Annotated in this window: 53 protein-coding genes and 1 riboswitch (1 of these 54 running past the window's edge); of the genes, 46 read left to right on the forward strand and 7 right to left on the reverse strand. The window is 71.1% G+C overall.

From position 1 onward, the window contains the following. Window positions 1-258: 258 nt before the first annotated feature. The 8 genes from recG (at window position 259) to mutM (ending at window position 7,971) form a co-directional block, all read left to right on the forward strand. Entirely contained in the window at window positions 259-2,511 is a 2,253-nt protein-coding gene (recG, locus tag ACFVHO_RS05355) for an ATP-dependent DNA helicase RecG (RefSeq protein WP_385710444.1), read from the forward strand. A gap of 72 nt (window positions 2,512-2,583) precedes the next feature. Then, entirely contained in the window at window positions 2,584-3,177 is a 594-nt protein-coding gene (rsmD, locus tag ACFVHO_RS05360) for a 16S rRNA (guanine(966)-N(2))-methyltransferase RsmD (RefSeq protein WP_385710446.1), read from the forward strand. 26 nt (window positions 3,178-3,203) lie between these two features. Further along, window positions 3,204-3,683, forward strand: coding sequence for a pantetheine-phosphate adenylyltransferase (gene coaD / locus ACFVHO_RS05365; RefSeq protein ID WP_193560590.1), 480 nt, complete (start codon window positions 3,204-3,206; stop codon window positions 3,681-3,683). A 60-nt stretch (window positions 3,684-3,743) separates the two neighbouring features. Continuing rightward, window positions 3,744-4,919, forward strand: a complete 1,176-nt coding sequence (locus tag ACFVHO_RS05370; RefSeq protein WP_385710448.1) for an ATP synthase F0 subunit B — start codon at window positions 3,744-3,746, stop codon at window positions 4,917-4,919. 150 nt (window positions 4,920-5,069) lie between these two features. Further along, window positions 5,070-5,759: a YceD family protein gene (locus ACFVHO_RS05375; protein WP_385710450.1), complete on the forward strand. Its 690-nt coding sequence runs from the start codon at window positions 5,070-5,072 to the stop codon at window positions 5,757-5,759. 2 nt (window positions 5,760-5,761) lie between these two features. Beyond that, complete coding sequence (gene rpmF / locus ACFVHO_RS05380) at window positions 5,762-5,935, forward strand: 50S ribosomal protein L32 (RefSeq protein WP_030361955.1); 174 nt, start codon at window positions 5,762-5,764, stop codon at window positions 5,933-5,935. Between the two features lie 7 nt (window positions 5,936-5,942). Next, the gene (gene rnc / locus ACFVHO_RS05385) at window positions 5,943-6,776 is read left to right on the forward strand and encodes a ribonuclease III (RefSeq protein ID WP_385710452.1); all 834 of its coding nucleotides are present in this window, start codon (window positions 5,943-5,945) and stop codon (window positions 6,774-6,776) included. Window positions 6,777-7,089: 313 nt separating this feature from the next. Then, window positions 7,090-7,971, forward strand: a complete 882-nt coding sequence (mutM, locus tag ACFVHO_RS05390) for a bifunctional DNA-formamidopyrimidine glycosylase/DNA-(apurinic or apyrimidinic site) lyase (RefSeq protein ID WP_385710454.1) — start codon at window positions 7,090-7,092, stop codon at window positions 7,969-7,971. A 31-nt stretch (window positions 7,972-8,002) separates the two neighbouring features. Here mutM and ACFVHO_RS05395 read toward each other — a convergent pair whose 3' ends face one another. Next, window positions 8,003-8,416: a winged helix-turn-helix transcriptional regulator gene (locus ACFVHO_RS05395; RefSeq protein ID WP_385710456.1), complete on the reverse strand. Its 414-nt coding sequence runs from the start codon at window positions 8,414-8,416 to the stop codon at window positions 8,003-8,005. 134 nt (window positions 8,417-8,550) lie between these two features. On the opposite strand from ACFVHO_RS05395, the gene ACFVHO_RS05400 reads away from it, so the two are divergent. Then, entirely contained in the window at window positions 8,551-9,141 is a 591-nt protein-coding gene (locus ACFVHO_RS05400) for a flavodoxin family protein (RefSeq protein WP_385710458.1), read from the forward strand. A gap of 74 nt (window positions 9,142-9,215) precedes the next feature. Here ACFVHO_RS05400 and ACFVHO_RS05405 read toward each other — a convergent pair whose 3' ends face one another. Then, on the reverse strand, window positions 9,216-10,088 hold the full coding sequence (locus ACFVHO_RS05405; RefSeq protein WP_385710460.1) for a CAP domain-containing protein: 873 nt from the start codon (window positions 10,086-10,088) through the stop codon (window positions 9,216-9,218). Window positions 10,089-10,657: 569 nt separating this feature from the next. Here ACFVHO_RS05405 and ACFVHO_RS05410 point away from each other — a divergent pair. From ACFVHO_RS05410 to ACFVHO_RS05425, 4 genes are all read left to right on the forward strand, one after another. Then, window positions 10,658-10,939, forward strand: a complete 282-nt coding sequence (locus tag ACFVHO_RS05410; protein WP_385710462.1) for an acylphosphatase — start codon at window positions 10,658-10,660, stop codon at window positions 10,937-10,939. Between the two features lie 385 nt (window positions 10,940-11,324). Then, window positions 11,325-11,528, forward strand: coding sequence for a hypothetical protein (locus ACFVHO_RS05415; RefSeq protein ID WP_030361962.1), 204 nt, complete (start codon window positions 11,325-11,327; stop codon window positions 11,526-11,528). Window positions 11,529-11,856: 328 nt separating this feature from the next. Then, window positions 11,857-15,516 carry an AAA family ATPase gene (locus ACFVHO_RS05420; RefSeq protein WP_385710464.1) on the forward strand — a complete coding sequence of 1,220 codons (3,660 nt, stop codon included), beginning with the start codon at window positions 11,857-11,859 and terminating at the stop codon, window positions 15,514-15,516. Window positions 15,517-15,745: 229 nt separating this feature from the next. Next, window positions 15,746-17,173 carry a sugar porter family MFS transporter gene (locus tag ACFVHO_RS05425; RefSeq protein ID WP_385710466.1) on the forward strand — a complete coding sequence of 476 codons (1,428 nt, stop codon included), beginning with the start codon at window positions 15,746-15,748 and terminating at the stop codon, window positions 17,171-17,173. Window positions 17,174-17,227: 54 nt separating this feature from the next. On the opposite strand, the gene ACFVHO_RS05430 is transcribed toward ACFVHO_RS05425, so the two are convergent. Both ACFVHO_RS05430 and ACFVHO_RS05435 read right to left on the reverse strand, forming a co-directional pair. After that, entirely contained in the window at window positions 17,228-18,205 is a 978-nt protein-coding gene (locus tag ACFVHO_RS05430) for an LLM class flavin-dependent oxidoreductase (RefSeq protein WP_385710468.1), read from the reverse strand. A gap of 117 nt (window positions 18,206-18,322) precedes the next feature. Next, entirely contained in the window at window positions 18,323-19,792 is a 1,470-nt protein-coding gene (locus ACFVHO_RS05435) for a purine-cytosine permease family protein (protein ID WP_385710470.1), read from the reverse strand. Window positions 19,793-20,007: 215 nt separating this feature from the next. On the opposite strand from ACFVHO_RS05435, the gene ftsY reads away from it, so the two are divergent. Beyond that, on the forward strand, window positions 20,008-21,228 hold the full coding sequence (ftsY, locus tag ACFVHO_RS05440; protein ID WP_385710472.1) for a signal recognition particle-docking protein FtsY: 1,221 nt from the start codon (window positions 20,008-20,010) through the stop codon (window positions 21,226-21,228). Between the two features lie 199 nt (window positions 21,229-21,427). Here the strand turns inward: ftsY and ACFVHO_RS05445 are convergent, their stop codons facing one another. Then, a complete protein-coding gene (locus ACFVHO_RS05445; protein ID WP_385710623.1) occupies window positions 21,428-22,141 on the reverse strand; it encodes a bifunctional DNA primase/polymerase in 714 nt (237 codons plus the stop codon). A 639-nt stretch (window positions 22,142-22,780) separates the two neighbouring features. Between ACFVHO_RS05445 and ACFVHO_RS05450 the strand changes: the two genes are divergently transcribed. The 7 genes from ACFVHO_RS05450 (at window position 22,781) to ACFVHO_RS05480 (ending at window position 33,349) form a co-directional block, all read left to right on the forward strand. Continuing rightward, window positions 22,781-24,259, forward strand: coding sequence for a hypothetical protein (locus ACFVHO_RS05450; RefSeq protein ID WP_385710474.1), 1,479 nt, complete (start codon window positions 22,781-22,783; stop codon window positions 24,257-24,259). A 407-nt stretch (window positions 24,260-24,666) separates the two neighbouring features. Further along, window positions 24,667-26,031: an ammonium transporter gene (locus ACFVHO_RS05455; RefSeq protein ID WP_385710476.1), complete on the forward strand. Its 1,365-nt coding sequence runs from the start codon at window positions 24,667-24,669 to the stop codon at window positions 26,029-26,031. Beyond that, complete coding sequence (locus ACFVHO_RS05460; protein ID WP_006127894.1) at window positions 26,028-26,366, forward strand: P-II family nitrogen regulator; 339 nt, start codon at window positions 26,028-26,030, stop codon at window positions 26,364-26,366. The genes ACFVHO_RS05455 and ACFVHO_RS05460 overlap by 4 nt, the downstream gene beginning before the upstream one ends. Before the next feature lie 57 nt (window positions 26,367-26,423). Then, complete coding sequence (locus ACFVHO_RS05465) at window positions 26,424-28,994, forward strand: [protein-PII] uridylyltransferase (RefSeq protein WP_385710625.1); 2,571 nt, start codon at window positions 26,424-26,426, stop codon at window positions 28,992-28,994. Window positions 28,995-29,213: 219 nt separating this feature from the next. Next, the gene (gene ffh / locus ACFVHO_RS05470; RefSeq protein WP_385710478.1) at window positions 29,214-30,779 is read left to right on the forward strand and encodes a signal recognition particle protein; all 1,566 of its coding nucleotides are present in this window, start codon (window positions 29,214-29,216) and stop codon (window positions 30,777-30,779) included. Between the two features lie 156 nt (window positions 30,780-30,935). Next, a complete protein-coding gene (ftsH, locus tag ACFVHO_RS05475; protein WP_385710480.1) occupies window positions 30,936-32,867 on the forward strand; it encodes an ATP-dependent zinc metalloprotease FtsH in 1,932 nt (643 codons plus the stop codon). A gap of 35 nt (window positions 32,868-32,902) precedes the next feature. Next, window positions 32,903-33,349: a hypothetical protein gene (locus ACFVHO_RS05480; RefSeq protein ID WP_385710482.1), complete on the forward strand. Its 447-nt coding sequence runs from the start codon at window positions 32,903-32,905 to the stop codon at window positions 33,347-33,349. 146 nt (window positions 33,350-33,495) lie between these two features. On the opposite strand, the gene ACFVHO_RS05485 is transcribed toward ACFVHO_RS05480, so the two are convergent. Beyond that, window positions 33,496-34,356 (reverse strand): class I SAM-dependent methyltransferase, encoded by an 861-nt coding sequence (locus ACFVHO_RS05485; RefSeq protein ID WP_385710484.1) that lies wholly within the window; start codon window positions 34,354-34,356, stop codon window positions 33,496-33,498. Between the two features lie 215 nt (window positions 34,357-34,571). Here ACFVHO_RS05485 and proS point away from each other — a divergent pair, with 215 nt between their 5' ends. The 18 genes from proS to ACFVHO_RS05575 all read left to right on the forward strand — a co-directional run bounded on the left by proS (window position 34,572) and on the right by ACFVHO_RS05575 (window position 49,989). After that, window positions 34,572-35,987 carry a proline--tRNA ligase gene (gene proS / locus ACFVHO_RS05490; RefSeq protein WP_385710486.1) on the forward strand — a complete coding sequence of 472 codons (1,416 nt, stop codon included), beginning with the start codon at window positions 34,572-34,574 and terminating at the stop codon, window positions 35,985-35,987. A 259-nt stretch (window positions 35,988-36,246) separates the two neighbouring features. Beyond that, window positions 36,247-36,849 carry a hypothetical protein gene (locus ACFVHO_RS05495; protein WP_030361977.1) on the forward strand — a complete coding sequence of 201 codons (603 nt, stop codon included), beginning with the start codon at window positions 36,247-36,249 and terminating at the stop codon, window positions 36,847-36,849. 266 nt (window positions 36,850-37,115) lie between these two features. After that, complete coding sequence (rpsP, locus tag ACFVHO_RS05500) at window positions 37,116-37,550, forward strand: 30S ribosomal protein S16 (protein WP_030361978.1); 435 nt, start codon at window positions 37,116-37,118, stop codon at window positions 37,548-37,550. 2 nt (window positions 37,551-37,552) lie between these two features. After that, a complete protein-coding gene (locus ACFVHO_RS05505) occupies window positions 37,553-37,792 on the forward strand; it encodes an RNA-binding protein (RefSeq protein ID WP_030361979.1) in 240 nt (79 codons plus the stop codon). 86 nt (window positions 37,793-37,878) lie between these two features. Then, window positions 37,879-38,442: a ribosome maturation factor RimM gene (gene rimM / locus ACFVHO_RS05510; RefSeq protein ID WP_385710489.1), complete on the forward strand. Its 564-nt coding sequence runs from the start codon at window positions 37,879-37,881 to the stop codon at window positions 38,440-38,442. Continuing rightward, on the forward strand, window positions 38,442-39,263 hold the full coding sequence (trmD, locus tag ACFVHO_RS05515; protein ID WP_385710491.1) for a tRNA (guanosine(37)-N1)-methyltransferase TrmD: 822 nt from the start codon (window positions 38,442-38,444) through the stop codon (window positions 39,261-39,263). The genes rimM and trmD overlap by 1 nt, the downstream gene beginning before the upstream one ends. Window positions 39,264-39,394: 131 nt before the next feature. Then, the gene (gene rplS, locus ACFVHO_RS05520) at window positions 39,395-39,745 is read left to right on the forward strand and encodes a 50S ribosomal protein L19 (protein ID WP_016638799.1); all 351 of its coding nucleotides are present in this window, start codon (window positions 39,395-39,397) and stop codon (window positions 39,743-39,745) included. A 71-nt stretch (window positions 39,746-39,816) separates the two neighbouring features. Further along, window positions 39,817-40,539, forward strand: coding sequence for a signal peptidase I (lepB, locus tag ACFVHO_RS05525; protein WP_385710493.1), 723 nt, complete (start codon window positions 39,817-39,819; stop codon window positions 40,537-40,539). Further along, window positions 40,532-41,614 (forward strand): signal peptidase I, encoded by a 1,083-nt coding sequence (lepB, locus tag ACFVHO_RS05530; protein ID WP_385710495.1) that lies wholly within the window; start codon window positions 40,532-40,534, stop codon window positions 41,612-41,614. Before lepB (ACFVHO_RS05525) ends, lepB (ACFVHO_RS05530) begins: the two co-directional genes overlap by 8 nt. Further along, the gene (gene lepB, locus ACFVHO_RS05535; protein WP_385710497.1) at window positions 41,499-42,506 is read left to right on the forward strand and encodes a signal peptidase I; all 1,008 of its coding nucleotides are present in this window, start codon (window positions 41,499-41,501) and stop codon (window positions 42,504-42,506) included. The genes lepB (ACFVHO_RS05530) and lepB (ACFVHO_RS05535) overlap by 116 nt, the downstream gene beginning before the upstream one ends. Before the next feature lie 124 nt (window positions 42,507-42,630). Further along, window positions 42,631-43,446: a signal peptidase I gene (lepB, locus tag ACFVHO_RS05540; RefSeq protein ID WP_385710499.1), complete on the forward strand. Its 816-nt coding sequence runs from the start codon at window positions 42,631-42,633 to the stop codon at window positions 43,444-43,446. Next, window positions 43,436-43,969 carry an NUDIX hydrolase gene (locus tag ACFVHO_RS05545; RefSeq protein ID WP_385710501.1) on the forward strand — a complete coding sequence of 178 codons (534 nt, stop codon included), beginning with the start codon at window positions 43,436-43,438 and terminating at the stop codon, window positions 43,967-43,969. The genes lepB (ACFVHO_RS05540) and ACFVHO_RS05545 overlap by 11 nt, the downstream gene beginning before the upstream one ends. 55 nt (window positions 43,970-44,024) lie before the next feature. Next, window positions 44,025-44,333, forward strand: coding sequence for a DUF2469 domain-containing protein (locus tag ACFVHO_RS05550; RefSeq protein ID WP_003965949.1), 309 nt, complete (start codon window positions 44,025-44,027; stop codon window positions 44,331-44,333). Between the two features lie 85 nt (window positions 44,334-44,418). After that, window positions 44,419-44,811 carry a YraN family protein gene (locus tag ACFVHO_RS05555; protein ID WP_385710503.1) on the forward strand — a complete coding sequence of 131 codons (393 nt, stop codon included), beginning with the start codon at window positions 44,419-44,421 and terminating at the stop codon, window positions 44,809-44,811. Further along, window positions 44,811-46,436 (forward strand): YifB family Mg chelatase-like AAA ATPase, encoded by a 1,626-nt coding sequence (locus ACFVHO_RS05560; RefSeq protein WP_385710505.1) that lies wholly within the window; start codon window positions 44,811-44,813, stop codon window positions 46,434-46,436. Before ACFVHO_RS05555 ends, ACFVHO_RS05560 begins: the two co-directional genes overlap by 1 nt. A gap of 374 nt (window positions 46,437-46,810) precedes the next feature. After that, a complete protein-coding gene (gene dprA / locus ACFVHO_RS05565) occupies window positions 46,811-48,052 on the forward strand; it encodes a DNA-processing protein DprA (protein ID WP_385710507.1) in 1,242 nt (413 codons plus the stop codon). A 300-nt stretch (window positions 48,053-48,352) separates the two neighbouring features. Next, on the forward strand, window positions 48,353-49,192 hold the full coding sequence (whiG, locus tag ACFVHO_RS05570; RefSeq protein ID WP_385710509.1) for an RNA polymerase sigma factor WhiG: 840 nt from the start codon (window positions 48,353-48,355) through the stop codon (window positions 49,190-49,192). A 239-nt stretch (window positions 49,193-49,431) separates the two neighbouring features. Next, window positions 49,432-49,989 carry a TetR/AcrR family transcriptional regulator gene (locus ACFVHO_RS05575; RefSeq protein WP_385710627.1) on the forward strand — a complete coding sequence of 186 codons (558 nt, stop codon included), beginning with the start codon at window positions 49,432-49,434 and terminating at the stop codon, window positions 49,987-49,989. A gap of 94 nt (window positions 49,990-50,083) precedes the next feature. On the opposite strand, the gene ACFVHO_RS05580 is transcribed toward ACFVHO_RS05575, so the two are convergent. After that, window positions 50,084-50,692, reverse strand: a complete 609-nt coding sequence (locus ACFVHO_RS05580; protein ID WP_385710629.1) for a murein hydrolase activator EnvC family protein — start codon at window positions 50,690-50,692, stop codon at window positions 50,084-50,086. 292 nt (window positions 50,693-50,984) lie between these two features. On the opposite strand from ACFVHO_RS05580, the gene rpsB reads away from it, so the two are divergent. The 7 genes from rpsB to ACFVHO_RS05615 all read left to right on the forward strand — a co-directional run. Beyond that, window positions 50,985-51,902 (forward strand): 30S ribosomal protein S2, encoded by a 918-nt coding sequence (gene rpsB, locus ACFVHO_RS05585; RefSeq protein WP_385710511.1) that lies wholly within the window; start codon window positions 50,985-50,987, stop codon window positions 51,900-51,902. Window positions 51,903-52,056: 154 nt separating this feature from the next. Then, complete coding sequence (tsf, locus tag ACFVHO_RS05590; RefSeq protein WP_385710513.1) at window positions 52,057-52,893, forward strand: translation elongation factor Ts; 837 nt, start codon at window positions 52,057-52,059, stop codon at window positions 52,891-52,893. Window positions 52,894-53,121: 228 nt separating this feature from the next. After that, a complete protein-coding gene (gene pyrH / locus ACFVHO_RS05595) occupies window positions 53,122-53,880 on the forward strand; it encodes a UMP kinase (RefSeq protein ID WP_385710515.1) in 759 nt (252 codons plus the stop codon). A gap of 145 nt (window positions 53,881-54,025) precedes the next feature. Further along, a complete protein-coding gene (gene frr, locus ACFVHO_RS05600) occupies window positions 54,026-54,583 on the forward strand; it encodes a ribosome recycling factor (protein WP_385710517.1) in 558 nt (185 codons plus the stop codon). 47 nt (window positions 54,584-54,630) lie between these two features. Continuing rightward, on the forward strand, window positions 54,631-55,767 hold the full coding sequence (locus tag ACFVHO_RS05605; RefSeq protein WP_385710519.1) for a phosphatidate cytidylyltransferase: 1,137 nt from the start codon (window positions 54,631-54,633) through the stop codon (window positions 55,765-55,767). A 105-nt stretch (window positions 55,768-55,872) separates the two neighbouring features. After that, window positions 55,873-56,979, forward strand: a complete 1,107-nt coding sequence (gene rlmN / locus ACFVHO_RS05610; protein WP_289945243.1) for a 23S rRNA (adenine(2503)-C(2))-methyltransferase RlmN — start codon at window positions 55,873-55,875, stop codon at window positions 56,977-56,979. 24 nt (window positions 56,980-57,003) lie between these two features. Then, window positions 57,004-57,109, forward strand: a riboswitch (TPP riboswitch). A 76-nt stretch (window positions 57,110-57,185) separates the two neighbouring features. Continuing rightward, on the forward strand, window positions 57,186-57,206 hold the beginning of the coding sequence (locus ACFVHO_RS05615) for a thiamine ABC transporter substrate binding subunit (RefSeq protein ID WP_385710521.1). 1,086 nt of this gene lie beyond the right edge of the window; the window shows 21 of its 1,107 coding nt (coding positions 1-21); the start codon lies at window positions 57,186-57,188; its stop codon lies off the right edge, out of view.

Here is a 57,206-nt window from a genome sequence, read left to right on the forward strand (position 1 = left end):
CTCGTCGTGTTTTCCTACGTGGTGACGTACGCGGGGCGTGGCCCTGACCCCCAGCACGCCAACCCAAACCACCCGGACTCCGCGCTGTGTTTTCCCCCGAGGCGCGGAGCGCCGATCGGGGGTGGACCGTCTCACCCGAAGGGGACACCCACCCCCGGGGTCCAGGGGCGGAGCCCCGGTTTCGGAGAAGGGGTGGGACTGGGGCGCCCCGCGAGGGCCCCGCCCCCCTGCCCCCAAATGTCAGTGCCGTGGTGTGCAATGGATCTCGTGCTCGCGCTCCAGGAACCATTGAAGAACGCGCTCGGCCAGGCCACCGCGAAGGTGATGGCCGAGCACCTCGGCCTGCACACGGTCGGAGACCTCCTGCACCACTACCCCCGGAGATACGCGGAGCGGGGCGAGCTGACCCGCCTCTCCGACCTCCCGCTGGACGAGCACGTCACCGTCGTAGCCCAAGTGGCAACGGCCCGCGTGCTGCGGTTCAACGGCGGCAGCGGCCAGCGCCTGGAGGTGACCATCACGGACGGCAGCGGCCAGCTCCAGCTGGTCTTCTTCGGCCGCGGCATCCACAAGCCGCACAAGGACCTGCTGCCGGGCACGCGCGCGATGTTCGCGGGCAAGGTCTCCGTCTTCAACCGCAAGATGCAGCTGGCCCACCCGGCGTACGAACTGCTGCGGGGGGACGGCGACTCGGCCGCGGACGCGGTGGACTCCTGGGCCGGAGCCCTCATCCCGATCTACCCGGCCACCGCCAAGCTGGAGTCCTGGAAGATCGCCAAGTCCGTCGACGCGGTCCTGCCCAGCGCCCAGGAGGCCCTGGACCCGCTGCCGCCCACCCTGCGCGAGGGCCGCGGCCTGATCCCGCTCCCCGAGGCCCTCCTGAAGATCCACCGTCCGCACGCGAAGGCGGACATCGCCACCGCCAGGGACCGGCTGAAGTGGGACGAGGCGTTCGTGCTCCAGGTCGCCCTGGCCCGGCGCCGGTTCGCGGACGCCCAGCTCCCGGCGGTGGCCCGCAGACCGCGCCCGGACGGCCTCCTGGAGGCCTTCGACGCCAAGCTGCCCTTCACCCTGACCGACGGCCAGCGCACGGTCTCCAAGGAGATCTTCGACGACCTGGCCACCGAGCACCCCATGCACCGCCTCCTCCAGGGAGAGGTCGGTTCCGGGAAGACCATGGTGGCCCTGCGCGCCATGCTCGCCGTCGTCGACGCGGGTGGTCAGGCCGCGATGCTCGCGCCGACCGAGGTCCTGGCCCAGCAGCACCACCGCTCGATCACCGAGATGATGGGCGAGCTGGCGGAAGGCGGCATGCTCGGGGGAGCCGAGCACGCCACGAAGGTCACGCTGCTCACCGGCTCCATGGGCACGGCCGCCCGCCGTCAGGCCCTGCTCGACCTGGCCACGGGCGAGGCGGGCATCGTCATCGGGACGCACGCGCTGATCGAGGACAAGGTGCAGTTCCACGACCTCGGCCTGGTCGTGGTCGACGAGCAGCACCGCTTCGGCGTGGAGCAGCGCGACGCCCTGCGCGGCAAGGGCAAGCAGCCGCCCCACCTCCTCGTCATGACGGCGACCCCCATTCCGCGCACGGTCGCGATGACGGTCTTCGGCGACCTGGAGACCTCCGTCCTCGACCAGCTGCCCGCGGGCCGCTCGCCGATCTCCACGCACGTCGTCCCGTCGCAGGACAAGCCGCACTTCCTCGCCCGCGCGTGGGAGCGCGTGCGCGAGGAGGTGGAGAACGGCCACCAGGCGTACGTGGTCTGTCCCCGCATCGGCGACCTGGACGACGAGGGCACGGACGAGCCCAAGAAGGGCAAGAAGGGGAAGCAGGAGACCAAGCAGGAGACCAAGAAAGAGGCCAAGGAGTCCGCGGCGGACGATGCCGAGAAGCGGCCCCCGCTCGCCGTCCTCGACGTCGCCGAGGAGCTGGCCCACGGCCCCCTGCGCGGCCTCGTGGTCGAGGTCCTGCACGGCCGCATGCAGCCCGACGACAAGGACGCGGTGATGCGCCGCTTCGCCGCGGGCGAGACGCACGTCCTGGTCGCCACGACGGTGGTCGAGGTGGGGGTGAACGTCCCGAACGCCACCGCCATGGTGATCATGGACGCCGACCGCTTCGGCGTCTCGCAGCTGCACCAGCTCCGCGGCCGCGTCGGCCGCGGCTCCGCGCCAGGCCTGTGCCTCCTGGTCACCGACATGCCGGAGGCGAGCCCCGCCCGCTCCCGGCTGAACGCCGTGGCGGCCACGCTCGACGGCTTCGAGCTCTCCCGCATCGACCTGGAGCAGCGCCGCGAGGGCGACGTGCTCGGCCAGGCCCAGTCCGGCGTCCGCTCCTCGCTGCGCATGCTCGCCGTCATCGACGACGAGGAGATCATCGCCGCGGCCCGCGAGGAGGCGACCGCCGTGGTCTCCCGCGACCCCGACCTGGAGCACCTGCCCGAGCTGCGCACCGCCCTGGACGCGCTCCTGGACGCGGAACGCGAGCAGTACCTCGACAAGGGCTGACAAGGGCTGACGCGCCCGCACGGCATATCGTGAGAGCAAGTCCCACCCCCAGCCGAAGGACGCAGAGACCCTATGACCCGCGTGATCGCCGGTGTGGCCGGCGGACGCCGCCTCGCCGTCCCGCCGGGGAACGGCACCCGGCCCACATCGGACCGCGCCCGCGAGGGCCTGTTCTCCACCTGGCAGGCCTTCCAGGGCACCCTCGACGGCGCCCGCGTCCTCGACCTGTACGCGGGCTCCGGCGCCGTCGGCCTGGAAGCCCTGTCCCGCGGTGCCGCACACGCCCTGCTCGTCGAGGCCGACGCCCGCGCCGCGCGCACCATCCGCGAGAACATCAAGTCGCTCGGCCTGCCGGGCGCCGAGGCCAGGGCGGGCAAAGCGGCCCAGGTCATCCGCGAGTCAACCCCTGCCACCCCCTATGACCTGGTGTTTCTCGACCCCCCTTACGCGGTCGGCGATGACGATCTTCGGGAGATCCTGCTCACACTCCGCTCGGGAGGGTGGCTCACGGACGACGCGCTCGTCACCGTTGAACGCAGTACGAGAGGCGGAGAATTCGGCTGGCCGGACGGCTTCGAGGCACTGAGGTCACGTCGCTACGGCGAGGGAACGTTTTGGTACGGTCGCGCCGCCTCTTCGTACCAAGAGCCAGAGATCGCGCCATGAACCGACCGGAGAGCGAGGGACTTCCGTTGCGCCGCGCCGTCTGTCCGGGGTCGTTCGACCCCATCACCAATGGGCACCTCGACATCATCGCCCGCGCCTCCAAGCTGTACGACGTCGTGCACGTCGCGGTGATGATCAACAAGTCCAAGAAGGGCCTGTTCGAGATCGACGAGCGGATCGAGCTGATCCGCCAGGTCACCGCAGAGTTCGGCAACGTGGAAGTCGAGTCGTTCCAGGGGCTGTTGGTCGACTTCTGCAAGGAACGCGACATTCCGGCCATCGTCAAGGGCCTGCGCGCGGTCAGCGACTTCGACTACGAACTCCAGATGGCCCAGATGAACAACGGTCTCACGGGTGTCGAGACGCTGTTCGTGCCCACCAACCCCGCCTACAGCTTCCTGTCCTCCTCGCTGGTCAAGGAGGTCGCGTCCTGGGGTGGCGACATCGCGCACCTGGTTCCCCCGGTCGTGCTCGAAGGCCTCAACAAGCGCCTCGCCAAGGGCTGATCAGGGGCTACAGTCGTCCCGTCCGTCTCCCAACCAGCTGTAGAGAGTGGCGAGCCCGCGGTGGACGTGCAGAAGAAGATCGACCAGATCGTCGAGACGGTCGGCAGCGCCAAGTCCATGCCGATGTCCGCCTCGTGCGTGGTCAATCGCGCCGAGCTCCTGGCGCTGCTCGAAGAGGTGCGCCAGGCCCTGCCGGGCTCCCTCGCCCAGGCCCAGGAGCTGATCGGCGGCCGGGAGCAGCTGGTCGAGCAGGCCCGCCAGGAGGCCGAGCGGATCATCGAGGGCGCGCACGCCGAGCGCGGCTCGCTGATCTCCGACACGGAGGTCGCGCGCCGCTCCCAGGCGGAGGCCGACCGCATCCTCGCCGAGGCCCGGCAGGAGGCCACGGAGGTCCGCCAGGAGGCGGACGACTACGTGGACAGCAAGCTCGCCAACTTCGAGGTCGTCCTCACCAAGACCCTCGGCTCCGTGGGCCGCGGCCGCGAGAAGCTCCTCGGCACCGGCCCCGGAGTCGACGAGCAGGGCTACGAGGACGAGGACGCCCCCGAGCGCAGCCACGACCCGGACACCCTGCGCCGCAACGCCGACGTGTACGTGGACGTGAAGCTCGGCGCCTTCGAGGCCGTCCTCGCCAAGACCCTGGAGGCCGTGGGCCGCGGCCGTCAGACCCTGCACGGCCGCGCCCCCGCCGACGAGCTCAGCGAGTTGGGCGAGGCCGCCGCCAAGAAGCACAGCTCCGATGCGGACTATCTGGCGGACCTGGCCGAGACCCCGGACCGCCCCGCGCGCCAGACCGCCCCGCAGGCCCCGCCCCAGGCCCCGCCGATCCCGGCACAGCAGCCGTACGCGCCCGCGCCGCCCCAGCACGAGCCGGACCCGTACGCGTACCAGCAGGACCAGTACGGACAGCCGGCCCAGGACCAGTACGCGCAGGCCGCCCAGGATCCCTACGCCCAGAGCGGGGACCAGTACGGCGGGCAGGCCCCGTACGGCGGCCAGGATCCGTACGCGTACCAGCAGGGGTACGGCCAGCAGGATCCGTACGCGTACCAGCAGGACCCCTACGCGTACCAGCAGCAGGGCTACGACCCGAACCAGCAGCAGGCCCCGCAGTCGCCGCAGCCGCAGGGCTACGGCCAGCAGAGCCCCGCGCCCGCCGTGCTGGACGAGACCAGCCTCTTCGACACCACCATGATCAGCGCGGAGCAGCTGCGCCAGTACGAGCAGGGGCGCTAGGCGGGGCCGGGCGCGGGCACGGGGGCCGGGCGCCGGCCGATTGGGCCGAGAGCGAAAGGTCCAGTATCCTGGCTCTTCGGTCGCGCGTATGTCCGCGATCCGAGCTGCCCGCTCACACCGCGACATCGCGGCCTCGGCGCGGTGGCCTCCTTGCCAAACTCCCAGGATTCGAAAGCAGGAAAAGCCCTGAGCACGCGCCTCGACCACCGCAACCCGCTTGTGTTCGACACACACGAGCTGGGTCGGCGTCCCGGTGCCATGCAGAGGGTGACCCGCAGCATCGACGCCCCCGGTTCGCCGGCTCCGTTCGGTGTCGAAGGGGTCATCGGAGTGCCGGACGGCGCCCCGGTCGAGCTGGACATCCGCCTGGAGTCGGTCATGGAAGGGGTGCTTGTCACAGGCACCGCCCGTGCATCGGCCAAGGGGGAGTGCGTAAGGTGTCTGGAGCCGGTCGAGCTCGCGCTCGAAGCGGACTTCCAGGAGATGTTCTCGTACCCTGACGCCGACGACCGGGGCCGCACCGCGGAACCGGCCGACGACGCCGAGGACGACGAGGACAGGCTTTTTCTCGAGGACGGCATGTTCGACCTCGAGCCCGTGCTGCGGGACGCGGTGGTGCTCGCACTGCCGATGCAGCCGGTGTGCCAGGACGACTGCGAGGGACTGTGCTCCGAGTGCGGAGTGCGGCTCGCGGACGACCCGGACCACCACCATGACGCCGTCGACATCCGTTGGGCGGCTTTGCAAGGACTCGCTGGCACCATCCAGGACGGCGAGAAGGACGAGATGAGCGGCGACGCGCCTCGCACGGCGCACGTCGACGAGAAGCAGGAGAAGTAGCCGTGGCTGTTCCGAAGCGGAAGATGTCGCGCAGCAACACGCGCCACCGCCGGTCGCAGTGGAAGGCTGCGGTCCCCACCCTGGTTTCGTGTGAGCGTTGCCAGGAGCCCAAGCTGCAGCACATCGCGTGCCCCGCTTGCGGCACCTACAACAAGCGCCAGGTCCTCGAGGTCTGAGCGGCTGGTGAGAGGCGCTGTGTCTAGCCCAAAGAAGGCGGATGACGCCAAAATGCAGGCAGACAGCAACAACGCAGCCTCGTCCCACACGCTTCTGGAAGGGCGGCTCGGGTATCAGCTCGAGTCCGCCCTTCTGGTGCGTGCGCTCACCCACCGTTCGTACGCGTACGAGAACGGCGGCCTGCCCACCAACGAGCGCCTGGAGTTCCTCGGGGACTCCGTGCTCGGCCTGGTGGTCACGGACACGCTGTATCGCACCCACCCCGACCTGCCCGAAGGCCAGCTGGCCAAGTTGCGGGCCGCGGTGGTCAACTCGCGTGCGCTGGCGGAGGTGGGCCGCGGGCTCGAACTCGGCTCCTTCATCCGGCTCGGCCGGGGCGAAGAGGGCACGGGCGGGCGGGACAAGGCGTCCATCCTCGCCGACACCCTGGAAGCGGTGATCGGCGCGGTCTATCTGGACCGGGGTCTGGAAGCGGCGAGCGAGCTGGTGCACCGGCTCTTCGACCCGCTGATCGAGAAGTCCTCGAACCTCGGCGCGGGCCTGGACTGGAAGACCAGCCTCCAGGAGCTCACCGCGACGGAGAACCTCGGCGTGCCCGAGTACCTCGTCTCGGAGAGCGGCCCGGACCACGAGAAGACCTTTACTGCTGCCGCCCGCGTCGGAGGCGTCTCGTACGGCACCGGCACCGGCCGCAGCAAAAAGGAAGCGGAGCAGCAGGCCGCGGAGTCCGCTTGGCGCGCCATTCGCGCGGCGGCGGACGAGCGGGCCAAGGCGGCGGAAGCGGCGGAAGCCGATTCGACGCCGCCGGATTCGCCGTTCGGCGAAGCTGAATCCGCTTGAGCGCCATACGCGCACAGAACGCCCGCCCCAGGCCGACCTCCGGCCTCGGGACGGGCGTTCCGCCGTCTTTGCGACTGGGCTGACCTCAGCTGTTCGCCGTCTGCGCGGCCGAGGGGCTGATGTCAGCTGTTCGCCGACTACGCGGCCGAGGGGCCGATGCCAGCCGTTCGCCGTCTCCGCGGCCGGTGGGGCTGATGTCAGCCCGTCCGGCGTTTGAGGACGAGGCGCGGAGCGCCGAAAGGACCTCAGCCCCGGCGGACGCCGAGCGATAAACTGCCGCTGCCCCCACCCCGCACCCGTCCGGAGGACCCCCGTGCCCGAACTGCCCGAGGTCGAGGTCGTCCGGCGCGGGCTCGAGCGCTGGGTCGGCGGCAGAACCGTCGCCGACGTGGAGGTCCTGCACCCGCGCGCCGTCCGGCGGCACTTCGCGGGCGCCGAGGACTTCGTGCTCGGGCTCAAGGGCCACCGCTTCGGCGCCCCCCTGCGGCGCGGCAAGTACCTGTGGCTGCCGCTGGCGGACAGCGACACCTCGGTCCTCGCCCACCTGGGCATGAGCGGCCAGCTCCTGGTCAAGACCCAACAGACGCCGGACGAGAAGCACTTGCGGATCCGGGTGCGCTTCACGGACGAGCTCGGCGGCGCCGCCCCGGACGCGGCGGGCACCGAGCTGCGCTTCGTCGACCAGCGGACCTTCGGCGGCCTCTCCCTGCACGAGAACACCCCGGACGGGCTGCCGGACGTCATCGCGCACATCGCCCGCGACCCGCTCGACCCGCTCTTCGACGACGAGGCCTTCCACCAGGCCCTGCGCAGCAGCCGCAGCACCATCAAGCGCGCGCTGCTCAACCAGTCCCTGATCAGCGGCGTCGGCAACATCTACGCCGACGAGGCGCTGTGGCGCACCCGGCTGCACTACGAACGCCCGACGGCCACCTTCACCCGCCCCCGCACCGCCGAACTCCTCGGCCACGTACGGGACGTGATGAACGAGGCCCTCGCCGTCGGCGGCACCAGCTTCGACAGCCTCTACGTCAACGTGAACGGCGAGTCGGGCTACTTCGACCGCTCCCTGGACGCGTACGGCCGCGAGGACGAGCCCTGCCGACGCTGCGGGACGCCGATGCGGCGGCGGCCCTGGATGAACAGGTCCAGCTACTTCTGCCCGCGCTGCCAGCGCCCGCCGAGGCTGTCGTAGCGTTCGCGCCCGCCGGGGCTCTCGTAGCGGCTCAGCGCTCGGACTGGCTGTCGTCGTAGCGCCGCTGGGCCGCCAGCACGTCGTCCTGGTTGCCCTCCACGAAGTGGATCAGGGCCAGGAGACGCTCGGCGATCTGCTCGCCCAGCGGAGTGAGGCGGTAGTCCACGCGCGGCGGGTTCGTCGGCTGCGCGTCGCGGTGCACCAGGCCGTCGCGCTCCAGCGCGTGCAGCGTCTGCGACAGCATCTTCTCGCTCACGCCGTCGACCCGGCGGCGCAGCTCGTTGAACCGGAACGTCCCGTCGTGCAGCGCGCCCAGCGTGAGCGCGCCCCAGCGACCCGTGACGTGCTCCAGCGTGGTCCGCGACGGGCAGGCGCGGGCGAACACGTTGTAGGCGAGATCCGCGTCGGCGTCGGCGGCGCTCTCGGGGCGCGCGAGGGAGTCCATACCCACAGCGTACTCTCCCGCAGCGCTATCCACCGGGTTGCGCTAACTATAAGTTAGTGCTTTCCTTTCGTTTGTCGGCCGGTCCACGAGCCGCCGCCTCCCCACACCCGTCCCCAGCGAGGAGTACCTCCGCCATGTCCAGCCCCGTCGTCGCCATCGCCTACCACTCCGGATTCGGCCACACCACCGTCGTCGCGGAAGCCGTCCGCGCCGGTGCCGAGGAAGCCGGTGCCACCACGCACCTGATCAAGGTCGACGAGATCACCGAGGCCCAGTGGGAGCTCCTGGACGCGGCGGACGCCATCGTCTTCGGCTCGCCCACCTACATGGGCACCGCTTCGGGCGCCTTCCACGTCTTCGCGGAGGCCTCGTCGAAGCGCTGGTTCACCCGAGCCTGGCAGGACAAGCTCGCCGCGGGCTTCACCAACTCCGCGTCCAAGAGCGGCGACAAGCTGCACACCCTGCAGTACTTCCAGACGCTCGCCGCCCAGCAGGGCATGCACTGGGTGAACCTCGGCCTGCTCCCCGGCTGGAACTCCACCGAGGGCTCCGAGAACGACCTCAACCGCCTCGGCTTCTTCGCCGGCGCCGCCGCCCAGACCAACTCCGACGAGGGCCCGGAGGCCGTGCACAAGGCGGACGTCGCCACGGCCGAGCACCTCGGCCGCCGCGTCACCGAGACCGCGCGGATCGTCGCCGCGGGCCGCGCGGCCGTCGCGGCCTGACGCCAGGGGCGCCGCCGAGGCCGTTGGGGTCGTCGGGGGCGCTCAGAGGGTCGGCGGAGCGGTGGAGCCGTGGCTCAGAAGCCGAAGTCCTGCGTCCACCACGGGCCACCCGGCGCGAAGTGCGCGCCGACGCCCAGGGTCTTGTAGTCGCAGTTGAGGATGTTGGCGCGGTGGCCGGGGCTGTTCATCCAGGCGTCCATGACGGACTGGGCGTTCGCCTGGCCCCGGGCGATGTTCTCGCCGCCCAGGTCCTGGATGCCGGCCTTCTCGGCGCGGGCCCACGGGGTCGCGCCGTCCGGGTCGGTGTGCGCGAAGAAGTCCCGCTCGGCCATGTCGGCGCTGAAGTCCCCGGCCAGCGTGGCGAGCCCGGGGTCGGCGGTCACCGGTCGGCAGCCCACGTTGGCCCGCTCCTGGTTGACCAGTGCGAGCACCTCGGCCTCGGCCGCGGTCTCGTCGGCCGACGGCTTGGCGGGGGCGGGCGGAGCCTTCGGCTTCTCGGGCGTCGTGCGGCTCGGCGCCGGGGTCTTGTCCGGCTCGCCCGCGCCGGAACCCTTGCCGGGGTCCTTGCGGTCCTTGTCGGCGCCCTTGCCCTTCTCGGCCTTGTCGCCCTTGCCTTCCTGGTCGTCCTTGCCGCCGGTGTCGCCCTGTGGCTTGGACGGGGTGGCCGAGGGCTTCCCGGACGGCTTCCGCGACGGTTCGGCGCTCGACTCCGACGGGGTCGGGGCGGAGGTGTCGGAGCCGGGGCCCGGGGTGGCACGGCCGCCCGCGGCGGAGCCGTTGTCGCCGCCCTGGGGGTCGAGTCCGGAGGGCGAGCCCGCGGTCCGGACCGCGCCGGGGGTGTCGCCACCGCCCAGTGAGTAGGTGTCGCCGCCGGGCACCAGGCCCGAGGCGACCGCGACGGCTCCCATCGCGACGGCGGCGGAGACGCCGAGCAGTCCGGTGCGCACGGGCGTGGAGGCGCGACGCCTGCGCCGGTGCGACGTCCCGCGCCGACGGCCCTCCCCGCCGGGCAGGGCGCTCGCGGCCGTCTCGGCGGTCGGGGTCCCGAAGAGATAGGCGTCGGACGAGGACGCGTCGAATCCTCCCGATCCCGCGTATCCGCCGTATTCCGTGCGCCCCCGGTAAAAGCCGTACGCGCCGGAAGGGTTCTCATAAGAGCCGGAACCGGCGGCACTCGAAGCGTCCGGGGATCCCGTGAGACCGCCGGATCGATCAGCTCGATCGGCTCGGCCGGAGAGACCCGAAAGATCGGAATGATCGGAATGAGCGGGGAGTTCGGGGTGATCGGAATAGGGGGAATGATCGGCGCGGCCGGTGGCGGCGCGGCCGGCGGCGGAGCGTCGGTGGCGTCCCATCTCCTGGCCTTTCGTCCTGACGTCCGGCACGTGCCCGGTGCGTCGTTCTGACCGTTGACGTGACTCACCCATACGGGTGAGGCTCGTCGAGTCGCGACTGTACGCGATGGCGCAAGGGGGCGATGTGCTCACTGAGCAATTGGCCGGTTAGCGTGCACCTTATGAACGAAGAAGTCCGGCTCACCGCCTGGGTGCGCGGCCGTGTACAGGGAGTGGGTTTCCGCTGGTTCACGCGGGCCAAGGCGCTGGAGATCGGAGCCGTGAGTGGCTTTGCTCTCAATCTCGACGACGGCCGTGTGCAAGTGGTCGCCGAGGGTTCACGCGAGCGTTGCCAACGGCTCCTCGACTGGCTGCGCACGGGCGACACTCCCGGTCGCGTCGACGGTGTGACTGAGATCTGGGACACGCCCCGGGGCGGCTACGAGTCGTTCGCCATTCGCTGACGCGGGTCCGGCCGACGGGGCCCCGGCGGGTGTGGCCGTGGCACCTGCCTGAGGCAGGAAAGACCTGGTGATTGCCAAGAAGGGCTTGCCGTGGCAGGCTCCGCGGGTAAGGATGATCTCGACGCCCCCAGGGCCCCGCCGCAGAGGCAGCGCCGTAGTTCCACGGCCGCGCGCCCCCGGGTTGCCCGTCAATACGGGGCGTGATCGTGTTGACCGTCAAACTTTTTGGTGAGACTCTGGAAGCCCCGCGCACCTTAGCTGTTTGGCATGTGAGAACGGCCAAGTAACACCCAGCAAGAACAGAAGAGTGCCAGGCACCGCGGGTGCGATTCCCTCACGACCCACACCGATTCGGTCGGTCACTCAGTGTGGAGGACCATCCATCATGGCAAAGGCGCTTCTCGGTTACGTCGGCGGCAGCGACCCGCGACTCCTCGCCGAGATGCGACGGCTTCAGCAGCGCGTCCAGGACCTGGAATCCGAGCTCGTCAGGATCCAGGCTGAGAACGACACGCTGGCGGCTGCCGCTTCTCACGACGCGCTCCTGGAGAGCATCGACGTACCCCAGGCGGAGCCTGCGCTCACCTGACCCACGCCACTTCGAGCCCACGGCAACGGACTTTCCTGCCACGCGTGGTCAGGCCGCCCGTCATAAGCCGCTGAACAAGAGAGATCTGCTTGATCGAATAGATCCAGGAGATCCGCGATAGATCCGAGAGATCTGCAAGGGACGCTTCGGCGTCCCTTCTTTCTTTGTCGCTCCCGCCCCCGGGCCCTTTGCCTGCTCCCGCCGCCCGGGCCTTGCCCGTCGCCCTGCCCCCCGTGGGGCCTTACACCTGATGTGCCCTGCACCTTCCGCCGTGAAACTGCTCGCACGTTCCTCGGTGAACTCACGGAGAAAGGTAGAGTCACGCGGCGTGCACCTCAAGGCCATGACACTGCGCGGTTTCAAGTCCTTCGCGTCGGCGACGACGCTGAAATTCGAACCGGGCATCACCTGCGTCGTCGGACCGAACGGATCCGGCAAGTCCAACGTCGTGGACGCGCTGAGCTGGGTCATGGGCGAGCAGGGCGCCAAATCGCTGCGCGGCGGCAAGATGGAGGACGTCATCTTCGCCGGGACGACCGGCAGGCCCCCGCTCGGCCGCGCCGAGGTGTCCCTCACCATCGACAACTCCGACGGCGCCCTGCCGATCGAGTACGCCGAGGTCACCATCACGCGGATCATGTTCCGCAACGGCGGCAGCGAGTACCAGATCAACGGCGACACCTGCCGCCTGCTCGACATCCAGGAACTGCTCTCCGACTCCGGCATCGGCCGCGAGATGCACGTCATCGTCGGCCAGGGCCAGCTCGACTCCGTCCTGCACGCCGACCCCATGGGCCGCCGTGCCTTCATCGAGGAGGCCGCCGGCGTCCTCAAGCACCGCAAGCGCAAGGAGAAGGCGCTGCGGAAGCTGGACGCGATGCAGGCCAACCTCGCGCGCGTGCAGGACCTCACCGACGAGCTGCGCCGCCAGCTCAAGCCCCTGGGACGGCAGGCCGCCGTCGCACGCCGTGCCGCCGTCATCCAGGCCGACCTGCGCGACGCCCGCCTCCGGCTGCTCGCCGACGACCTCGTGGGCATGCGGCAGGCACTGAACGCCGAGGTCGCCGACGAGGCCGCGCTCAAGGCCCGCAAGGACACCGCCGAGGCCGAGTTGAAGAACGCGCTCCAGCGCGAGGCGGTCCTCGAGGACGAGGTGCGGCGGCTCAGCCCGCGGCTGCAGCGGGCCCAGCAGACCTGGTACGAACTGTCGCAGCTGGCCGAGCGGGTGCGCGGGACGATCTCGCTCGCCGACGCCCGGATCAAGAGCGCGCGCTCGGCGCCCGCCGAGGAGCGCCGCGGACGCGAGCCCGAGGACATGGAGCGCGAGGCCGCCCGCATCCGCGAACAGGAGGCGGAGCTCGAAGCCGCCCTCGAAGCCGCGCAGTACGCCCTCGACGACACCGTCACCCACCGCGCCGAACTGGAGCGCGAACTGGCCGCCGAGGAGCGGCGCCTGAAGGACGTGGCGCGGGCCATCGCCGACCGGCGCGAGGGGCTCGCGCGGCTCGGCGGCCAGGTCAACGCGGCCCGGTCGCGGGCGGCGTCCGCGCAGGCCGAGATCGACCGGCTCGCGCTCGCCCGCGACGAGGCACAGGAGCGGGCCGTCACCGCCCAGGAGGAGTACGAACAGCTCAAGGCCGAGGTCGACGGCCTGGACGCGGGCGACGCCGAGCTGGGGGAGCGGCACGAGGAGGCCCGCCGTGCCCTCGCCGACGCCGAGGCCGAGGCGACCGCGGCCCGCGAGGCGGTCACCGCGGCCGAGCGGAAGCGGGCCGCCGTCGCCGCCCGGCACGACGCCCTCGCCCTCGGCCTGCGCCGCAAGGACGGCTCGGGTGCGCTGCTCGCCGCCCAGGAGCGGCTCACCGGGCTGCTCGGCCCCGCCGCCGAACTCCTCAGCGTGGCACCGGGCTTCGAGGTGCCGGTGGCGGCGGCGTTCGGCGCGGCGGCGGACGCCATCGCCGTGTCGACGCCCGCATCGGCAGCAGAAGCGATCCGCCTGCTGCGCAAGCAGGACGGGGGGCGGGCCGCGCTGCTGCTGGCGGGGGCGCCCGACGGGGACCGGGGTGCCGGGGACGGTGCCTCCGGTGCTGCCGGAGCGGGCTCCACGGACGCCGCGCCCGAGCCCACCGGTGCCGGCCCGACGGACGGTGCCCTCGGCGACGTACCCCCGTGTTCACGCGCCGAAGGACCTCCGTACGCCGCCGAACTCGTGCGCGGCCCCGACGAGTTGATGCCCGCCGTCCGCAGGCTGCTGCGCGGTGTGGTCGTCGTCGGGTCGCTGGAGGACGCCGAGGACCTGGTGTACGCGCGCCCGGAGCTGACGGCGGTCACCGCCGAGGGCGATCTGCTCGGGGCGCACTTCGCGCACGGCGGGTCCGCGGGCGCGCCGAGTCTCCTGGAGGTGCAGGCGTCCGTCGACGAGGCGGCGGCCGAGCTGGCCGACCTCGACGTGCGGTGCGAGGAGCTGGCCGGGGCGCAGCAGCGGGCGGGGGAGCGGCGCGCGGAGTGTGCCGCGCTCGTCGACGAGCTGGGGGAGCGGCGGCGCGCCGCCGACCGGGAGAAGTCGGCCGTCGCGCAGCGGCTCGGGTCACTCGCCGGACAGGCGCGCGGCGCCGCCGGTGAGGCGGAGCGGTCGGCCGCCGCGGCCGCCAAGGCCGAGGAGGCCCTGGAGCGGGCGCGGGCGGAGGTCGAGGAGCTGGCCGAGCGGCTCGCCGTCGCCGAGGAGGCGCCGGCCGACGAGGAGCCCGACACCGCCGTGCGCGACCGGCGCGCCGCCGACGGCGCCAACGCCCGCCAGACGGAGATGGAGGCCCGGCTCCAGGTGCGCACGCACGAGGAGCGGGTCAAGGGCCTGGCCGGGCGTGCCGACGGCCTCGACCGCGCCGCCCGCGCCGAACGCGAGGCACGCGCGCGTGCCGAGCAGCGCAGGGCGCGGCTGCGCCACGAGGCGGCCGTCGCCGAGGCCGTCGCCTCCGGTGCCCGGCAACTGCTCGCCCACGTCGAGGTCTCCCTCGTCCGCGCGGAGCAGGAGCGGGCCGCCGCCGAGCGCGCCAAGGAGGTGCGGGAGCGGGATCTCGTGGCCGAGCGGAACCAGGGGCGCGAGCTGAAGGACGAGCTGGACAAGTTGACGGATTCAGTCCACCGGGGCGAGGTACTCGGCGCCGAGAAGCGGCTGCGGATCGAGCAGCTGGAGACCAAGGCGCTGGAGGAACTCGGTGTGGAACCCGCGGGGCTCGTCTCCGAGTACGGGCCCGACCAGCTCGTGCCGCCCTCGCCCGCCGCCGAGGGCGAGGAGCTGCCCGAGGACCCGGAGCACCCGCGCAACAAGCCGGTGGCCTACGTCCGCGCCGAGCAGGAGAAGCGCCTCAGGTCAGCCGAACGGGCGTACCAGCAGCTCGGAAAGGTCAACCCGCTGGCCCTTGAGGAGTTCGCGGCCCTGGAGGAACGCCACAAGTTCCTCAGTGAGCAGCTGGAGGACCTCAAGAAGACCCGCGCCGACCTCCTCCAGGTGGTGAAGGAGGTCGACGAGCGCGTCGAGCAGGTCTTCACCGAGGCCTACCGGGACACCGCGCGGGAGTTCGAGGGGGTCTTCAGCAGGCTCTTCCCGGGCGGTGAGGGACGGCTGATCCTGACGGATCCCGACAACATGCTCACCACCGGCGTCGACGTCGAGGCCCGGCCGCCCGGCAAGAAGGTCAAGCGGCTCTCGCTGCTCTCCGGCGGCGAGCGGTCCCTGACGGCCGTGGCGCTGCTCGTGTCGATCTTCAAGGCGCGGCCCAGCCCGTTCTACGTGATGGACGAGGTCGAGGCGGCGCTCGACGACACCAACCTGCAGCGGCTCATCCGGATCATGCAGGAGCTGCAGGAGGCCTCGCAGCTCATCGTGATCACGCACCAGAAGCGGACGATGGAGGTGGCGGACGCGCTGTACGGCGTTTCCATGCAGGGTGACGGCGTCTCCAAGGTGATCAGCCAGCGGCTGCGCTAGTCATCGCCCGGTTCACTCCCGTGGCCCACCCCGTGTTCGGAACTTGAACACGGGGTGTTGTCTTGCGTGGCTCAGATTCACAGTTAACGAACTATTGACTTCGCAACTTGAAGGCATAGTCTCTGCAACGTTGCTTTTACCTTCAGGTGGTGGGTGACGTGAAGTTATGCGCCACTTGAAGAGCTCTCACCCCCACCCCGGCAACGCAGCCGTGGCCCGAGGAGTACACGTGACCAGCACAGCGCAGCCGCCGCAGTCCGGGGCCAGGGAGGCCCATCCGGACCATCTCGGCCATGTCATCTTCATCACGGCCGCCGCCGCGATGGGTGGGTTCCTGTTCGGCTACGACAGTTCGGTGATCAACGGCGCGACCGTCGCGATCCAGGACCGGTTCGACGTCAACGCGGACATGCTGGGCTGGATCATCGCCACCGCCCTCCTCGGCTGTGCCGTCGGTGCCGCCGTCGCGGGCCGTATCGCCGACCGCATCGGCCGCATCCGCTGCATGCAGATCGCCTCGGTCCTCTTCGCGGCCAGCGCCATCGGCTCCGCGCTGCCGTTCGCCGCGTGGGACCTCACCGTGTGGCGCTTCATCGGCGGCATCGGCATCGGCATGGCCTCCGTGATCGGCCCGGCCTACATCGCCGAGGTCGCGCCGCCCGCCTACCGCGGCCGCCTCGCCTCGTTCCAGCAGGCCGCCATCGTCGTCGGCATCGCCGTCTCCCAGCTCGTCAACTGGGGCATCCTGAACATGGCCGACGGCGACCAGCGCGGCAAGCTGGCCGGCCTCGAGGCCTGGCAGTGGATGCTCGGCGTCATGGTCGTCCCGGCCGTCCTCTACGGCCTGCTGTCCTTCGTGATCCCCGAGTCCCCGCGCTTCCTGCTCTCCGTCGGCCGTCAGGCCGAGGCCAAGAAGGTGCTCGCCGAGGTCGAGGGCACTTCCGTCGACGTGGACGCGCGCGCCGCCGAGATCGAGCTGGCCATGCACCGCGAGGACAAGTCGACGTTCAAGGACCTGCTGGGCGGCAAGTTCGGCTTCCTGCCGATCGTCTGGATCGGCATCTTCCTGTCGATCTTCCAGCAGCTCGTCGGCATCAACGTGATCTTCTACTACTCGAACCAGCTCTGGCAGTCGATCGGACACGACCCGAGCAGCTCGTTCCTGTACTCCTTCGAGACGTCGATCGTGAACATCGTCGGCACGGTCATCGCGATGATCTTCGTCGACAGGATCGGCCGCAAGCCGCTCGCCCTCATCGGCTCGGCCGGTATGGCCATCGCCCTGTTCACCATGGCCTGGGCGTTCTCCTACCGGACCGGCTCCGGCGACGACGTCTCGCTGCCGCAGGGCCAGGGCCTGACCGCGATCATCGCCGCCAACGCCTTCGTGCTCTTCTTCGCGCTGTCCTGGGGCGTGGTGGTCTGGGTGCTGCTCGGCGAGATCTTCCCCAACCGGATCCGCGCCGCCGCGCTCGGTGTGGCCGCCTCCGCGCAGTGGCTCGCCAACTTCGCGATCACCAAGACCTTCCCGAGCATGTCCGAGTGGAGCCTGACCGGCTCGTACATCATCTACGGCGCGTTCGCCGCGCTCTCGATCCCCTTCGTCGCCAAGTTCGTCAAGGAGACGAAGGGCAAGACCCTGGAGGAGATGGGCTAAACCCCGCTGCCCCGCTCCTCTTGAGGAAGCTGCCCCGGCTCGAGGACCGCAAGGTCAGTCCTTGAGCCGGGGCAGTACGTTTTCGCCGAGCAGCCGCAGGCTCCGCCACCCCTCGTCCACCGGCATCCCGCCGACGAGCGGATGCAGGACGAGGTTCGCCCCGGACTCCGCGAGCGTCACACACGCGTCGGGCGTGAGCACCCGGTACACGCCCTCGGCGCGCAGTCCCTCGACCGTCGTCGCCCCCGAGCGCACCGCCGAGCGGATGTCGCCGGACTGCCAGGAGGCATAGGTGCGGGCCTCGTGCAGGAGGTGTTCGCCGTACGCGGCCCAGGTGCGGTCGGGGTCCTCGCTGAGGTGCAGCAGCGGGGTCGTGGCCGCGGGCATCATCGTCCAGCCCTCGGTGCCGTACTCGGCGCGCTTCTCGTCGTAGTACGCCTCCAGTTCCGGCAGATGCGCGCTCGGGAAGAACGGCAGGCCGAACCGGGCGGCGCGGCGGGCCGCCGCCCGTGACGAGCCGCCGACCAGGAGCAGCGGGTGCGGCCGGGTGTGCGGGCGCGGGGTGACGCGCACGGTGCGGCCGCGGTGGCTGAACTCCTCGCCGGTCCAGGCCTTGAGCAGGGTCTCCAGAAGCTCGTCCTGGAGCTTGCCGCGCCGGGTCCACTCGACCCCGAAGGCCGCGTACTCCTCGGGCCGGTAGCCGATCCCCGCGACCGTGACGAGGCGGCCGCCGCTCAGCAGGTCGAGCACGGCGATGTCCTCGGCCAGGCGCAGCGGATCGTGCAGCGGTCCGATGACCGCCGAGACGGTCACCGCGATCCGGCGCGTCGCCCCGAACACGGCGCCCGCGAAGGCGAACGGCGAGGGCAGCCAGTTGTTGGCGGCGCCGTGGTGCTCCTCGGTCTGGATCGTGGACACGCCGCGGTCGTCGGCGTACGCGGCCATCTCCAGGGCCGCCCGGTAGCGGGCGCTGAGCGTGTCGGGGGTGGCCGCGGGATCGACGAGGTTGAAACGTACGACTGTGACGGGCATGCGGAACGTCCCCCTTCACCGGGACGGCGAGCCGCGGGCAGCGGACCGGGTGCGGCGAAGGGGGACGTTAGCTGACGCTGTGTCAGATGACCAGGGGCGGGCGGGAGTCGGAGGTGCTCACGCCTTGGCCGCGGCGGGCTTGGCCTCGGCGGCCGGAGCGGGCTCGGCCGCCGTCGCCGTCTCGGGGAGCGGCTGGCGCGGAAGCAGGGCGTACAGCGCGCCCGCGACCACGATCGTGACGAGCCAGCCGAGGCCGTTGCGCCCGATCCAGGAGGTGGCGAGCGGGCCGCTGAACCAGTCGACCTTGGTGAAGAGCAGGCCCACGACGAGCGCGACCGCCCAGGCCGCCATGGCCTGCCAGGCGAAGCCCGCCTTGTACCAGTACGCGCTGGTGCGCTTGGTGTCCATCAGCGCTTCGCCGTCGTACGTCTTCCTGCGGAACATGTCGACGCCGAACACGCCGATCCAGGCGGAGAATGCGACCGCGAGCAGCGTCAGGAAGGAGATGAAGGAGCCCATGAAGCTGGTGGCGACGTTCATCAGGAGGTAGCCGAAGATCAGGCTGATGATCGCGTTCACGCTGACCGCCCACGCGCGCGGCACCTTGATGCCGAGCGTCATGGCGGTGAAGCCCGCCGAGTACATCGACATCGAGTTGATCAGCAGCATGCCGATCAGGGCCATGATCAGGTACGGCACCGCGATCCAGGTCGGCAGCAGGTCGCCGAGGAAGGCCACCGGGTCCTGGGCCGAGGACAGCTTCGGCTGCGAGACGGCCATGACCGCGCCCATCAGGACCATGGGCACCACGACGATGGCCGCGCCGCCGACGGCGTGCCCGACCAGCGGGCGGTTCGGGGCCGTGCGCGGCAGGTAGCGGGTGAAGTCCGGGCCCGTGGGCACCCAGCTGATGCCGCCCGCGGCGATCGTGCCGATGCCCGCGATCATCATCGCCGTGGAGCCCGCGGGCTTGTCGAAGACCTGGCCCCAGTCGGTGTCCGTGAGGAGATAGACGAGCACCAGGACGCTGAACGCGCCGAAGAGGTACGTCGACCAGGTGCTGCACACGTGCAGGACCTTGCGGCCGAGGCCCGAGATGAGGAACGTCGCGGCGACGAAGCCGAGCAGCGTGATGACCTTCAGCGCGGTGTTCTGCTTCACCCCGAAGCAGATGTCGAGCACCGTGAGGATCGCGTACGCGCCCGTGACCGCGTTGATCGTCTCCCAGCCCCAGCGCGCGACCCAGATCAGCGAGCCGGGGAAGAGGTTGCCGCGCTGGCCGAAGACCGCGCGCGAGAGCGTCATGCCCGGGGAGCCGCCGCGCTTGCCCGCGATGGAGACGAGGCCCACCAGGCCGTAGCTCAGGACGGGGGAGACCAGGGCGACGACCAGGACCTGCCAGAAGTTCAGGCCGTTCGAGACGATCAGGCCCGCGCCCATCGTCAGGAGCAGAACGCTGATGTTGGCGGCGACCCAGGTGGGGAACAGCTCGCGGGTCCTGCCGTGGCGCTCGGAGTCCGGGACGGGCTCAAGGCCTCGGGTCTCCAGGGCGCCTTCGTGTTCGGCCGTTTCGGCGGTGGTGCTCATGAGGGGTGGTTCCGTGCCTCTCGCTCGGCTTGCGTCGACGTCGTCGCCGGCCGGTGGGGGTGAGCTGGGTGAATCAGCAGATGGGACTCTACGCGCGTTGACGCAGCCTCTTCCATCGTACTTTAGTCCGAGTAATGGCGGCTAGTGGCCTATGTCCTTTGGAGGAAAACACAAGGGGCCTGCCCGGAGGGCCCATGACTGATACTGGGTGAGTTATGGAAATCGTCATCCTTGCTGTAGTCATCGCCGTGGTCGTGGTCGGTGCGATCGGCGGGCTCGTCGTCGGCAGCCGCAAGAAGAAGCAGCTGCCCGCGGCGAAGGCCCCCTCCGCGACGCCCACCATCACCGCCCCTCCGGCCGAGCCGCACGTCGGCGACGAGGCCGAGACGCCGCGCGACGAAGCGCGCCGCACCATCGAGGAGGTGGACCTGCCGGTCGCCGAGCCCTCGGCGTCCGCACCCGTCACGACGGAGGAGCCCGCGGCCCCGCCGGCTCCCGAGATCGAGACCCCCGAGCCCACCGCGGGCCGCCTGGTGCGCCTGCGCACGCGCCTCTCGCGCTCCCAGAACGCACTCGGCAAGGGCCTGCTCACGCTCCTCTCGCGCGAGCACCTGGACGAGGACACCTGGGAGGAGATCGAGGACACCCTCCTGACCGCCGACGTCGGCGTCGCCCCCACCCAGGAGCTGGTCGAGCGGCTGCGCGAGCGCGTCCGTGTGCTCGGCACGCGCACCCCCGAGGACCTGCGCGCCCTGCTCCGCGAGGAGCTCCTCGCCCTGGTCGGCACGGACTTCGACCGCACCGTGAAGACCGAGTCCGGCCTGGAGACCCCGGCCATCGTGATGGTCGTCGGCGTCAACGGCACCGGCAAGACCACCACCACCGGCAAGCTCGCCCGCGTCCTGGTCGCCGACGGCCGCTCGGTCGTCCTCGGTGCCGCCGACACCTTCCGTGCCGCCGCCGCCGACCAGCTCCAGACCTGGGGCGAGCGCGTCGGCGCCCGCACGGTCCGCGGACCCGAGGGCGGCGACCCGGCGTCGATCGCCTTCGACTCGGTCAAGGAGGGCATCGCCGAGGGCGCCGACGTCGTCCTCATCGACACCGCCGGGCGCCTGCACACCAAGACCGGCCTGATGGACGAGCTCGGCAAGGTCAAGCGCGTCGTCGAGAAGCACGCGCCGCTGGACGAGGTCCTGCTCGTCCTCGACGCCACCACCGGCCAGAACGGCCTGGTGCAGGCCCGCGTCTTCGCCGAGGTCGTCGACATCACCGGCATCGTCCTCACCAAGCTCGACGGCACCGCCAAGGGCGGCATCGTGGTCGCGGTCCAGCGCGAGCTGGGCGTGCCGGTGAAGCTCATCGGCCTCGGCGAGGGCGCGGACGACCTGGCGCCGTTCGAGCCCGAGGCGTTCGTCGACGCCCTTCTTTGCGACTAAACCGTCGCCGCTCTCGCGGATGTGGTGGGGCGCCGTCGTGGTTCCTCAATTGATGGTTGCGGTGTCTGGTCGCAAAGAACACGTCGGTCGCGAAGAGTTCGCCCGTGGCCAAGAGTTCAACTGAGGAAGGAGCCCCGGCCCGGGTGCAGGCAGCCGGGAGCGGGGCTCTTCCGCGTGTGGTCCCCGCGCGGGGCGCGCGTTACGCGGGCGACCGATGGGCGACGTACGCCAGCGTGCCGAGGAGGAGCCGGGCGTGCGGCGGGCCCGTGACGGACTCGGGGTCGGGGGAGCGCAGCCAGCGGACCGGGCCGAGGCCCGCGCGGTCGGACGGCGGGGCGGTGATGTGCGCGCCGGGGCCCAGGCCGTGCAGGTCGAGCCCGGTGTCGTCCCAGCCCATGCGGTAGAGCAGCTGCGGCAGTTCGGCGGCGGCGCCGGGGGCCACGAAGAAGTGCGTGCGGCCGTCCGGAGTGGCCGTCACCGGGCCGAGCGGCAGCCCCATCCGCTCCAGGCGCACCAGCGCGCGGCGCCCCGCCGACTCGGCCACCTCGAGCACGTCGAACGCGCGGCCCACGGGCAGCATCACGGCCGCGCCGGGGAACTGCGACCAGGCCTCCGTCACCTCGTCGAGGGTGGCGCCGGCGGTGATCTCCGGGGCGAAGTCCAGCGGGTGGGCGCCGGGGGCGGCGCAGTCGGCCCGTCCGCAGGAGCAGCGGCGGTCCTGGGCGCGTGCGCCGGGCACCACGTCCCAGCCCCACAGGCCCGTGTACTCGGCGACGGCCGTGCACTCCTCGGCGGTCGAGCGGCAGCGCCGACGGGACCCGGAGCGCGGCTCCTTGGCCTCCTTGAAGGCGCGCGTGTCCTTGGCCGCGCGCGGATCCTTCGCGGCGCGCGCCTCCCCGGCCGCGCGCGGCACACGCGCCTCGGCGCCCGCTTGCGCCGCGTCTTCCGCGCCCGTCTCGTCTGTCTGCTTGGTCCCCCGGACGTCCTTCGTTCCCCGGACACCGAACCGGGGCTCTTTGGTCCCCCGGATGCCGCCGATCGTGAAGCCCATGCCCCCTCCAACGGGTCGCGTGTGCGGTGGTTACGAGTGCGCGGTGGTGACGTGACGGATCCGGACCGTGACCCGTCGCGCCTGGACGCGTTGAGCACGTCTCAAGCCGACTCTCGCCGACTTTCGCCGCGTTCCGCCGTCAGGTGGTGCCCGCGCTCGGAGGCATTGCAGGTGGTGCACTCCGTTGCCCGCGCCCCTGCGTGCTCCGCTCCGCCCACTTTTGGTTGTCCCGTGTCAAGTGAATCGTGTGCGGCGGGCAGGGAGTTCATTCGAAGGGGTGGCGAATGGTGGCGTTTCCGCGTTCGCCCTCGCCGGAGCGGTGATCGTAGGATTACTTTCAGTGCATGACTCGAGGAGTTGCGCACCCGTGGGTATGCCGGAGGCAAGTCGGTTTCCCGTTCGAAGGGTGACATTCTCCGGACGGACCGCCGCAACACACGGCATTCTGTTAGGGCTTGACGTGGACCTCGGACAAGTGGCTTGAGGGATGGGGGCGTTCCAGTGGGCGGCAATGGCGGTAGCGGTGCGAACGCTGAGAAGCGCCCCAACGAGATGCTCGGTTCCTGGTTCGTGCGCAGCGGCTGGTCGAAGGGCGAGCTGGCTCGCCAAGTGAACCGCAGAGCACGCCAGTTGGGCGCGCACCACATCTCCACGGACACCTCGCGGGTACGCCGCTGGCTGGACGGCGAGAACCCGCGCGAGCCCATCCCGCGCATCCTCTCCGAGCTGTTCTCCGAGCGCTTCGGCTGTGTCGTCGCCGTCGAGGACCTCGGCCTGCGCGCCGCCCACAAGTCCCCGTCCGTGTCCGGCGTCGACCTGCCCTGGACCGGCCCCCAGACCGTCGCCCTCATCAGCGAGTTCAGCCGCAGCGACCTGATGCTGGCGCGGCGCGGCTTCCTCGGCACCTCGCTCGCCCTGTCCGCGGGACCCGCCCTGATCGAGCCCATGCAGCGCTGGCTCGTGCCCGGCCCCTCCGCCCACGTGACCGCCCCCGAGCCGCAGCAGCTCACCCCGCGCCGCCCCGGCCGCCTCTCCCGCCCCGAGCTGGAGCTCCTGGAGTCCACCACGGTGATGTTCCGCCAGTGGGACGCCCAGTGCGGCGGCGGCCTGCGCCGAAAAGCCGTCGTCGGACAGCTGCACGAGGTGACCGACCTGCTCCAGGAGCCCCAGCCCGAGGACACCTCCAAGCGCCTGTTCAAGGTCGCCGGTGAACTGGCCGAACTGGCGGGCTGGATGAGCTACGACGTAGGGCTCCAGCCCACCGCCCAGAAGTACTTCGTGCTCGCCCTGCACGCCGCCAAGGAAGCGGGCGAGAAGTCCCTCGGGTCGTACATCCTCTCCAGCATGAGCCGCCAGATGATCCACCTCGGCCGGCCCGACGACGCCCTCGAACTGATCCACCTCGCGCAGTACGGCAGCCGCGACTGCGCCAGCCCGCGCACCCAGTCGATGCTGTATGCGATGGAGGCCCGCGCCTACGCCGGAATGGGCCAGCCGGGCCGCTGCAAACGGGCGGTCCGGATGGCCGAGGACACCTTCGCCGACGCGGACGACTGGGACGAGCCCGAGCCCGACTGGATCCGCTTCTTCTCCGAGGCGGAGCTCAACGGCGAGAACGCCCACTCCTTCCGCGACCTCGCCTACGTGGCCGGGCGCAGCCCCACCTACGCCTCGCTGGCCGAGCCCGTCATGACGCGCGCCGTCGACCTCTTCGGCAAGGACCCCGAGCACCAGCGGTCGTACGCACTGAACCTGATCGGCATGGCCACCGTCCACCTGCTCCAGAAGGAGCCCGAGCAGAGCGCGGTGCTCGCGGGCGAAGCCCTGGCCATCGCCAAGAAGGTGCGCTCCGAGCGGGTCAACACCCGGCTGCGCAAGACCGTCGACAACGCCCTGCGGGACTTCGGGGACGTACCGGACGTGGTCCGGCTCACCGACCAGCTCTCCGTCGACATGCCGGAATCCGCGGAGGCCGTCTGACATGCCCGCGCACCCGGCCGCCTGACCGGCGCGCCCCGCACACTCCGGCCGCGGCCGGCCCATCCCTACAGCCCGACTCGGCTCCCCCATGCCAGGTCTCCGGATGGCCGCCGCGGCCGGGCTGCTTTTGCGCCCAAACCCGCGCCGCTCTCGCGGAGGGGGCTGGGCCCCGTTGGGGTTGCTCAATTGATGGCTGGGGATTCGGGAGGGTATGTCCTCCGGACCGCTGGCCACGCCCGGTTCATCCATGCGTAACACGCACGACCTCTTCGTCACTGGCGCGAAACATCGAGCGGCACTGACCGAAACCGCGCTGCGCCAACCTCATGCGGCATAACCGGCCCACCGTCCTCGCACCGCAGAGGGTGAAGCCCGCACGGGCCGTATCCGACGACGAGGAGACGCCGATGCCCCCAGGCATCACGCTTGCCGCAGACACCCCGCAGCTGTCTGCCGCCAACACCGGGTTCATGTTGATCTGCTCCGCCCTGGTGATGCTCATGACGCCGGGGCTCGCCTTCTTCTACGGAGGCATGGTCCGCGTCAAGAGCACCCTGAACATGCTGATGATGAGCTTCATCAGCCTCGGGATCGTCACCGTCCTGTGGGTGCTCTACGGCTTCTCCGTCGCCTTCGGCACCGACCACGGCAGCATCGTCGGCTGGAACGGCGACTACGTCGGCCTCGGCGGGATCGGCCTCAACGAGCTGTGGGACGGGTACACCATCCCCGTCTACGTCTTCGCCGTGTTCCAGCTGATGTTCGCCGTCATCACGCCCGCCCTGATCAGCGGCGCGCTCGCGGACCGCGTGAAGTTCACCGCGTGGGCGCTGTTCGTGGCCCTGTGGGCGACGATCGTGTACTTCCCCGTCGCGCACTGGGTGTGGGGCACCGGCGGCTGGGCCTTCGAACTGGGCGTCATCGACTTCGCCGGCGGTACGGCCGTGCACATCAACGCCGGTGCCGCCGCCCTCGGCGTGATCCTCGTCATCGGCAAGCGCGTCGGCTTCAAGAAGGACCCGATGCGCCCGCACAGCCTGCCCCTGGTGATGCTCGGCGCCGGACTCCTGTGGTTCGGGTGGTTCGGCTTCAACGCCGGGTCCTGGCTCGGCAACGACGACGGCGTCGGCGCGCTGATGTTCATCAACACGCAGATCGCCACGGCCGCCGCCATGCTCGCCTGGCTCGCCTACGAGAAGATCCGCCACGGCGCGTTCACCACCCTCGGCGCCGCGTCCGGCGCGGTCGCGGGACTCGTCGCCATCACCCCGTCCGGCGGCTCCTGCTCGCCCCTCGGCGCGATCGCCATCGGCGCCATCGCCGGTCTGCTGTGCGCCCTCGCCGTCGGCCTGAAGTTCAAGTTCGGCTACGACGACTCCCTCGACGTCGTCGGCGTCCACCTGGTCGGCGGCATCGCCGGTTCGCTCCTCGTCGGCCTCTTCGCCACCGGCGGCGGCCAGTCCGAGGCGCAGGGCCTCTTCTACGGTGGTGGCCTCGAACAGCTCGGCAAGCAGGCCGCCGGCGTCGGCGCCGTCCTCGGCTACTCCCTCGTCGCCTCCGCCGTCCTCGCCTTCCTGATCGACAAGACGATCGGCATGCGGGTCGACGAGGACGAGGAGGTCGGCGGCATCGACCAGGTCCAGCACGCGGAGACCGCGTACGACTTCAGCGGCGCGGGCGGCGGCTCCGCACCGCGTACGACCGCCGTGCCGGGCCCGGTCCAGGGGGCCGCGCAGTCGGCGGCCCAGAAGAACAAGAAGGTGGACGCATGAAGCTCATCACCGCGGTCGTCAAGCCGCACCGCCTCGACGAGATCAAGGAGGCCCTGCAGGCCTTCGGGGTCCAGGGCCTGACCGTCACCGAGGCCAGCGGCTACGGACGGCAGCGCGGCCACACCGAGGTCTACCGGGGCGCCGAGTACACCGTCGACCTCGTACCGAAGATCCGCATCGAGGTGCTCGTCGAGGACGAGGACGCCGAACAGCTCATCGAGGTCGTCGTCAAGGCGGCCCGCACCGGCAAGATCGGCGACGGCAAGGTGTGGAGCGTCCCCGTCGACACGGCGGTCCGGGTACGGACCGGTGAGCGCGGGCCCGACGCGCTGTGACGCGCACGGCGTGCGCGCTGTAGTCCCACAGAGAACAGGAGCCGCTGGGTGACGAGCGTGGAAGTACCGAAGCAATCAGCAGACTCGGAAGACTCCGGACCCAGCGGCTACGCGGCGGCCCGGCTGCGCCTCCTCCAAGAGGAGGCGCGGTCCGGGCCGCCGCGCCGTTCCGCCCTCGCCGAACTGACGGACGGCTGGCTGAACGGGCTCTTCGCCGCGGGCACCGCCGCCGCCGGACCCGGCGCGTCACGAGGCATCGCCCTGATCGCCGTCGGCGGCTACGGCCGCGGCGAACTGTCGCCCCGCAGCGACCTCGACCTGCTGCTCCTCCACGACGGCGCCGCCGACCCGGGCGCGGTCGCCGCCCTCGCCGACCGCATCTGGTACCCCGTCTGGGACCTCGGCCTCGCCCTCGACCACTCCGTCCGCACCCCGGCCGAGGCCCGCAAGACGGCGGCCGACGACCTGAAGGTCCACCTCGGCCTGCTCGACGCCCGGCACATCGCAGGCGACCTCGGGCTCACCACCGGGCTGCGCGGCGCCGTCCTCGCCGACTGGCGCAACCAGGCGCCCCAACGACTGCCCGAGCTGCGCGAACTGTGCGCGGACCGGGCCGCGCGCCACGGCGAGCTGAGCCACCTCCTCGAACCCGACCTGAAGGAGGCCCGCGGCGGACTCCGCGACGCCACCGCACTGCGGGCCGTCGCCGCCTCCTGGCTCGCGGACGCGCCCCGCGAGGGCCTCGCCGAGGCCCGCCGCACCCTGCTCGACGCCCGCGACGCCCTGCACCTGACCACCGGCCGCGCCACCGACCGCCTCGCCCTCCAGGAACAGGACCAGGTCGCCGCCGAACTCGGCCTCCTCGACGCCGACACCCTGCTGCGACAGGTGTACGAGGCGGCGCGCACCATCGCCTACGCCAGCGACGTGACCTGGCGCGAGGTCGGGCGCGTGCTGCGGTCCCGCAAGGCCAGGCCGCGGCTGCGCGGGCTCCTCGGCGGCGGGAAGACGGCCGTGGCCGAGCGCTCGCCGCTGGCCGAGGGCGTCGTGGAGCAGGACGGCGAGGTCGTGCTCGCGCGGGCCGCCCGGCCGGAGCGGGACCCCGTGCTTCCGCTGCGGGCCGCCGCGGCCGCCGCGCAGGCGGGGCTGCCCCTGTCCCTGCACGCCGTGCGCCGGATCGCGGCCGCCACCCGGCCGCTGCCCACACCCTGGCCCGCCGAGGCCCGCGAACAACTGGTGACGCTCCTCGGCGCCGGGCGGCCGACCGTCCAGGTCTGGGAGGCCCTCGAGGCCGAGGGCCTGATCACCCGGCTGCTGCCCGACTGGGAGCGGGTCTGGTGCCGCCCCCAGCGCAACGCCGTCCACACCTGGACCGTCGACCGGCACCTCGTCGAGACCGCCGTCCGCGCCGCCGACCTCACCCGCCGCGTCGGCCGTCCCGACCTGCTGCTCGTCGCCGCGCTGCTGCACGACATCGGCAAGGGCTGGCCCGGCGACCACTCCGTCGCCGGAGAGATCATCGCCCGCGACGTGGCCGCCCGGATCGGCTTCGACCGCACCGACGTCGCCGTGCTCGCCTGCCTCGTACGCCACCACCTCCTCCTCATCGAGACCGCCACCCGGCGCGACCTCGACGACCCCGCGACCGTGCGGTCCGTCGCCGAGGCCGTCGGCTCGCCCGGCACCCTGGAGCTGCTGCACGCCCTCACAGAGGCGGACGCGCTCGCCACCGGGCCCGCGGCGTGGTCGTCATGGCGGGGCTCGCTGGTCGCGGACCTGGTCAAGCGGGTCGCCGCGGTGCTCGCGGGGGACGAGGTCGACGACCCGTACGCGACGGGGGACGACGCGCTCGCCTCGGCGGAGGAGGAGCGGCTCGCGGTGGAGGCGGTGCGGACGGGGGCGCCGGTGGTGGCGCTGCGGGCGGATGCTGGCGGGGGCGCCTTGGGGGACGTGGGGGGCGAGGGTGCTGGGGGTTCCGGGGGTGCTGGGGGCTCTCGGGGCTCCGAGGGTGCTGCGGGTTCTGGGGATTCCGGGGGCGCCGCCGGGGAGCAGGTCGAGCCGCTGGGCGTGGAGTTGCTGGTCGCCGTGCCCGAGCAGGCCGGGGTGCTGCCCGCCGTCGCCGGGGTCCTCGCCATGCACCGGCTGACCGTGCGCACCGCGGAGCTGCGGGCGGTCGGACTGCCCGAGGAGATGCCCGGCTCGGTGCTGATGCTCCAGTGGCGGGTGGCCGCCGAGTACGGCTCGCTGCCCCAGGCCGCGCGGCTGCGGGCCGACCTGGTGCGGGCGCTCGACGGGTCCCTCGACATCGCGGCCAGGCTCGCCGAGCGGGACGCCGCGTATCCGCGTCGCCGCGGCACGGTCGCGCCGCCGCCCCGGGTCACCGTGGCGTCGGCGGGGTCGCGGCGGGCGACGGTGATCGAGGTCCGGGCCCAGGACGCACCGGGGCTGCTGCACCGGATCGGGCGGGCCCTCGAGGCGGCGGAGGTGCGGGTGCGCAGCGCGCATGTGTCGACGCTGGGGGCGAACGCGGTGGACGCCTTCTACGTGACGGGGGCGGACGGGGCGCCGCTGGCGGGGGAGCGGGCGGTCGAGGTGGCTCGGGGGGTGGAGGAGGTATTGCGGGGGTGACTCCCGGCTGTACGCGTCGTTGGGGGATCGTGTGCTCCCCGTTGACGCGGGGGTGATCCACCCGCGCAGCACGTCATCAAGATCGTCAACGCGTGATCCCCGCCGCTGCGGGGATATCGCCCCCGGCTACTCATCGCAGCCGGGGGTGATTGCTGCGATGGGCCAGATACCCTGGAGGGCGACCCAGCCTGCCCCCGACTCCGAGGACCAACGAGCGCCGTGTTCGATACTCTCTCCGACCGTTTGGCGACTACCTTCAAATCCCTCCGGGGCAAGGGCCGCCTCTCCGAGGCGGACATCGACGCCACGGCGCGCGAGATCCGTATCGCGCTCCTTGAAGCGGATGTCGCGCTGCCGGTGGTCCGGTCCTTCATCAAGAGCGTGAAGGAGAGGGCGCTGGGGGCCGAGGTCTCCAAGGCGCTCAATCCGTCGCAACAGTTCATCAAAATCGTCAACGAGGAGCTCATCGGCATCCTCGGCGGCGAGACCCGGCGCCTGCGCTTCGCCAAGCAGCCGCCCACGGTCATCATGCTCGCGGGCCTCCAAGGCGCCGGTAAGACCACGCTGGCCGGAAAGCTCGGCCGCTGGCTGAAGGCCCAGGGCCACTCCCCGCTGCTTGTGGCCTGCGACCTCCAGCGCCCGAACGCCGTGAACCAGCTGTCGGTCGTCGCCGAGCGCGCGGGCGTCGGGGTCTACGCCCCGCAGCCGGGCAACGGCGTCGGCGACCCGGTCCAGGTCGCGAAGGACTCGATCGAGTACGCGCGCACGAAGCAGTTCGACGTGGTCGTCGTCGACACCGCCGGACGCCTCGGCATCGACCAGGAGCTGATGCAGCAGGCCGCGGACATCCGCGACGCCGTCAGCCCGGACGAGATCCTGTTCGTCGTCGACGCGATGATCGGTCAGGACGCCGTCAACACGGCGGAGGCCTTCCGCGACGGCGTCGGCTTCGACGGCGTCGTGCTCTCGAAGCTCGACGGCGACGCCCGTGGTGGTGCCGCGCTCTCGATCGCGCACGTCACCGGCCGTCAGATCATGTTCGCCTCCAACGGCGAGAAGCTGGACGACTTCGACGCGTTCCACCCGGACCGCATGGCGTCCCGCATCCTCGGCATGGGCGACATGCTCACGCTCATCGAGAAGGCCGAGCAGACCTTCTCGCAGCAAGAGGCCGAGAAGATGGCCTCCAAGCTGGCGAGCAGCAAGGGCGGCAAGGACTTCACGCTCGACGACTTCCTGGCCCAGATGGAGCAGGTCAGGAAGATGGGCAGCATCAGCAAGCTGCTCGGGATGCTGCCGGGCATGGGGCAGATCAAGGACCAGATCAACAACCTCGACGAGCGCGACGTCGACCGCACCGCGGCCATCATCAAGTCGATGACCCCCGGTGAGCGGCAGGAGCCGACGATCATCAACGGCTCGCGCCGTGCCCGTATCGCCAAGGGTTCCGGTGTCGAGGTCAGCGCCGTGAAGAACCTGGTCGAGCGGTTCTTCGAGGCCCGGAAGATGATGTCCCGCATGGCGCAGGGCGGCGGTATGCCGGGGATGCCCGGGATGCCGGGCATGGGCGGTGGCCCCGGCAAGCAGAAGAAGAAGCAGAAGCAGGCCAAGGGCAAGCAGCGCTCCGGCAACCCGATGAAGCGCAAGCAGCAGGAGGACGAGGCGGCTGCCCGGCGGGCCGCGGCCGAGGAGGCCGCCGCGAGTGGCGCCTTCGGGCTCCCGGCCGGGGGCCAGGGTGGCAAGGACTTCGAGCTGCCGGACGAGTTCAAGAAGTTCATGGGCTGAGCGCGGCCCTTTCGGTACGTCGTCCAGGGGCGCCCCACCGCGTGGTGGGGCGCCCCTGGCGTATCCGCGGGCGCGTGCCGGGGCGGGCGCCCGCGTGTGGCCCCTGGCGGGTGCGGAGCGCGTGCCGGTGGGTCTTTTGTGTCGTAGCGTCCGCATATGAGTAACCCCGTGCCGCCGCGTCAGAAGCCCGAGCAGCCGTGGCGCTCCGAGGGTGCTCCGGAACCCGCGCCCACGCCGCCGCCGAAGCGGAAGCTGCCCGGCGGCTGGGGCGGCCTGATCCTCACGGCCCTGGTCGTCTACCTCATCGCCAACCTCGTCCTCTCCTTCTTCGGCGACGGCGACGAGCCGACGATCTCGTACACGGAATTCAGCAAGCAGGTCGACTCCGGGAACGTCTCGAAGATCTACTCCAAGGGCGACGCGATCCAGGGGCAGCTCAAGAAGGAGCAGAAGGATCCGGACGGGGGTGACGAGTACACCAAGTTCAAGACGCAGCGGCCCGAGTTCGCGGACGACAAGCTGTGGGGTGATCTGACGAAGAACAAGGTCACGGTCACCGCCGAGCCGGTGGTGCAGGAGCGCAGCTTCCTGTCCAACCTGCTGATCTCGCTCGCCCCGATGCTGCTGCTCGTGGTGCTGTGGATCTTCATCGCGCGGCGGATGGCGTCCGGGACGGGCGGCGCGGGCGGCATGCTCGGGCGCAAGCAGCCGCCGAAGCCCGTCGAGCTGGAGCCGGGCAAGAAGCGGACCACCTTCGAGGACGTCGCGGGCATCGACGAGGTCGAGGGCGAGCTGAACGACGTCGTCGACTTCCTGAAGAACCCCGACGCCTACCGGAAGATGGGCGCGCGGATGCCCGGCGGTGTGCTGCTCGCCGGGCCGCCCGGGACCGGCAAGACCCTGCTGGCGCGGGCCGTCGCCGGTGAGGCCGGGGTGCCGTTCTTCTCGGCCTCGGCATCGGAGTTCATCGAGATGATCGTGGGCGTGGGGGCCTCGCGCGTACGCGAGCTCTTCGCCGAGGCGCGGAAGGTCGCGCCGGCCATCATCTTCATCGACGAGATCGACACCATCGGGCGGGCCCGTGGTGGCGGCAGCGGCATGGGCGGGCACGACGAGCGGGAGCAGACGCTCAACCAGATCCTCACCGAGATGGATGGTTTCTCCGGCTCCGAGGGCGTCATCGTCATCGCCGCCACCAACCGCGCCGACATCCTCGACCCGGCCCTGACCCGCCCCGGCCGCTTCGACCGGGTGGTCAACGTGTCCCCGCCCGACCGCGGCGGCCGCGAGGCCATCCTCGGCATCCACACCCGGGCGATCCCCCTGGCGAAGGACGTGGACCTGGCCCAGATCGCCCGCACGACCCCGGGCATGACGGGCGCGGACCTGGCCAACCTCGCGAACGAGGCCGCCCTGCTCGCCGTGAAGCGTGGGCAGGAGCTGGTCACGCAGTCCGACCTCTCCGAAGCCCTGGAGAAGGTGCAACTGGGCGCCGAGCGGCCGCTGGTGATGCCCGACGAGGAGCGCCGCCGCACCGCGTACCACGAGAGCGGGCACGCCCTGCTCGGGATGCTGCAGCCGGGCGCCGACCCCGTCCGCAAGATCACCATCGTCCCGCGCGGGCGCGCACTCGGCGTCACACTGTCGACCCCGGATGCCGACAAGTACGCGTACACGGAGGAGTATCTGCGCGGCCGCATCATCGGTGCCCTCGGTGGCATGGCGGCCGAACACGTCGTCTACGGAGTCGTCACGACCGGCGCCGAGAACGACCTGGAGCAGGTCACCAACATCGCCCGCGGCATGGTCGCCCGTTGGGGCATGAGCGAACGCGTGGGCCGTCTCTCGGCCCTCCCGAACGACGCCCAGCAGGCCTACGGTCTTGCCGCCGCCCCGGAGACCCTCGACACCATCGACGGCGAGATGCGCCGCATCGTCGACGAGTGCTACGAGAGCGCCTGCCGCCAACTCCGCGACCACCGCGCCCAGCTCGACGCCCTGGCCGCGTCTCTCCTGGAGAACGAGACCCTGGAGGAGGCCGACGCCTACAGGGTGGCCGGTATCACCCGGCTCACCAAGGAAACGTGAGGCGTGCGCGCAAGGCGTCTGACTGACGTGCCGCCATGGACAGCAGCGACGTCAGGGAAGCCACCGCCGAACTGCTGCGTGCGCTCGGCCCGCACACCGACCGGGACTGGGCGCCCGTCTCCGCGGGCTCCCTGGAGTGGAGCTGCCGGACCACGGCGGCACACATCGCACACGACCTGCTGGCCGCTCTCGACGCCTCTCCCGCCGATGCCCGCGCCTGGCACTGGGGGCCGTGCGACCCCACGGGCTTCGCGTCGATGGGGACCGCGGAGATCCTCCTGCACACGCACGACATCACCCGGGGCCTCGCCGTGGAGTGGCTGCCTCCCGGGGCGCTGTGCCGGCGCGTGCTGGACCGGCTCTTCCCCGACGCCCCGGACGGCGACCCCGCCGCCGTGCTGCTCTGGTGCACCGGCCGAGGCGACCTCGACGGGCGCGAGCGGCGTACGTCCTGGACGTGGCGGGCGGCGCTCAGTGGGTGAGGTGCCGTGGTGCCGGGTGGTGGGCTGGGTCTACGTAGAGGGTGGTTTTCGGGTGCCCCGGGCTCCGTAGTGCGTGCTCCGTAGTGCGTGCTCCGTAGTGCGTGCTCCGTAGTGCGTGCTCAGCGGTGCGTGCGAAGCAGTGGCTGCTATGCCGTGCGTGCGATCAAGTAGCGGAATACGTTCGGCATCCACACCGTGCCGTCGCGGCGCTGATGCGGATGCAGTGCCTCGGTCAGCTCCTTGTCGACCTGGACCTCGTCCGTCGCGCCGAGCGCCGCGTCGAACAGACCGGTGGACAGCAGTCCGCGGACGGCGCTGTCCATGTCCGCGTAGCCGAAGGGGCATGCCACGCGGCCCGAGCCGTCCGGTTTGAGGCCCGCGCGCTGCGCGACCTCCTCCAGGTCGTCCCGGCACGCCGGGCGCCAGCTGCGCGCGCTGCGCAGCGGGTCGGCGAGCTTCGTGGCCACCCGGAGCACGGAGGACGTGGTGCAGCGCTCCGGAGGTCCCCAGCCCGCGAGGACCACGGGGGCGCCTCGCTCGGCGAGCGGGGACGCCTTCTCCAGGAGTGCCGAGAGGCCCTCGGAGTCGCCGGCCACGCACCCGATCGGCTGGAACGCGGTCACCAGGGTGTACGGCGCGTCGTCCGGGGTCGCGGCGTCCTCGGGGGAGCCCTCCACCAGGCGTGTTCCCGCCTCTGGGCGTGCGCCCGCGGACGTGTCCGGCGCGAGGCGTTCACGCGCGAGCGCCAGGCGTTCGGGCGCCGACGGCTCCACGCCGGTCACCGACGCGCCCCGCGCGGCCGCCATCAGGAGGGCGAGCCCGGACCCGCAGCCCAGGTCGAGAAGGCGCGTGCCGCGGCCCACTTCAAGTCGTTCGTACACCGCTTCATAGAGCGGGACCAGCATCCTCTCCTGGATCTCCGCCCAGTCACGCGCGCGTGCGCACCGGTCCACACGGGGGGTCGCACCCGCGCGCGGGCGGTGAGAGTGCACGAGCGTAGGTGTCATCGAAAGCGCCCCAATCCGCCGAGAGTTGTCGTGCCGATTCCTAACGATTCGTCCGCCCCCACGACGTGCGTTCACGCTCCCCCCGTATGCCAGGGAACTCCGCATCCGTCGTGGCGTCCAGGGGTTGTGGGGCAATGCTTGCGTGCCACCGTTGTGCGCCCCCTGGGACCGTAAATTTCCGGCCCTTCAGACGGCCCGGACGTACCATGCGCGCCATGGCAAAGGCACCCGTACTCACGCCCCGCGCGGACGACTTCCCCCGCTGGTACCAGGAGTTGATCACCAAGGCCGAGCTGGCCGACAACGGGCCGGTGCGCGGCACCATGGTGATCCGACCGTACGGCTACGGGCTGTGGGAGCGGATGCAGCACGACATGGACGCACGCATCAAGGAGACGGGTACGCAGAACGCGTACTTCCCCCTCCTGATCCCGCAGTCGTACCTCACACGCGAGGCAGAGCACGTCGAGGGCTTCGCCCCCGAGCTGGCCGTCGTCACCCACGGAGGCGGCAAGGAGCTGGAGGAGCCGGTCGTCATCCGGCCGACTTCGGAGACCATCGTCAACGAGTACTTCTCCAAGTGGGTGCAGAGCTACCGCGATCTGCCGCTGCTCATCAACCAGTGGGCCAACGTGGTCCGCTGGGAACTGCGGCCGCGCCTGTTCCTGCGCACGTCGGAGTTCCTGTGGCAGGAGGGCCACACGGCCCACGCGACGTACGAGGAGGCGCGCGACTTCGCCGCCCGGATCCACCGGCACGTCTACGGAGCCTTCCTGCGGGACCTCCTCGCCATGGACTTCGTGCTCGGCCGCAAGACGGCCAAGGAGCGCTTCGCGGGCGCCGTCAACACCCTCACGCTCGAAGGCATGATGGGCGACGGCAAGGCCCTCCAGCTCGGCACCAGCCACGAACTCGGCCAGAACTTCGCCAAGGCCTTCGGCACCCGCTATCTGTCGAAGGACGGCGAGCAGGAACTGGTCTGGCAGACCTCCTGGGGCGCCACGACCCGCATGATCGGCGCCCTGGTGATGATGCACGGCGACGACAGCGGCCTGCGCCTGCCGCCGCGCCTCGCGCCCGTCCAGGCCGTCGTCCTCGCCGTCAAGGACGACGACGCCGTGCTCGCCGAGGCGCGCGAGATCGGTGAGCGGCTGACGGCGGCGGGCGTGCGCGTCCAGGTCGACGACCGCACGGAGATCCCCTTCGGGAGGCGCGCCGTGGACTGGGAGCTCAAGGGCGTGCCGGTCCGCGTCGAGATCGGGCCGCGCGACCTGGAGAACGGCACCGCGATGCTCGTGCGCCGCATCGCGGGCGGCAAGCAGCCCGTGCCCCTCGACGCCCTCACGACGCTCCTGCCCACCGTCCTCGAAGAGGACCAGGAGCTGCTGCTCACCCAGGCCCGCGCCCGCCGGGAGTCCCGTACGAGCGACGTGGCCGACGTCGGCGAGGCCGTCGAGGCTGCCGCGGCGGGCGGCTGGGCGCGCCTGCCGTGGGCGGCGCTGGGCCCGGAGGGCGAGGCGAGGCTCGCCGAGCACGGGGTGACCGTACGGTGTCTGGTCGCGGAGGACGGGGCGGTGCCGGACGCCGATGACGCACCCGGTAACGTCGCCGTCGTGGCACGCGCGTACTGAGACCCGGGATTCCGTCTTGGGAGCCTTCAGGAGGCGTCGGCCGGTCCTCCTCGCAACAGGGGCCCCGGCGCACGGAGTTGACCTACGCGCCGGGGCGTACGCGCCGCTACGTACCGGCTTGATGCGAGCTGCGAGGCTTCTCCGCAGATCAGCGCACCCGCCCTCGTCCGGACGCATCAACGGCAACTGACGGGTAAGTGCAAATTATTTGAGATGCCCCGGAATGGAACCCGGAGGCACCCCGGCTCGTTGTCACGACGTGAGCACGACACCACCTGTTCTCGCCGCAGAGCTGGCACAGGCGTGGGCCGACATTCAGCGGCACCACTCCGAGCTGCCGGACCTAGCCGCGCCCGAATCCCTGATCGGAGAGTCGTCGTCCGCCTGTGGCGCCGAGCTCTCCTTCGAACGACTGCTGCACGAGGCAGTCCACGGCATCGCCGCGGCCCGCGGCGTACGCGACACCTCACGCGCGGGCCGCTACCACAACCGCAGATTCCTCTCGATCGCCGAGGAGCTGGGCCTGGACCATCCGGAGGAGCCGCATCCGAGCAGCGGCTTCTCCCTGGTCACGCTCAACCCCGAGGCCAAGAAGCGCTATCGCCCGACCATCGAGCGGCTGCAGCGCGCCCTGCGGGCGCACACGGTCGCCACCACGGCCGACACCTCACGCACCTTCCGGGGTCCGGCCGCCCGGCACGGGTCCTCCGGAGGCGGCGTGCGGGTGAAGGCCGTCTGCGACTGCGGGCGCAATGTCCGCGTCGTGCCGTCCGTCCTCGCCCAGGCGCCCATCATGTGCGGCGGCTGCGGCAAGCCCTTCCGGATCCCGGAAGTGGTGGGCGTCGGCGCGGGAGCGGGGTGAGCCGGGCCCACCCGCGATGAGCTGGTGCGGGGCGGTCGGCCCGATTCGGCCGCCCCTCCCGGAAAGGGGCAGTGGACCGAAGGGCCTCGGTTGAGGGTGGCGGTGGGAGACGGGCGGGCGTGTGGCACAATGGCTAGCTGTACTCGACAGTCGCACAGGACCCCTCTCTCCTCCGGCTGACGCGTCCATCGGGCACCTCGAGTACCGCAACCCCACGCGGCATCACGTTGTGCCCAACCACGTCAAGACCAGGAGACACCACTCCCGTGGCAGTCAAGATCAAGCTGAAGCGTCTGGGCAAGATCCGTTCGCCTCACTACCGCATCGTCGTCGCCGACTCCCGTACCCGCCGTGACGGCCGGGCCATCGAGGAGATCGGCCTGTACCACCCGGTGCAGAACCCCTCGCGCATCGAGGTCAACTCGGAGCGCGCGCAGTACTGGCTGTCCGTCGGCGCCCAGCCGACCGAGCCGGTCCTCGCGATCCTGAAGCTCACCGGCGACTGGCAGAAGCACAAGGGCCTGCCGGCCCCCGCTCCGCTGCTGCAGCCGGAGCCCAAGGCCGACCACCGCGCCCTCTTCGAGGCCGTGGCCAAGGACGCCGACGGCGAGCCCAAGGGTGACGCCATCACCCAGAAGAAGAAGGCCGAGAAGAAGGACGAGGCTCCGGCCGAGTCCGCGGCCGAGTCGACCGAGGCCTGAGCATGCTCGAGGAGGCTCTCGAGCACCTCGTGAAGGGCATCGTCGACAACCCCGACGACGTGCAGGTCGCCTCGCGCAACCTGCGCCGCGGACGCGTCCTCGAAGTCCGGGTCCACCCGGACGACCTGGGCAAGGTGATCGGCCGCAACGGCCGCACCGCACGCGCTCTGCGTACCGTCGTGGGTGCCATCGGCGGCCGCGGTGTCCGCGTCGACCTCGTCGACGTGGACCAGGTTCACTGAACCACACGTAGCACCGGCTCGGGCCGGGGAGGGCTCCAGGGCCGTCCCCGGCCCGCAGTCGTATTCAGCAAGGGAGAGACAGCACAGTGCAGCTCGTAGTCGCGCGGATCGGCCGCGCCCACGGCATCAAGGGCGAGGTCACCGTCGAGGTGCGCACCGACGAGCCGGAGCTGCGGCTCGGCCCCGGCGCCGTGCTCGCCACCGACCCCGCCGGAGTGGGGCCGCTGACCATCGAGACCGGCCGGGTGCACAGCGGCAGGCTGCTCCTTCGCTTCGCGGGCGTACGCGACCGCTCGGGCGCCGAGGCGCTGCGCAACACGCTGCTGATCGCCGAGGTCGACCCGGAGGAGCTCCCGGAGGACCCGGAGGAGTTCTACGACCACCAGCTGATGGACCTCGACGTGGTCACCGCGGACGGCGTCGAGATCGGCCGGATCACGGAGATCTCCCACCTGCCCTCGCAGGACCTGTTCATCGTGGAGCGGCCCGACGGCAGCGAGGTGATGATCCCGTTCGTCGAGCAGATCGTCACCGAGATCGACCTGGAGGAGCAGCGGGCCGTCATCGACCCGCCGCCCGGCCTCATCGACGACCGCGCGGAGGTCGCGTCCGCGCGTGACGCCGAGACGGCGCCGGAGGACCAGGCGTAATGCGGCTCGACGTCGTCACGATCTTTCCCGAGTACCTGGAACCCCTGAACGTCTCCCTCGTGGGCAAGGCACGCGCCCGCGGACAGCTCGACGTCAACGTGCACGACCTCAGGGACTGGACCTACGACCGGCACAACACGGTCGACGACACCCCCTACGGCGGCGGCCCGGGCATGGTCATGAAGACCGACCCCTGGGGCGCGGCCCTCGACGACGTGCTCGCCGAGGGGTACGAGGCAGGGGCTCACGGGCCCGTCCTCGTCGTCCCCACGCCCAGCGGGCGCCCCTTCACCCAGGAACTCGCCGTCGAGCTCTCCGAGCGGCCCTGGCTGGTCTTCACGCCCGCGCGCTACGAGGGCATCGACCGCCGCGTCATCGACGAGTACGCGACCCGGATGCCCGTCTACGAGGTCTCCATCGGCGACTACGTCCTCGCGGGCGGAGAGGCCGCGGTCCTGGTCGTCACGGAGGCCGTGGCCCGGCTCCTGCCCGGTGTCCTCGGCAACGCCGAGTCCCACCGCGACGACTCCTTCGCGCCCGGAGCCATGGCCAACCTCCTGGAAGGCCCCGTCTACACCAAGCCCCCGGAGTGGCGCGGTCACGGCATCCCGGACGTCCTGCTCAGCGGCCACCACGGCAAGATCGCCCGCTGGCGCCGGGACGAGGCGCTGCGGCGCACCACCCGCAACAGGCCCGACCTCATTGAGCGTTGCGACCCCGCGGCCTTCGACAAGAAGGACCGCGAGATGCTCTCGATCCTGGGGTGGCGGCCGGGGCCCGACGGCCGATTTGGGCGAGACCCCGAGGCCGTGGAAGAATAGGTCGCTGCTGTACGTCCAGCCTGCGCCCCTGCCACAGGGGGAACGACGCCGGCCCGACGCGATCAGCTACCGAAAACTCATCACCACGTTCCGCTGATGACCTGTGGCATCAGCGAAGAAAGCAGACGATCATGTCTCACCTGCTCGACTCCGTCGACTCCGCGTCGCTGCGCAGCGACATCCCGGCCTTCCGCCCGGGTGACACCGTCAACGTCCACGTCCGCGTCATCGAGGGCAACCGCTCCCGTGTGCAGCAGTTCAAGGGCGTAGTCATCCGCCGCCAGGGCGCCGGTGTCCGCGAGACCTTCACGGTCCGCAAGGTCTCGTTCTCCGTCGGCGTCGAGCGCACCTTCCCGGTGCACACCCCGATCGTCGAGAAGATCGAGCTCGTCACGAAGGGCGACGTCCGTCGCGCCAAGCTGTACTACCTGCGTGACCTGCGCGGCAAGGCCGCGAAGATCAAGGAGAAGCGCGAGAACTGATCTCGCGCCCGGCCCTCCGGGCCGAGCTCTCACGCGGGTCCGACAGCCGGGCCGGATAACATCTGGCCCCGATGGACACCGAAGCACAGCACACGGAGCGCGACCGTTCCTCCCCCTCCTCCGAGCCCGACACCGCACCCGCGGACACACCGGACTCCGAGGACACGGAGGAGCGGTCGCGTTCCGTTTTCGCGTCCGTCATGGACTGGCTCCCGGGCGGCAGGATCACCCTCACCGCGGTGATCACCCTGACCGTGCTGCTGATCCTCAGCACCTTCGTGGTGCAGCCGTTCGCGATCCCCAGCGGCTCCATGCAGCCCGCGTTCCAGCCCGGCGACCGCGTCATCGTCAACAAGTTGGCGTACCGTTTCGGTTCCGGCCCCCAGCGCGGAGACGCCGTCGTCTTCGACGGCAGCGGGTACTTCGGAGACTCCAACTACGTCAAGCGGGTCGCGGGAGTCGGCGGGGACCGCGTGGTCTGCTGCGACAAGCGGGGGAGGATCAAGGTGAACGGCGAGCCCGTCAACGAGCCGTACCTCTTCCCCGGAGACGCCCCCTCCAAGGTGCCCTTCGACGTCGTCGTGCCCGACGGCACCCTCTTCCTGCTCGGCGACCACCGGGGCGACTCCAGCGACTCCCGCGACCACCTGGGCTCGCCCGGCGGCGGCATGATCCCCGTCGACGCGGTCATCGGCAGGGCCGACTGGATCGCCTGGCCGCTCAGCCGCTGGACCTCCCTGAAGCGTCCCGACGCCTACGCGCGCGTGCCGGCACCAGGCGGCGCGCATGGGTAACCGCGGCCGCGCGAAGGCCACCCACGCGGCCGACACCCGGCTGCCTACCGGCACGCGCCCGACCAGCGGCCCCGTGCTGCCCGGCCGGGCCGAGCGCCGCAAGCTCGCGAAGAAGGTCAAGCGCCGCAGGCGCCGCTCCGCGATCAAGGAGATACCTCTCCTCATAGTCGTCGCCCTCCTGATAGCCCTCGTCCTGAAGACCTTCCTGGTGCAGGCCTTCGTGATCCCCTCGGGCTCCATGGAGCAGACGATCCGCATCGGCGACCGCGTCCTGGTCGACAAGCTCACCCCGTGGTTCGGCGGCAAGCCCTCGCGCGGGGACGTCGTCGTCTTCAAGGACCCCGGCAACTGGCTGGAGGAGGAGCGCGGCAAGAAGAAGGACGACCCCGTCGTCATCAAGCAGATCAAACAGGGGCTGACCTTCATCGGACTGCTCCCGTCCGACGGCGAGCGCGACCTGATCAAGCGCGTCGTCGGCGTCGGCGGCGACACCGTGCAGTGCTGTGACAAGAACGACAAGGTCACCGTGAACGGTGTGGCGATCAACGAGCCGTACCTCTTCCCCGGGGACAAGCCCTCCCTCTTCGAGTTCAAGGTGAAGGTGCCGAAGGGGCGGCTGTTCATGATGGGCGACCACCGGTCGGACTCCGCCGACTCCCGGTTCCACCGGAACGAAAAGTTCAGTGGCACCGTCTCGGAGGATGAGGTCGTGGGCCGCGCGCTCGTCATCGCCTGGCCGTTCGGTCACTGGCGTGAGCTGGACGAACCCGATGCGTACGCGTCCGTGCCCGACGCGCCCTCCGGGTCGGCCACGGCCACAGGAGCGTCGCATAGGGTGGCTCCCGGCGATCGCAACGGAATTACCGGCCTCCCGACCCCTGCGGAACTCCCGCTCGTTATGGGAGTGGTGGGCCTGCATCGCGTACGGGGCAGGCGGCGGTACGGACTGAGGAGTGGATGTGGGGGATGTGGCGGTCGGCGCACGATCCGGACACGAGGGGCCCGAGGAGCAGCCTGGGCACTCCGCAGAGCCGGTACCCGCACCCGCGGGGGACGGAATGAGCACCGGCCCTGACACCGCGGCCCCCGGTTCCGCCGCTCCCGGCGAGACCGGCGTCCCCGGCCCCGAGGGCACGGAGCCGCCCAAGCCGGCGAAGGGCAAGAAGCCGAAGTCCTTCTGGAAGGAGCTGCCGCTCCTCATCGGCATCGCGCTGGTCCTCGCCCTGGTCATCAAGACCTTCCTGGTCCAGGCGTTCTCGATCCCCTCGGACTCCATGCAGAACACGCTGCAGCAGGGCGACCGGGTGCTCGTCGACAAGCTGACGCCGTGGTTCGGCTCCGAGCCCGAGCGCGGCGAGGTCGTGGTCTTCAAGGACCCGGGCCACTGGCTGGACGGCGAGCCCACCCCCGACCCGAACGCGGTGCAGAAGGTCCTCGGCTGGATCGGCCTGATGCCGTCCGCCGACGAGAAGGACCTCATCAAGCGCGTCATCGCGGTCGGCGGCGACACCGTCGAGTGCAAGGGCACCGGCCCGGTGAAGGTCAACGGCAAGGCGCTCAACGAGAAGAACTACGTCTTCGAGGGCAACACCCCCTGCACGGTCGACGACCAGGGCGGCCAGTTCAAGGTCACGGTCCCCAAGGGCAAAATCTGGGTCATGGGTGACCACCGGCAGAACTCCCTGGACTCCCGCTACCACCAGAACCAGCCCGGCGGCGGCGCCGTCCCCGTCGACAACGTCGTGGGCCGCGCCTTCGTGATCGCCTGGCCCCCCACCCGCTGGGGAACGCTGCCGGTCCCGGACACCTTCGACCAGCCCGGCATCAGCCAGGCGCTGAGCGCGGCCCCGGCCGCCCTCGGCCTCGCGGGCGCCCTGCCGATCGTCCTCTGGCGCCGTCGGCGGGTCGCCGCACGCCTGGATTCCGGGCGCACCACCAGGGTTTCTGGCGGGGGTACCGCCGGGTAGTCTGCCGTCCCAGATCACCGATCTTCCACGGCCCTCGTCCGCCGCGGCACGTCGTTCGCGTACGTCGCTCGCATACTCGGTACGAAGGGCCGTGGGGTCGTCTCCGAGCCGGGGGAGCACTGGGATGAGCACGACACGTCGTACGGACGAGGGCCACGGACGGCTCGGCAGCACGCTGTCGGGAGTCGCCGTGGCCCTCGGTTGTGTCCTCTTCCTCGGCGGCTTCGTCTGGGGAGCCTTCGTCTACCAGCCCTACACGGTCCCCACCGGCTCGATGACCCCGACCATCGGCGCGGGCGACCGCGTCCTCGCGGAGCGCATCGACGGCGACGACGTGCACCGAGGTGACGTCGTCGTCTTCCAGCAGAAGGCGTGGGGCGACCTGCCCATGGTCAAGAGGGTCGTCGGCGTCGGCGGCGATCGCATCGCCTGCTGCACGGACGGCAAGCTGACGGTCAACGGCAAGCAGATCGACGAACCGTATCTCCCCAAGGGAATGGGGGCCGCGGCGACCGGAATCCCCGCGACCACGGTGCCCAAGGGCCATCTGTTCCTGCTCGGCGACGAGCGCAGCGGCTCGCTGGACTCGACCGCGCACCTGGAGGACGCCGCCAAGGGCTCCGTCCCGCGCGGCGCGGTCAAGGCCCGCGTCGACGCCGTGGCCTGGCCCCTGGACGGCATGCTCGACCGCGCCACCGGCTTCGACGGCCTGCCGGGCGGCGGTACGTCCGAGCCGGGGCCGCTGCGGCTGATCCTCACCTCGGTGGTGGTGGGCGCGGTGCTGGTGCTCGGCGGGGCCGCTTACGGGCCGATCGCCAAGCGGGCGTCGCGGCGGGGTGGCCGTGAGCGGGGCGGGGCTGGTGGGGGCGGTGGCTCCGGCGCCGCTGGTGGTGGTTCTGGCGGGTCCGGTGGGACGGCGGAGGCCGCTGGTGTCGGCTGAGGACGTGGCGGGGACGGTCGGCGCCGAGGCGGTGGCGGGACGGCCGCTGCGCAAGGTGGCGCGGGTCGTGCTCCTGGACCCCGAGGACCGGATCCTGCTGCTGCACGGGCACGAGCCGGGCGACAGGGCCGACGACTGGTGGTTCACGCCGGGCGGCGGTCTGGAGGGCGACGAGACGCGCGAGGAGGCCGCGCTGCGCGAGCTCGCCGAAGAGACCGGAATCACAGCCGTCGAACTCGGCCCCGTGCTGTGGCGACGGGTGTGCTCCTTTCCCTTCGCGGGACGGCGCTGGGACCAGGACGAGTGGTACTACCTGGCGCGAACCGCGCAGACGGTGACGCGCGCGGAGGGCCTGACCGATCTTGAGCGGCGCAGCGTCGCCGGAGCGCGCTGGTGGACGTGCCAGGAACTGGCCCGGGCCCATGAGACGGTGTATCCGACCAGGCTCGCCGAGTTGCTGCGCAAGCTGCTCGACGAGGGTCCTCCGAGCACGCCCGAGACCTTGGACACGGAAATCGTGTAGGGCCTCCCGGGGCTGGCGCACAATAGGGGGACGCACGGCTGAAGGGGAACATGCCATGAGCGCCGAGGACCTCGAGAAGTACGAGACCGAGATGGAGCTGAAGCTCTACCGGGAGTACCGAGACGTCGTCGGACTGTTCAAATACGTGATCGAGACCGAGCGGCGCTTCTACCTCACGAACGACTACGAGATGCAGGTGCACTCGGTCCAGGGTGAGGTGTTCTTCGAGGTGTCGATGGCGGACGCCTGGGTGTGGGACATGTACCGACCGGCGCGGTTCGTCAAGCAGGTCCGTGTGCTCACGTTCAAGGACGTGAATATCGAGGAGCTCAACAAGAGCGACCTCGAACTGCCGGGCGGCTGAGCGCCCGCCTCCGACACGACCGGGTGACGGAGTTGTCCACAACCCGGCAGTAACGCACCAAGATCCAATGGTGCGGGCCCACCGCGTGACCGTGGGTGTCGGAGGTGGTGCCGACATGAACGCACGAGGTGCACTCGGCAAGTACGGCGAAGAGCTGGCCGCGCGGCGGCTGGCCGAGGCCGGGATGACGGTCCTCGACCGCAATTGGCGCGGTGGCAGGACGGGCGAGATCGACATCGTCGCCCGCGACGGTGACGCCCTGGTCGTCTGCGAGGTGAAGACCCGCAGGGAGGCGACCTTCCAGCACCCGATGGCGGCGGTGACACCCGCCAAGGCCCAGCGATTGCGCGGCCTCGCGGAGCGCTGGCTCCAGGAACACGGCGGGGCGCCACCGGGCGGTGTGCGCATCGATCTGGTGGGCGTCGTCGTGCCCGAGCGCGGCGCCCCCGTGGTCGAGCACGCCCGGGGGGTGGCCTGATGGGATTCGCACGCACATGCTCGGTGGCCCTGGTCGGCGTCGAGGGCGTCGTCGTCGAGGTCCAGGCCGACCTGGAGCCGGGCGTCGCGGCGTTCACGCTGGTGGGGCTGCCCGACAAGAGTCTCACGGAGAGCCGGGACCGGGTCAGGGCCGCAGTCGTCAACTCCGGCGGCGAGTGGCCGCAGAAGAAGCTCACGGTCGGCCTGAGCCCCGCGTCCGTGCCGAAGGGCGGCAGCGGATTCGACCTGGCCGTCGCCTGCGCCGTGCTCGGCGCCTCGGAGCGGATCGACCCCCGGGTCCTCGCCGACATCGTCATGATCGGCGAGCTGGGGCTCGACGGCCGGGTGCGCCCGGTGCGCGGGGTGCTGCCCGCCGTCCTCGCGGCGGCGGAGGCGGGCTATGAGCAAGTGGTCGTGCCGGAGTGCACGGCGGCGGAGGCCGCACTGGTGCCCGGCGTGTCCGTCCTCGGGGTGCGCAGCCTGCGGCAGCTGATCGCGGTCCTCACCGACGAGCCCGTCCCGGAGGAGGACCTCGCCGAGTCCGGCCGCCCGGACCCGCTGATGGCGGGCCTGAACCTGCCCGGCGCGGGGCTCGGGACCGGGCTGAGCGGCGTCGGAGCCTCGGAGCACGACCAGCGGCACGACCTCGCGGACGTGGTCGGGCAGCTGTCGGCGCGCACGGCGATCGAGGTGGCCGCGGCCGGTGGGCACCACACGTTCCTGCAGGGGCCGCCGGGCGCGGGCAAGACCATGCTCGCCGAGCGGATGCCGTCGATCATGCCCCGGCTTTCCAGGGCCGAGTCCCTGGAGGTGACTGCCGTCCACTCGGTCGCGGGCATGCTGCCGCCCGGCAAGCCGCTGGTGGACATCCCGCCGTTCTGCGCGCCCCACCACTCGGCGACCATGCAGTCGCTCGTGGGCGGCGGCAAGGGGCTGGCCCGGCCCGGAGCGGTCTCGCTCGCCCATCGCGGCGTGCTCTTCCTGGACGAGGCCCCCGAGTTCAGCGGTCACGCCCTGGACGCGCTCCGCCAACCCCTCGAGTCCGGGTACGTCGTGATCGCCCGCAGCGCCGGAGTGGTCCGGCTGCCCTCGCGCTTCCTCATGCTCCTCGCGGCGAACCCCTGCCCCTGCGGCCGCTTCAGCCTGACCGGCGACAGCTGCGACTGCTCACCGAACAGCATCCGGCGCTACCAGGCCAGGCTCTCCGGCCCCCTCCTCGACCGGGTCGACCTGCGGGTCGACGTGGAGCCCGTCACCCGCTCCGAACTGACCGCGCAAGGGGCGCGCGGCGAGTCCACACAGGTCGTGGCCGACCGCGTGCGCGCCGCCCGGGACCGCGCGGCCGCCCGCCTCAAGGGCACACCTTGGCGCACCAACGCCGACGTCCCCGGCCACGAACTGCGCAGCCGCTGGCACGCGGTCCCCGGCGCCATGGCCGAGGCCGAACGCGGCCTGGAGCGCGGCTTCCTCACCGCCCGCGGCCTCGACCGCGTCCTCCGGGTGGCCTGGACGGTGGCCGACCTCGCGGGCCACGACCGCCCCGACGCAGGCGATGTGGCGCTGGCGCTGCAGCTACGGACGGGGGTGCCACGCGGGGTACCGATGGTGGTCGGGGCGCGGTCGTGAGGGGGGTGGGGGGTCGGTGGCCTTCGGCTGGCGCGGGTGAGGCGCGGGCAGGGTGCTCGGACGGGAGATCCCCTGCCTTCGCGGACGCGGCGTCTGGGGGTTCAGCGGGCGAGGGGCCTTCGGTCGACCCGGACACGGGACACCTGGGCTCGTCGGGCGAAGGGTCACCGCACCGCCCGGACCTGGCCCACCTGGGATCGCCGAGCCAGGGGCCCCCGGTCCGCCCGGACGCGGCGCACCCGCGCTCGCCGGGCGAAGGTCCCCGAGACCGTCCGGACAAGGCCCACATCGAAGCTCCGGACAAGGGCCACCCCAGAACACTGGACAAGGCCCACCCCGGACCACCGGACAGGGCCCACCCCGTACCCCCGGGCATGGCACCCCCGGCCCTCCCCGACGACGAGCGTCTGGCTCGTGTCGCTCTGACTCGGGTGTTGGAGCCCGGGGACGCCGTGGGCGGGCGGTGGTTGCGGGAGTGGGGGGCTGTCGCGGTGCTGCGGTGTCTGATCGAGGGGGTCGGTGACCTGGCCGGGGTCGATGGCATCGGTGGAGTCGAGGGTGCAGAGGTCCTCGAAGGGCTGGAGGGGGTGGGGCGGAGAGCGCGGCTGCCGGGAGTCACCGCCAAGCGATGGGAGGGGCTGCGAGCCCGGGCCCGGCGGGTGCGGGCGGGGCGGGATCTGGAGACGGCCGCGGCGGCCGGGGCGCGGTTCGTAATGCCGGGGGACGCGGAGTGGCCCGCCCAGTTGGACGACCTGGGTGACGCGCGGCCGGTCGGGCTGTGGGTGCGGGGGCGGCCGTCCCTGCGGATCTGGGCGTTGCGGTCGGTGGCGGTGGTGGGGGCGCGCGCCTGCACGGAGTACGGGGCGCACGTGGCGGCAGGTCTCGGCGCGGGGCTGGCCGAGCGCGGGTGGGTTGTGGTGTCCGGTGGTGCGTACGGCGTGGATGGCGCCGCGCACCGGGGTGCACTCGGCGCGGGCGGCGCCACCGTGGCGGTCCTCGCGTGCGGGGTCGACCGGCCCTATCCCCGGGGGCACGCGCAGTTGATCGGGCGGATCGCGGAACAGGGCCTGGTAGTGGGGGAGTTGCCGCCCGGCGACCACCCGACGCCGAGCAGGTTCATCCTCCGGAACAGGGTGATCGCCGCACTGACCCGGGGCACGGTCGTCGTGGAGGCCGCATACCGCAGCGGCGCGCTGGTCACGGCACGCTGCGCGCGGGACCTCGGGAGACACACCATGGGGGTGCCGGGGCCCGTCACCAGCGGCCTTTCGGCGGGGGTGCACGAACTCCTGCGCGGGGACGCGGTGCTGGTCGGGGATGCCGCCGAAGTCGTCGAGCTGGTCGGGGACATGGGGGACCTCGCGCCCAGGCGGCGCGGGCCGGTGGTGCCGCGCGATCTGCTCGACCCCGGGGCGGCCCGGGTGCTTGCCGCGCTGCCGGCGCGGGGGAGCGCCGGGGTTCGGGAGGTCGCGCGAGAAGCGGGCACCAGTGCGGACGACGCGGTCGTCCGGCTGTACGAACTTCGCTCGCTCGGGTTCGTCGAACGACACGGCGATGGCTGGCAGTTGACACGCCAGGCGTTTCTGTCGGTCTTTCCGGAGGGAGGTGATGTGTGACGGTGCGTGTTGCGCCGGACGGATGAACCCCCGACGACCTTGGGAAATCACGCAGTTGGCGGGTCCATTCGGTCACAGAGCGCGACGGAAGTGATCCCTTAGGGAGTCAAGCGGAACGTATCTGCGTACGTGCGATCCCATACTCTTCGCTCACTGCGACACTTCAGTCACGCTACGCTCACGACGAATCCGGTGCAGACAGGCAATCAGACGGACAACCTCATTCACTTCACGCAAAACCACAACCGCACAAATTCCGGCAACTTTTCCAGTTCACGGCAGAACGGCTCAAGGCGACGCATGCCCCAGCACACGTCAGGGTCCGACCGGGCGGCAGTTCCCCCAGCCGCCCGAAGCGGCGAGCAGGAGCGGCCACCCGCTCCCACGTCGCTGGACGAGCTGTGGCGGTCGTACAAGACGACGGGCGACGGGCGGCTGCGCGAGCAGCTGATCCTGCACTACTCACCGCTCGTGAAGTACGTCGCGGGCCGCGTGAGCGTCGGCCTGCCCCCCAACGTCGAGCAGGCGGACTTCGTGTCGTCGGGGGTCTTCGGGCTCATCGACGCGATCGAGAAGTTCGACCTCGACCGGTCGATCAAGTTCGAGACGTACGCGATCACGCGGATCCGGGGCGCGATGATCGACGAGCTGCGGGCGCTCGACTGGATCCCCCGGTCCATTCGGCAGAAGGCGCGCAACGTGGAGCGGGCCTACGCCACGCTGGAGGCGCGGCTGCGGCGCACCCCGTCCGAGGGCGAGGTCGCCGCCGAGATGGGCATCCAGGTCGAGGAACTGCACGCGGTCTTCAGCCAGTTGTCCCTTGCGAACGTCGTCGCCCTCGAAGAGCTGCTGCACGTCGGCGGCGAGGGCGACCGGCTGAGCCTGATGGACACGCTGGAGGACACCGCCGCCGACAACCCCGTCGAGGTCGCCGAGGACCGTGAGCTGCGACGGCTCCTGGCGCGGGCGATCAACACGCTGCCCGAGCGGGAGAAGACCGTCGTGACGCTGTACTACTACGAAGGGCTCACGCTCGCCGAGATCGGCAATGTGCTCGGTGTGACGGAGAGCAGGGTCAGCCAGATCCACACGAAGTCGGTGCTCCAGCTGCGGGCGAAGCTGGCCAGTTTTGGTCGGTGAGGGTGGTGGCGAGGGGGTGGCGAGGGCGCTGAATCGTCCCTGCTCGCGCCCCGCCCCTGCCCTGCCCCTGCCCTGCCCCTGCCCTGCCCCTGCCCCGTCTCTGCCTTGCCCGCGCCCCGTCTGTCCCCCTGCCCGTGCCCCCGCGCCGTCGCTGCCAGGAGGAATGGCTGCCTGGCGGGCTCCCGTGGCGGGCGTCGCGTCCGTAAAGTGGGAGCGTGCCAAGGATTCGAGCGGCCTCTGTGGCCGAGCACCGGTCGATGCAGCGAGGCGCCCTGCTGGACGCCGCGCGATCCCTGCTGTCCGAAGGCGGTACGGAGGCGCTGACGTTCCCGGCGCTCGCCGAGCGCACCGGCCTCGCGCGCTCGTCCGTCTACGAGTACTTCCGCTCGCGGGCCGCCGTCGTCGAAGAGCTCTGCGAGGTCGACTTCCCCGTCTGGGCGGCGGAGGTCTCGGCGGCCATGGAGGCGGCCGACTCGCCCGAGGCCCAGGTCGAGGCCTATGTGCGACGGCAGCTCGCGCTGGTCGGGGACCGGCGGCACCGGGCCGTGGTGGCGATCTCCGCGAGTGAGCTCGACGCCGGGGCGCGGGAGAAGATCCGGGCCGCGCACGGTGGGCTGGTGGCCATGATCGTGGAGGCGCTGGCGGCGCTGGGACATCAGGAGCCGAGGATGGCCGCGATGCTCCTTCAGGGGATCGTGGACGCCGCGGTGCGGCGGATCGAGCTCGGGGTGGCCGAGGAGCCCGGTGCCATCACGGAGGCTGCCGTGGCCATGGCGCTGCGGGGCGTGCGCGGCTGAGGGTTCCTGCCGGGGGCCCTGGGCTGGCCCGGGGGTGACTTCGGTCGGTGCGGACGTTCAGGGCGCCCTTGCCCGCGGGCTGTGCCCGCCCTGGCTACGCCGTCAGTGGGAGCAGGCGGGACGGGGCTCGGCTCAGCAGCCACGGGGGCAGCAGGCTCAAGGGGTCCAGGTAGACGTCCTCTCTCAGCAGGCCCCAGTGGACGCAGGCCGTGGGGCAGTGGAAGCGGGAGGCGGGCTCGACCGTGCCCAAGGGCTCACCCGGGGTGACCCTGGCGCCCTTCTTCACCGCGGCCCGCACCGGCTCGTAGGTCGTGCGCAGGGGCGGGTCGCCCGTCCCCGACAGCTCCACGGAGACCACCCCGCGGCCACCCACCCGGCCCGCGAAGGACACCCGCCCCGCGGCCACCGCGCGGACCGGTGAGCCCGGCGCCGCGGCCAGGTCCACGCCCCGGTGCCCCGCCCCGTACTCCGTCGCCGGCGGCTCCCACCCCCGTACCACCAACGGACGCACCCCCACCGGCCAGCCGCGGCCCACGACCGGAACCCGCCCCTGACCCGCCCCCGGCGGCGGCTCCGGCCCCGACGCCCGGCCCGCGCCCCGGTGCTCCGGCGGCACCCGCCCGGCCCCCGCCGCCCCCACAGAAGAGCAGGCGAGGACCAGGAGCACCGTCACCCACACCGCCGCACTCGTCACGCCCCGCAGTCGAGGCAGTCGCTCACACGTCATACGAGAACGGTCCCGTCCCGAACGGATCCGCAGGGATCATGGCCGGGAACTGTGGACTACCAGCCGGTTGTGGACAGCGGCGTCACCCGCGGCCTCGCGGGTCCCGTACACTTCATGTGGCGATCCGGGTCACCGGGTCGACTTCGCACGCCCCGACATCAGGCTCTCGCAGCCGACGGTGTCAGCGCCTTTCGGTCCCGTACGCGAGTACGTGGCACGGCGCGCGCCGGGCGTCAGGACATAACCGAGAACACCAAGGAGTACGGCCATGGCCGTCGTCACGATGCGGGAGCTGCTGGAAAGCGGCGTCCACTTCGGTCACCAGACCCGCCGTTGGAACCCGAAGATGAAGCGCTTCATCTTCACGGAGCGCAACGGCATCTACATCATCGACCTTCTCCAGTCGCTGTCGTACATCGACCGCGCCTACGAGTTCGTCAAGGAGACCGTCGCCCACGGCGGCACGGTCATGTTCGTCGGCACGAAGAAGCAGGCGCAGGAGGCCATCGCCGAGCAGGCCACCCGCGTCGGCATGCCTTACGTCAACCAGCGCTGGCTGGGCGGCATGCTCACCAACTTCTCGACCGTCTACAAGCGTCTGCAGCGCCTCAAGGAGCTCGAGCAGATCGACTTCGAGGATGTGGCCGCCTCCGGCCTCACCAAGAAGGAGCTGCTCGTCCTCTCCCGCGAGAAGGCCAAGCTGGAGAAGACCCTCGGCGGTATCCGCGAGATGCAGAAGGTGCCCAGCGCCGTCTGGATCGTGGACACCAAGAAGGAGCACATCGCTGTCGGCGAGGCCCGGAAGCTCAACATCCCGGTTGTCGCGATCCTCGACACGAACTGTGACCCCGACGAGGTCGACTACAAGATCCCGGGCAACGACGACGCGATCCGCTCCGTCACCCTGCTCACCCGCGTGATCGCCGACGCCGTCGCCGAGGGCCTCATCGCCCGCTCCGGCGTCGCCACCGGTGACTCCAAGCCGGGCGAGAAGGCCGCGGGCGAGCCGCTCGCCGAGTGGGAGCGCGACCTGCTCGAGGGCGAGAAGAAGGCCGACGACGCCGAGGCCCCCAAGGCCGACGAGGCGCCGAAGGCCGACGCCGCCGAGGCCGTCGAGGCCCCGAAGGCCGACGAGAAGCCGGCCGAGGCCGTCGAGGCCCCGGCCGCGGAGGCCGAGCAGGCCTGACTTCGGCGCCGGCCGCTCGACCGCGCGGCCACACCGGCCGCGAGCAGCGGCGGCTGCTGAAGCATCGGCTGCTGACGGCGGGGGTCCGTGCCACGAGCGCGGCCCCCGCCGTTCACCCGTAGATCTTCGACTTCGAGAAAGATTTCCGAGAATCATGGCGAACTACACCGCCGCTGACGTCAAGAAGCTCCGTGAGCTCACGGGCGCCGGCATGATGGACTGCAAGAAGGCGCTCGACGAGGCCGACGGCAACGTCGACAAGGCCGTCGAGGCCCTGCGCATCAAGGGCCAGAAGGGCGTCGCCAAGCGCGAGGGCCGCTCCGCCGAGAACGGCGCCGTGGTCTCCCTCATCGCCGACGACAACTCCACCGGCGTCATCGTCGAGCTCAAGTGCGAGACGGACTTCGTCGCCAAGGGTGAGAAGTTCCAGTCCGTGGCCAATTCCCTGGCCGCCCACGTCGCCAAGACCACCCCGGCCGACCTCGAGGCGCTGCTCGCGTCCGAGATCGAGCCCGGCAAGACGGTCCAGGCGTACGTCGACGAGGCCAACGCCAACCTCGGCGAGAAGATCGTCCTGGACCGCTTCGCGCAGTTCAACGACGGCTTCGTCTTCGCGTACATGCACCGCACCATGCCCGACCTGCCCCCGCAGATCGGTGTCCTGGTCGAGCTGGACAAGGCCGACGCCGAGACCGCCAAGGGCATCGCCCAGCACATCGCCGCCTTCGCGCCGAAGTACCTCTCCCGTGAGGACGTTCCGGCTGAGGTCGTCGAGGCCGAGCGTCGCGTCGCCGAGGAGACCACCCGCGCCGAGGGCAAGCCGGAGGCCGCGCTCCCGAAGATCGTCGAGGGTCGCGTCAACGGCTTCTTCAAGGAGGCCACCCTCCTGGGTCAGCCCTACGCCCTTGACAACAAGAAGTCGGTCGAGAAGGTCCTGGCCGAGGCCGGTGTCACCCTGAAGCGCTTCGCGCGCATCAAGGTCGGCATCTGAGTCCGAACCACGATCGGCGGTGGACCCCGCTAGGGTCTACCGCGGTCGCCCGCGTGCGCGGCGGCGTACGCGACGGGAGTGACGCCGTACGCGAAGGCACCGGGAGCAACCGGCCTTCGCACGCGACGGACGACCGCAAGATCTGACGAGGAGGCCATTGCCGCAGATGGGATGTACACCACCCCACCGGCAATGGCCTCTTCGTATGTGCACCACAAGGAGAACTCCATGACCAAGGCCGACACCAAGAGTGACGACGGCAAAGTAGCCGGGCGCTTCCTGCTGAAGCTGTCCGGCGAGGCGTTCGCCGGAGGCGGCGGACTCGGCGTCGACCCCGATGTGGTGCACAAGATCGCCCGTGAGATCGCGGCCGTCGTGCGGGACGGCGCGGAGATCGCCATCGTCATCGGCGGCGGCAACTTCTTCCGCGGCGCCGAACTCCAGCAGCGCGGCATGGACCGGGCCCGCTCCGACTACATGGGCATGCTCGGCACGGTCATGAACTGCCTGGCCCTCCAGGACTTCCTGGAGAAGGAAGGCATCGACTGCCGCGTTCAGACCGCCATCACCATGGGGCAGGTCGCCGAGCCGTACATCCCGCTGCGCGCCGTGCGCCACCTGGAGAAGGGCCGCGTCGTCATCTTCGGCGCGGGCATGGGCATGCCGTACTTCTCCACCGACACCACGGCCGCCCAGCGAGCCCTGGAGATCGACGCCGAAGCCCTGCTCATGGGCAAGAACGGCGTCGACGGTGTCTACGACTCCGACCCCAAGACCAACCCGGACGCGGTGAAGTTCGACGCCCTCGGGTACGGCGAGGTCATCACCCGCGACCTGAAGGTCGCCGACGCCACCGCGGTCACGCTGTGCCGGGACAACAAGCTGCCCATCCTGGTCTTCGAACTGCTCGCCGAGGGCAATATCGCGCGGGCCGTCAAGGGTGAGAAGATCGGCACTCTCGTGGGTGACCAGGACTCCCGGACCTGAGCCACGCCCGTCCCCCGAGGGGATGGACGACCCCCTCGAGGGGATGGACAAAGCCCTGCCGGTCGGACACCGTGCAGGAAAGAGACGCGACGCAGCCGGCCGATCCTTGGAAGCCGGGCCTACTCAAGACACGCAGGAGCAAGTGGTGATCGAAGAGACCCTCCTCGAGGCCGAGGAGAAGATGGAGAAGGCCGTCGTGGTCGCCAAGGAGGACTTCGCCGCGATCCGTACGGGTCGTGCCCACCCGGCGATGTTCAACAAGATCGTGGCCGACTACTACGGCGCGCTGACGCCGATCAACCAGCTGGCCTCGTTCTCGGTGCCCGAGCCGCGCATGGCCGTGGTGACCCCGTTCGACAAGACCGCCCTGCGCAACATCGAGCAGGCGATCCGCGACTCGGACCTGGGCGTCAACCCGAGCAACGACGGCAACATCATCCGAGTGACGTTCCCCGAGCTCACCGAGGAGCGCCGCCGCGACTACATCAAGGTCGCCAAGACCAAGGGCGAGGACTCCAAGATCTCGATCCGCTCGGTCCGTCGCAAGGCCAAGGAAACCATCGACAAGGCCATCAAGGACGGCGACGTCGGTGAGGACGAGGGCCGCCGCGCGGAGAAGGAGCTCGACGACACCACCGCCAAGTACGTCGCCCAGGTGGACGAGCTCCTCAAGCACAAGGAAGCCGAGCTGCTCGAGGTCTGATCGAGTCCGACTCGACGTCCGATCTAGGTCTGAGGAATCCGAATTCCGTGAACGACACTTCCTGGGGGGCGCCGTCCAGAGCCGGGTACTGGGGGGCGCCCGACCAGGGACCGGTCCAGGGTGCTGCCCCGGCGGGTCCCGCATACGATGCGCAGGATGCACTGACTCCTTCGGAGACTCAGCCCATGCCCATCGTTCCCGACGTAGCCGCGAGCGGCGGACACCAGGACGACGACCGGGGGGCTGCTCAGTCGAGCGGCCCCCTGTGCCGTGACGGGATGCCGCCCGCGCCCTCAGCGCACTCCGCGCAGAAGCCGCAGGAGCCCATGACCGGCGCAGCACAGCCCGCCCCAGCCCCGCCGAAGAAGAAGAGCGCGGGCCGTGACCTCGGGGCGGCCATAGGTGTCGGCGTGGGTCTCGGCGCGGTCATCGTCGCCTCGCTGTTCATCGTCAAGGCCGTCTTCGTCGGCGTCATAGCGGTCGCCGTGGTGGTCGGCCTCTGGGAGCTGACGTCACGCCTCGAAGAGCGCAAGGGCATCAAGGCGCCGCTCGTACCGCTCGCGGTGGGCGGCGCCGCGATGGTTGTCGCCGGGTACGTCCGCGGGGCCGAGGGCGCCTGGGTGGCGATGGCGCTGACCGCCCTCGCGGTACTCGTCTGGCGGATGACCGAGCCGCCCGAGGGCTATCTGAAGGACGTCACGGCCGGTGTCTTCGCGGCCTTCTACGTCCCGTTCCTCGCGACGTTCGTCGCGCTGATGCTCACCGCGGACGACGGCCCGCAGCGGGTGCTGACCTTCCTGGTCCTCACGGTGGTCAGCGACACCGGCGCGTACGCGATCGGCTGGCGCTTCGGCAAGCACAAGCTCGCTCCGCGCATCAGCCCCGGCAAGACCCGCGAGGGCCTGCTCGGCGCGGTGACCTTCGCGATGGCGGCGGGTGCGCTGTGCATGCACTTCCTGATCGACGACGGGACCTGGTGGCAGGGCCTGCTCATCGGCCTCGCGGTGGCGGCGAGCGCGACGCTCGGCGACCTCGGCGAGTCGATGATCAAGCGGGACCTGGGCATCAAGGACATGGGCACGCTGCTGCCCGGTCACGGCGGGATCATGGACCGGCTCGACTCCCTGCTGCCGACGGCTCCGGTGGTGTGGCTGCTGCTTGTGGCGTTCGTCGGCACCGGCTGATCCTCGTCGCAGGTCAGCACCGGCTGACCTGCGGTTTTGTGCGAAGGGGTCCGTTATCCACAGGATGCGGGCCCCTCTTCGTATCTCTGGGACAATGGACGCACCATGCCTAAGCCCGGAGAACTCACTTTCGTCGCCCCCCGTGGAGCCAAGAAGCCGCCGCGGCACCTCGCCGACCTCACGCCCGCCGAGCGGAAGGAAGCCGTCGCCGCGACCGGCGAGAAGCCGTTCCGCGCCAAGCAGCTCTCGCAGCACTACTTCGCCCGGTACGCCCACGACCCCGAGCAGTGGACGGACATCCCGGCCGGTGCGCGCGGCAAGCTCCAGGAGGCGCTGCTTCCGGAGCTGATGTCGGTGGTGCGGCACATCAGCTGTGACGACGACACCACCCGCAAGACGCTGTGGCGGCTCTTCGACGGCACGCTCGTGGAGTCGGTGCTCATGCGCTACCCCGACCGGGTCACCATGTGCATCAGCTCCCAGGCCGGCTGCGGGATGAACTGCCCGTTCTGCGCCACGGGCCAGGCCGGCCTCGACCGGAACCTGTCGACCGCCGAGATCGTGCACCAGATCGTCGACGGGATGCGGGCCCTGCGCGACGGCGAGATCCCGGGCGGCCCGGCCCGCCTGTCGAACATCGTCTTCATGGGCATGGGCGAGCCGCTGGCGAACTACAACCGCGTGACCGGCGCGATCCGCCGCCTCACCGACCCCGAGCCGGACGGCGTGGGCCTCTCGCAGCGCGGCATCACCGTGTCCACGGTCGGCCTGGTGCCCGCCATCCACCGGTTCGCGGACGAGGGCTTCAAGTGCCGCCTCGCCATCTCGCTGCACGCGCCCGACGACGAGCTGCGCGACACCCTGGTCCCGGTCAACACGCGCTGGAAGGTGCGCGAGGTCCTGGACGCGGGCTGGGAGTACGCGGCCAAGTCGGGCCGCCGCCTGTCCATCGAGTACGCGCTGATCCGGGACATCAACGACCAGGCATGGCGCGGTGACCGGCTCGGGCGGCTGCTCAGGGGCAAGCCGGTGCACGTCAATCTGATCCCGCTGAACCCGACGCCCGGCTCGAAGTGGACGGCCTCGCGGCCCGAGGACGAGAAGGCCTTCGTCGAGGCCATCGCGGCCCACGGGGTGCCGGTCACCGTCCGTGACACCCGCGGTCAGGAGATCGACGGGGCGTGCGGGCAGCTCGCGGCGGCCGAGAGGTAGTCTTGCGGGCGTAACCACATCTGCATATTCCGACAGGGGAGCGCCACAGCGCTGAGAGTGCGGTATCGGCCGCAGACCCTCTGAACCTCGCCCAGGTCATTCTGGGTAGGAAGTTCGGTCGCTACTCAAGCTGTTGCGCCCTGCCCGGGACTCCGATCCGTCGGTCCCGGGCGGGGCCGCGTCTCTTCCTGGTCAACTCCAGGAGGATGTTTTTCGTGAGCACCACA

Origin of the sequence: Streptomyces sp. NPDC127108 (genome assembly GCF_042677545.1) — a bacterium.
Classification (GTDB): domain Bacteria; phylum Actinomycetota; class Actinomycetes; order Streptomycetales; family Streptomycetaceae; genus Streptomyces.

Coding starts and splice junctions, on each gene's coding strand:
- ACFVHO_RS05410 (WP_385710462.1), top strand. CDS start 10,658: ATGAACGAAGAAGTCCGGCTCACCGCCTGGGTGCGCGGCCGTGTACAG.
- pyrH (WP_385710515.1), top strand. CDS start 53,122: ATGACCAAGGCCGACACCAAGAGTGACGACGGCAAAGTAGCCGGGCGC.
- ACFVHO_RS05395 (WP_385710456.1), bottom strand. CDS start 8,416: ATGGACTCCCTCGCGCGCCCCGAGAGCGCCGCCGACGCCGACGCGGAT.
- ACFVHO_RS05415 (WP_030361962.1), top strand. CDS start 11,325: ATGGCAAAGGCGCTTCTCGGTTACGTCGGCGGCAGCGACCCGCGACTC.
- lepB (WP_385710493.1), top strand. CDS start 39,817: ATGGACACCGAAGCACAGCACACGGAGCGCGACCGTTCCTCCCCCTCC.
- proS (WP_385710486.1), top strand. CDS start 34,572: ATGGCAAAGGCACCCGTACTCACGCCCCGCGCGGACGACTTCCCCCGC.
- rlmN (WP_289945243.1), top strand. CDS start 55,873: ATGCCTAAGCCCGGAGAACTCACTTTCGTCGCCCCCCGTGGAGCCAAG.
- dprA (WP_385710507.1), top strand. CDS start 46,811: ATGGCACCCCCGGCCCTCCCCGACGACGAGCGTCTGGCTCGTGTCGCT.
- ACFVHO_RS05480 (WP_385710482.1), top strand. CDS start 32,903: ATGGACAGCAGCGACGTCAGGGAAGCCACCGCCGAACTGCTGCGTGCG.
- ACFVHO_RS05455 (WP_385710476.1), top strand. CDS start 24,667: ATGCCCCCAGGCATCACGCTTGCCGCAGACACCCCGCAGCTGTCTGCC.
- rplS (WP_016638799.1), top strand. CDS start 39,395: ATGTCTCACCTGCTCGACTCCGTCGACTCCGCGTCGCTGCGCAGCGAC.
- rsmD (WP_385710446.1), top strand. CDS start 2,584: ATGACCCGCGTGATCGCCGGTGTGGCCGGCGGACGCCGCCTCGCCGTC.
- ACFVHO_RS05560 (WP_385710505.1), top strand. CDS start 44,811: ATGGGATTCGCACGCACATGCTCGGTGGCCCTGGTCGGCGTCGAGGGC.
- whiG (WP_385710509.1), top strand. CDS start 48,353: ATGCCCCAGCACACGTCAGGGTCCGACCGGGCGGCAGTTCCCCCAGCC.
- ACFVHO_RS05435 (WP_385710470.1), bottom strand. CDS start 19,792: ATGAGCACCACCGCCGAAACGGCCGAACACGAAGGCGCCCTGGAGACC.
- tsf (WP_385710513.1), top strand. CDS start 52,057: ATGGCGAACTACACCGCCGCTGACGTCAAGAAGCTCCGTGAGCTCACG.
- ACFVHO_RS05505 (WP_030361979.1), top strand. CDS start 37,553: ATGCTCGAGGAGGCTCTCGAGCACCTCGTGAAGGGCATCGTCGACAAC.
- ftsY (WP_385710472.1), top strand. CDS start 20,008: ATGGAAATCGTCATCCTTGCTGTAGTCATCGCCGTGGTCGTGGTCGGT.
- lepB (WP_385710499.1), top strand. CDS start 42,631: ATGAGCACGACACGTCGTACGGACGAGGGCCACGGACGGCTCGGCAGC.
- ACFVHO_RS05400 (WP_385710458.1), top strand. CDS start 8,551: ATGTCCAGCCCCGTCGTCGCCATCGCCTACCACTCCGGATTCGGCCAC.
- ACFVHO_RS05460 (WP_006127894.1), top strand. CDS start 26,028: ATGAAGCTCATCACCGCGGTCGTCAAGCCGCACCGCCTCGACGAGATC.
- ACFVHO_RS05430 (WP_385710468.1), bottom strand. CDS start 18,205: ATGCCCGTCACAGTCGTACGTTTCAACCTCGTCGATCCCGCGGCCACC.
- recG (WP_385710444.1), top strand. CDS start 259: ATGGATCTCGTGCTCGCGCTCCAGGAACCATTGAAGAACGCGCTCGGC.
- rpsB (WP_385710511.1), top strand. CDS start 50,985: ATGGCCGTCGTCACGATGCGGGAGCTGCTGGAAAGCGGCGTCCACTTC.
- lepB (WP_385710495.1), top strand. CDS start 40,532: ATGGGTAACCGCGGCCGCGCGAAGGCCACCCACGCGGCCGACACCCGG.
- trmD (WP_385710491.1), top strand. CDS start 38,442: ATGCGGCTCGACGTCGTCACGATCTTTCCCGAGTACCTGGAACCCCTG.
- ACFVHO_RS05485 (WP_385710484.1), bottom strand. CDS start 34,356: ATGACACCTACGCTCGTGCACTCTCACCGCCCGCGCGCGGGTGCGACC.
- ACFVHO_RS05550 (WP_003965949.1), top strand. CDS start 44,025: ATGAGCGCCGAGGACCTCGAGAAGTACGAGACCGAGATGGAGCTGAAG.
- ftsH (WP_385710480.1), top strand. CDS start 30,936: ATGAGTAACCCCGTGCCGCCGCGTCAGAAGCCCGAGCAGCCGTGGCGC.